Source organism: Amycolatopsis sp. NPDC114503 (assembly GCF_055633655.1).
The window spans coordinates 57,056-112,680 of record NZ_JBVKDT010000015.1 but is presented as its reverse complement, the minus strand read 5'-3'; the positions used below and the strand labels follow the sequence as shown (position 1 = coordinate 112,680).

At 68.6% G+C, this 55,625-nt stretch carries 54 protein-coding genes (2 of these 54 running past the window's edge); 24 read left to right on the top strand and 30 right to left on the bottom strand.

Annotation, left to right across the window (positions count from 1 at the left end; translation table 11 throughout):
* Window positions 1–889, top strand: the 3' end of a protein-coding gene (locus ACZ7OI_RS41850) for an alpha/beta hydrolase (protein ID WP_470269674.1). 1,799 nt of this gene lie to the left of the window's left edge; only the last 889 of its 2,688 coding nucleotides appear in the window; its start codon lies beyond the left edge, outside the window; it ends in the stop codon at window positions 887–889.
* Window positions 890–891: 2 nt separating this feature from the next.
* On the opposite strand, the gene ACZ7OI_RS41845 is transcribed toward ACZ7OI_RS41850, so the two are convergent.
* From ACZ7OI_RS41845 to ACZ7OI_RS41830, 4 genes are all read right to left on the bottom strand, one after another.
* A complete protein-coding gene (locus tag ACZ7OI_RS41845; protein ID WP_470269673.1) occupies window positions 892–1,347 on the bottom strand; it encodes a GNAT family N-acetyltransferase in 456 nt (151 codons plus the stop codon).
* 18 nt (window positions 1,348–1,365) lie between these two features.
* Window positions 1,366–1,527, bottom strand: a complete 162-nt coding sequence (locus tag ACZ7OI_RS41840; protein WP_470269672.1) for a hypothetical protein — start codon at window positions 1,525–1,527, stop codon at window positions 1,366–1,368.
* Between the two features lie 25 nt (window positions 1,528–1,552).
* Window positions 1,553–2,650: a glycosyltransferase family 2 protein gene (locus ACZ7OI_RS41835; protein WP_470269671.1), complete on the bottom strand. Its 1,098-nt coding sequence runs from the start codon at window positions 2,648–2,650 to the stop codon at window positions 1,553–1,555.
* Window positions 2,651–2,830: 180 nt separating this feature from the next.
* A complete protein-coding gene (locus tag ACZ7OI_RS41830; RefSeq protein ID WP_470269670.1) occupies window positions 2,831–4,099 on the bottom strand; it encodes a cation:proton antiporter domain-containing protein in 1,269 nt (422 codons plus the stop codon).
* A gap of 215 nt (window positions 4,100–4,314) precedes the next feature.
* Here ACZ7OI_RS41830 and ACZ7OI_RS41825 point away from each other — a divergent pair, with 215 nt between their 5' ends.
* The 3 genes from ACZ7OI_RS41825 to ACZ7OI_RS41815 are packed head-to-tail and all read left to right on the top strand — an operon-like array spanning window position 4,315 to window position 6,596.
* Entirely contained in the window at window positions 4,315–4,842 is a 528-nt protein-coding gene (locus ACZ7OI_RS41825) for a DUF1453 domain-containing protein (RefSeq protein ID WP_470269669.1), read from the top strand.
* 39 nt (window positions 4,843–4,881) lie between these two features.
* On the top strand, window positions 4,882–5,964 hold the full coding sequence (locus ACZ7OI_RS41820; RefSeq protein WP_470269668.1) for a sensor histidine kinase: 1,083 nt from the start codon (window positions 4,882–4,884) through the stop codon (window positions 5,962–5,964).
* Entirely contained in the window at window positions 5,961–6,596 is a 636-nt protein-coding gene (locus ACZ7OI_RS41815; protein ID WP_470269667.1) for a response regulator, read from the top strand. Before ACZ7OI_RS41820 ends, ACZ7OI_RS41815 begins: the two co-directional genes overlap by 4 nt.
* An 83-nt stretch (window positions 6,597–6,679) precedes the next feature.
* On the opposite strand, the gene ACZ7OI_RS41810 is transcribed toward ACZ7OI_RS41815, so the two are convergent.
* The 4 genes from ACZ7OI_RS41810 to ACZ7OI_RS41795 all read right to left on the bottom strand — a co-directional run bounded on the left by ACZ7OI_RS41810 (window position 6,680) and on the right by ACZ7OI_RS41795 (window position 9,748).
* Complete coding sequence (locus tag ACZ7OI_RS41810; protein ID WP_470269666.1) at window positions 6,680–7,297, bottom strand: hypothetical protein; 618 nt, start codon at window positions 7,295–7,297, stop codon at window positions 6,680–6,682.
* An 18-nt stretch (window positions 7,298–7,315) separates the two neighbouring features.
* The gene (locus ACZ7OI_RS41805) at window positions 7,316–7,891 is read right to left on the bottom strand and encodes a dihydrofolate reductase family protein (protein ID WP_470269665.1); all 576 of its coding nucleotides are present in this window, start codon (window positions 7,889–7,891) and stop codon (window positions 7,316–7,318) included.
* 68 nt (window positions 7,892–7,959) lie between these two features.
* The gene (locus ACZ7OI_RS41800; RefSeq protein WP_470269664.1) at window positions 7,960–8,862 is read right to left on the bottom strand and encodes an RNA polymerase subunit sigma-70; all 903 of its coding nucleotides are present in this window, start codon (window positions 8,860–8,862) and stop codon (window positions 7,960–7,962) included.
* A gap of 7 nt (window positions 8,863–8,869) precedes the next feature.
* Entirely contained in the window at window positions 8,870–9,748 is an 879-nt protein-coding gene (locus ACZ7OI_RS41795; protein WP_470269663.1) for a LysR family transcriptional regulator, read from the bottom strand.
* Between the two features lie 112 nt (window positions 9,749–9,860).
* Between ACZ7OI_RS41795 and ACZ7OI_RS41790 the strand changes: the two genes are divergently transcribed.
* The 6 genes from ACZ7OI_RS41790 to ACZ7OI_RS41765 are packed head-to-tail and all read left to right on the top strand — an operon-like array spanning window position 9,861 to window position 16,380.
* Complete coding sequence (locus ACZ7OI_RS41790) at window positions 9,861–11,321, top strand: aldehyde dehydrogenase family protein (protein ID WP_470269662.1); 1,461 nt, start codon at window positions 9,861–9,863, stop codon at window positions 11,319–11,321.
* Entirely contained in the window at window positions 11,318–12,970 is a 1,653-nt protein-coding gene (locus ACZ7OI_RS41785; RefSeq protein WP_470269661.1) for a hypothetical protein, read from the top strand. The genes ACZ7OI_RS41790 and ACZ7OI_RS41785 overlap by 4 nt, the downstream gene beginning before the upstream one ends.
* Complete coding sequence (locus ACZ7OI_RS41780) at window positions 12,971–13,960, top strand: membrane dipeptidase (RefSeq protein ID WP_470269660.1); 990 nt, start codon at window positions 12,971–12,973, stop codon at window positions 13,958–13,960.
* Entirely contained in the window at window positions 13,957–14,649 is a 693-nt protein-coding gene (locus ACZ7OI_RS41775) for a hypothetical protein (RefSeq protein ID WP_470269659.1), read from the top strand. The genes ACZ7OI_RS41780 and ACZ7OI_RS41775 overlap by 4 nt, the downstream gene beginning before the upstream one ends.
* Window positions 14,646–15,050 (top strand): RidA family protein, encoded by a 405-nt coding sequence (locus tag ACZ7OI_RS41770; protein ID WP_470269658.1) that lies wholly within the window; start codon window positions 14,646–14,648, stop codon window positions 15,048–15,050. The genes ACZ7OI_RS41775 and ACZ7OI_RS41770 overlap by 4 nt, the downstream gene beginning before the upstream one ends.
* Complete coding sequence (locus tag ACZ7OI_RS41765) at window positions 15,040–16,380, top strand: MFS transporter (RefSeq protein ID WP_470269657.1); 1,341 nt, start codon at window positions 15,040–15,042, stop codon at window positions 16,378–16,380. Before ACZ7OI_RS41770 ends, ACZ7OI_RS41765 begins: the two co-directional genes overlap by 11 nt.
* 46 nt (window positions 16,381–16,426) lie before the next feature.
* Here the strand turns inward: ACZ7OI_RS41765 and ACZ7OI_RS41760 are convergent, their stop codons facing one another.
* Both ACZ7OI_RS41760 and ACZ7OI_RS41755 read right to left on the bottom strand, forming a co-directional pair.
* On the bottom strand, window positions 16,427–17,092 hold the full coding sequence (locus tag ACZ7OI_RS41760; RefSeq protein WP_470269656.1) for a fasciclin domain-containing protein: 666 nt from the start codon (window positions 17,090–17,092) through the stop codon (window positions 16,427–16,429).
* 64 nt (window positions 17,093–17,156) lie between these two features.
* Complete coding sequence (locus ACZ7OI_RS41755; RefSeq protein WP_470269655.1) at window positions 17,157–18,674, bottom strand: molybdopterin-dependent oxidoreductase; 1,518 nt, start codon at window positions 18,672–18,674, stop codon at window positions 17,157–17,159.
* A 201-nt stretch (window positions 18,675–18,875) separates the two neighbouring features.
* Between ACZ7OI_RS41755 and ACZ7OI_RS41750 the strand changes: the two genes are divergently transcribed.
* The gene (locus ACZ7OI_RS41750; protein WP_470269654.1) at window positions 18,876–20,201 is read left to right on the top strand and encodes an outer membrane protein assembly factor BamB family protein; all 1,326 of its coding nucleotides are present in this window, start codon (window positions 18,876–18,878) and stop codon (window positions 20,199–20,201) included.
* Here the strand turns inward: ACZ7OI_RS41750 and ACZ7OI_RS41745 are convergent.
* From ACZ7OI_RS41745 to ACZ7OI_RS41735, 3 genes are all read right to left on the bottom strand, one after another.
* A complete protein-coding gene (locus tag ACZ7OI_RS41745; protein WP_470269764.1) occupies window positions 20,191–20,697 on the bottom strand; it encodes a DinB family protein in 507 nt (168 codons plus the stop codon). The genes ACZ7OI_RS41750 and ACZ7OI_RS41745 overlap by 11 nt on opposite strands.
* A 139-nt stretch (window positions 20,698–20,836) precedes the next feature.
* A complete protein-coding gene (locus ACZ7OI_RS41740; RefSeq protein ID WP_470269653.1) occupies window positions 20,837–21,568 on the bottom strand; it encodes an ANTAR domain-containing protein in 732 nt (243 codons plus the stop codon).
* 188 nt (window positions 21,569–21,756) lie between these two features.
* Window positions 21,757–22,722, bottom strand: coding sequence for a helix-turn-helix transcriptional regulator (locus tag ACZ7OI_RS41735; RefSeq protein WP_470269652.1), 966 nt, complete (start codon window positions 22,720–22,722; stop codon window positions 21,757–21,759).
* A gap of 422 nt (window positions 22,723–23,144) precedes the next feature.
* Here ACZ7OI_RS41735 and ACZ7OI_RS41730 point away from each other — a divergent pair, with 422 nt between their 5' ends.
* On the top strand, window positions 23,145–24,857 hold the full coding sequence (locus tag ACZ7OI_RS41730; protein ID WP_470269651.1) for a DUF1003 domain-containing protein: 1,713 nt from the start codon (window positions 23,145–23,147) through the stop codon (window positions 24,855–24,857).
* A gap of 2 nt (window positions 24,858–24,859) precedes the next feature.
* On the opposite strand, the gene ACZ7OI_RS41725 is transcribed toward ACZ7OI_RS41730, so the two are convergent.
* From ACZ7OI_RS41725 to ACZ7OI_RS41710, 4 genes are all read right to left on the bottom strand, one after another.
* Complete coding sequence (locus tag ACZ7OI_RS41725; RefSeq protein ID WP_470269650.1) at window positions 24,860–25,270, bottom strand: hypothetical protein; 411 nt, start codon at window positions 25,268–25,270, stop codon at window positions 24,860–24,862.
* A 59-nt stretch (window positions 25,271–25,329) separates the two neighbouring features.
* On the bottom strand, window positions 25,330–26,157 hold the full coding sequence (locus ACZ7OI_RS41720; protein ID WP_470269649.1) for an SCO6745 family protein: 828 nt from the start codon (window positions 26,155–26,157) through the stop codon (window positions 25,330–25,332).
* 8 nt (window positions 26,158–26,165) lie between these two features.
* A complete protein-coding gene (locus ACZ7OI_RS41715) occupies window positions 26,166–26,600 on the bottom strand; it encodes a HutD/Ves family protein (RefSeq protein WP_470269648.1) in 435 nt (144 codons plus the stop codon).
* A 97-nt stretch (window positions 26,601–26,697) separates the two neighbouring features.
* Window positions 26,698–27,282, bottom strand: coding sequence for a TetR/AcrR family transcriptional regulator (locus tag ACZ7OI_RS41710; protein WP_470269763.1), 585 nt, complete (start codon window positions 27,280–27,282; stop codon window positions 26,698–26,700).
* A 103-nt stretch (window positions 27,283–27,385) separates the two neighbouring features.
* On the opposite strand from ACZ7OI_RS41710, the gene ACZ7OI_RS41705 reads away from it, so the two are divergent.
* Window positions 27,386–28,345, top strand: coding sequence for an SMP-30/gluconolactonase/LRE family protein (locus ACZ7OI_RS41705; protein ID WP_470269647.1), 960 nt, complete (start codon window positions 27,386–27,388; stop codon window positions 28,343–28,345).
* A 53-nt stretch (window positions 28,346–28,398) separates the two neighbouring features.
* Here ACZ7OI_RS41705 and ACZ7OI_RS41700 read toward each other — a convergent pair whose 3' ends face one another.
* Window positions 28,399–29,256 carry an SAM-dependent methyltransferase gene (locus ACZ7OI_RS41700; protein ID WP_470269646.1) on the bottom strand — a complete coding sequence of 286 codons (858 nt, stop codon included), beginning with the start codon at window positions 29,254–29,256 and terminating at the stop codon, window positions 28,399–28,401.
* 73 nt (window positions 29,257–29,329) lie between these two features.
* Window positions 29,330–30,616 carry a GGDEF domain-containing protein gene (locus tag ACZ7OI_RS41695; RefSeq protein WP_470269645.1) on the bottom strand — a complete coding sequence of 429 codons (1,287 nt, stop codon included), beginning with the start codon at window positions 30,614–30,616 and terminating at the stop codon, window positions 29,330–29,332.
* 350 nt (window positions 30,617–30,966) lie between these two features.
* On the opposite strand from ACZ7OI_RS41695, the gene ACZ7OI_RS41690 reads away from it, so the two are divergent.
* Window positions 30,967–32,010 carry a M48 family metallopeptidase gene (locus ACZ7OI_RS41690; protein ID WP_470269644.1) on the top strand — a complete coding sequence of 348 codons (1,044 nt, stop codon included), beginning with the start codon at window positions 30,967–30,969 and terminating at the stop codon, window positions 32,008–32,010.
* Window positions 32,011–32,173: 163 nt separating this feature from the next.
* On the opposite strand, the gene ACZ7OI_RS41685 is transcribed toward ACZ7OI_RS41690, so the two are convergent.
* Window positions 32,174–33,697: a GH25 family lysozyme gene (locus ACZ7OI_RS41685; RefSeq protein WP_470269643.1), complete on the bottom strand. Its 1,524-nt coding sequence runs from the start codon at window positions 33,695–33,697 to the stop codon at window positions 32,174–32,176.
* A 551-nt stretch (window positions 33,698–34,248) separates the two neighbouring features.
* Between ACZ7OI_RS41685 and ACZ7OI_RS41680 the strand changes: the two genes are divergently transcribed.
* Complete coding sequence (locus tag ACZ7OI_RS41680; RefSeq protein WP_470269642.1) at window positions 34,249–34,590, top strand: hypothetical protein; 342 nt, start codon at window positions 34,249–34,251, stop codon at window positions 34,588–34,590.
* A gap of 328 nt (window positions 34,591–34,918) precedes the next feature.
* On the opposite strand, the gene ACZ7OI_RS41675 is transcribed toward ACZ7OI_RS41680, so the two are convergent.
* The gene (locus ACZ7OI_RS41675) at window positions 34,919–36,532 is read right to left on the bottom strand and encodes a DUF2079 domain-containing protein (protein ID WP_470269641.1); all 1,614 of its coding nucleotides are present in this window, start codon (window positions 36,530–36,532) and stop codon (window positions 34,919–34,921) included.
* A 482-nt stretch (window positions 36,533–37,014) separates the two neighbouring features.
* Here ACZ7OI_RS41675 and ACZ7OI_RS41670 point away from each other — a divergent pair, with 482 nt between their 5' ends.
* Window positions 37,015–37,593: a hypothetical protein gene (locus ACZ7OI_RS41670; protein ID WP_470269640.1), complete on the top strand. Its 579-nt coding sequence runs from the start codon at window positions 37,015–37,017 to the stop codon at window positions 37,591–37,593.
* A 29-nt stretch (window positions 37,594–37,622) separates the two neighbouring features.
* Entirely contained in the window at window positions 37,623–37,967 is a 345-nt protein-coding gene (locus tag ACZ7OI_RS41665; RefSeq protein WP_470269639.1) for a hypothetical protein, read from the top strand.
* A gap of 230 nt (window positions 37,968–38,197) precedes the next feature.
* Here the strand turns inward: ACZ7OI_RS41665 and ACZ7OI_RS41660 are convergent, their stop codons facing one another.
* Entirely contained in the window at window positions 38,198–38,815 is a 618-nt protein-coding gene (locus ACZ7OI_RS41660) for a TetR/AcrR family transcriptional regulator (protein ID WP_470269638.1), read from the bottom strand.
* A 341-nt stretch (window positions 38,816–39,156) separates the two neighbouring features.
* On the opposite strand from ACZ7OI_RS41660, the gene ACZ7OI_RS41655 reads away from it, so the two are divergent.
* From ACZ7OI_RS41655 to ACZ7OI_RS41635, 5 genes are all read left to right on the top strand, one after another.
* Window positions 39,157–40,962, top strand: a complete 1,806-nt coding sequence (locus ACZ7OI_RS41655) for a carboxylesterase/lipase family protein (RefSeq protein ID WP_470269637.1) — start codon at window positions 39,157–39,159, stop codon at window positions 40,960–40,962.
* On the top strand, window positions 40,940–41,905 hold the full coding sequence (locus tag ACZ7OI_RS41650; protein ID WP_470269636.1) for an amidohydrolase family protein: 966 nt from the start codon (window positions 40,940–40,942) through the stop codon (window positions 41,903–41,905). The genes ACZ7OI_RS41655 and ACZ7OI_RS41650 overlap by 23 nt, the downstream gene beginning before the upstream one ends.
* A gap of 342 nt (window positions 41,906–42,247) precedes the next feature.
* The gene (locus tag ACZ7OI_RS41645; RefSeq protein WP_470269635.1) at window positions 42,248–42,568 is read left to right on the top strand and encodes a Hint domain-containing protein; all 321 of its coding nucleotides are present in this window, start codon (window positions 42,248–42,250) and stop codon (window positions 42,566–42,568) included.
* A gap of 338 nt (window positions 42,569–42,906) precedes the next feature.
* Window positions 42,907–43,359, top strand: coding sequence for a hypothetical protein (locus ACZ7OI_RS41640; RefSeq protein ID WP_470269634.1), 453 nt, complete (start codon window positions 42,907–42,909; stop codon window positions 43,357–43,359).
* Window positions 43,360–43,795: 436 nt separating this feature from the next.
* Window positions 43,796–44,119 (top strand): ankyrin repeat domain-containing protein, encoded by a 324-nt coding sequence (locus tag ACZ7OI_RS41635; protein WP_470269633.1) that lies wholly within the window; start codon window positions 43,796–43,798, stop codon window positions 44,117–44,119.
* 465 nt (window positions 44,120–44,584) lie between these two features.
* Here the strand turns inward: ACZ7OI_RS41635 and ACZ7OI_RS41630 are convergent, their stop codons facing one another.
* A complete protein-coding gene (locus ACZ7OI_RS41630; RefSeq protein ID WP_470269632.1) occupies window positions 44,585–45,079 on the bottom strand; it encodes an SRPBCC family protein in 495 nt (164 codons plus the stop codon).
* Window positions 45,080–46,755: 1,676 nt separating this feature from the next.
* Between ACZ7OI_RS41630 and ACZ7OI_RS41625 the strand changes: the two genes are divergently transcribed.
* Window positions 46,756–48,054 (top strand): cysteine desulfurase, encoded by a 1,299-nt coding sequence (locus ACZ7OI_RS41625; protein WP_470269631.1) that lies wholly within the window; start codon window positions 46,756–46,758, stop codon window positions 48,052–48,054.
* Here the strand turns inward: ACZ7OI_RS41625 and ACZ7OI_RS41620 are convergent.
* The gene (locus ACZ7OI_RS41620; RefSeq protein WP_470269630.1) at window positions 48,035–49,204 is read right to left on the bottom strand and encodes an AMP-binding protein; all 1,170 of its coding nucleotides are present in this window, start codon (window positions 49,202–49,204) and stop codon (window positions 48,035–48,037) included. The two genes, ACZ7OI_RS41625 and ACZ7OI_RS41620, sit on opposite strands and share 20 nt — an antisense overlap.
* Before the next feature lie 206 nt (window positions 49,205–49,410).
* On the opposite strand from ACZ7OI_RS41620, the gene ACZ7OI_RS41615 reads away from it, so the two are divergent.
* Window positions 49,411–49,629, top strand: a complete 219-nt coding sequence (locus tag ACZ7OI_RS41615; RefSeq protein ID WP_470269629.1) for a hypothetical protein — start codon at window positions 49,411–49,413, stop codon at window positions 49,627–49,629.
* A gap of 779 nt (window positions 49,630–50,408) precedes the next feature.
* On the opposite strand, the gene ACZ7OI_RS41610 is transcribed toward ACZ7OI_RS41615, so the two are convergent.
* The 6 genes in view from ACZ7OI_RS41610 to ACZ7OI_RS41585 are tightly spaced (at most 52 nt apart) and all read right to left on the bottom strand, a layout consistent with a single transcriptional unit that may run on beyond the window.
* On the bottom strand, window positions 50,409–51,524 hold the full coding sequence (locus tag ACZ7OI_RS41610; protein WP_470269628.1) for an ABC transporter substrate-binding protein: 1,116 nt from the start codon (window positions 51,522–51,524) through the stop codon (window positions 50,409–50,411).
* A 52-nt stretch (window positions 51,525–51,576) separates the two neighbouring features.
* Window positions 51,577–52,734, bottom strand: coding sequence for an NAD(P)/FAD-dependent oxidoreductase (locus ACZ7OI_RS41605; RefSeq protein ID WP_470269627.1), 1,158 nt, complete (start codon window positions 52,732–52,734; stop codon window positions 51,577–51,579).
* A gap of 4 nt (window positions 52,735–52,738) precedes the next feature.
* The gene (locus ACZ7OI_RS41600; protein ID WP_470269626.1) at window positions 52,739–52,933 is read right to left on the bottom strand and encodes a ferredoxin; all 195 of its coding nucleotides are present in this window, start codon (window positions 52,931–52,933) and stop codon (window positions 52,739–52,741) included.
* 33 nt (window positions 52,934–52,966) lie between these two features.
* Window positions 52,967–53,188: a biotin/lipoyl-binding carrier protein gene (locus tag ACZ7OI_RS41595; protein WP_470269625.1), complete on the bottom strand. Its 222-nt coding sequence runs from the start codon at window positions 53,186–53,188 to the stop codon at window positions 52,967–52,969.
* A 5-nt stretch (window positions 53,189–53,193) separates the two neighbouring features.
* Window positions 53,194–54,567 carry an acetyl-CoA carboxylase biotin carboxylase subunit gene (locus tag ACZ7OI_RS41590; RefSeq protein ID WP_470269624.1) on the bottom strand — a complete coding sequence of 458 codons (1,374 nt, stop codon included), beginning with the start codon at window positions 54,565–54,567 and terminating at the stop codon, window positions 53,194–53,196.
* Between the two features lie 9 nt (window positions 54,568–54,576).
* Window positions 54,577–55,625, bottom strand: the 3' portion of a protein-coding gene (locus tag ACZ7OI_RS41585) for an acyl-CoA carboxylase subunit beta (protein WP_470269623.1). It continues 481 nt past the right edge of the window; only the last 1,049 of its 1,530 coding nucleotides appear in the window; its start codon lies off the right edge, out of view — the gene reads right to left on this strand; it ends in the stop codon at window positions 54,577–54,579.

Here is a 55,625-nt window from a genome sequence, read left to right as displayed (position 1 = left end):
GACCGAACGGACGAAATCGTTCTGGGGCCAGGAAGTCCGGGTTCCGCTGCCGCCGTATCTGGAGGTGGCCGGTCTGGAGCTGACGCCGCAGAAGGCGGGCGGCGAGGCATGGCTGCTGGACGCGTACGCCTGGCGGCCCGGTCTGCCGGACCCGAACCCGGCCCCGCTGACGCGCGTCGACCTCGGCTCGATGACGGTCAAGGAAGGCGATTCCGGCTCGAAGACGTACCGGATTCCGGTCACGGTGACCGGGGACGGCGGCGGTTCGGTGCGGGTCTTCCGGGCCGATTCGATCTCTCCGACGTCGGAGAAGTGGACGTATCAAGCGGTCACGCTCGCGCCGGGACAGCACACGCTCGACCTGCCCGCGACGGTCGTCGGGAACACCCGGTGGAGCTGGCCGTACCGGATGCTCGCCGGGGTGAAGGCCACGCACGGGACAGTGATCGGGGCGGCGGAGGGTTCGTTGAGCGTCGAGAACGACGACCCGGCCCCGAAAGCGAGCGTCGGCCAGCCGGACGTGTCGACCGCCGAGGGCGGCATGCTGAGGTGGCCGGTCCGGCTGTCCACAGTGGCCGATTCGGAGATCAGCGTGCTCGGGGAGGTGAAGGCGTCGAAGACCGGGCCGGAACTGATGACGTCGGACGTCGACCCGGAGTGGCTGATCGAACACGGCATCGATCCGGGGAAGAAGCAGCCGTTGTCGGAGACCGGAGTGACGGTGGTGCTGCAGATTCCGGCGGGGAAGACGAGCGGCGGCCTGACGATCCCGACCCTGCGCCATGCCGGGGCCGATCCGGCCAAGCACGTTCTGCTGCGGGTGACCGGCGAGCCGAAGGAATCGGGGCCGGACGTCGAGGTGACGGGGACGGTGACGGACGCGGGCTGAGGTCACTCCTCCTGGTCCGGGCTCCGGGCCAGGAGGATTTTCCGCCTCTGCCTGCCGGTCTCCCGGAATCCGTGCCGCAGGTAGAACGCGTGCGCCCGGGTGTTGACCGCGAGGACTTCGAGCACGAGCGGCCGGCCCCGCTCCGCCGCCACGCCGGCCAGCCAGCGGAGCAGCCGTCCGCCGATCCCTTGGCTCTGGTAGTGCGGGGCGAGTTCGATCCGGCCGAGGAAAACCTCCGTCGGCCGGTACTCGACCACGAGCAGGCCCGCGTCCGCTCCGTCCACCGTGATCACTTGCCACCGACCCGGAGCGAAGGCGCGGTCGTGGTAGCGGCGCTGGATTTCGTCGTCCCAGCCCCAGATCGCGGCGACGTACTCGCCTAACGCGGCTCGGTGCAGCTGGAAACAGAAATCGCTGTCCGCGGCCGTCGCGGGGCGCAGGCCGACCTCGACGGGCATGCGCTCAGGGTAGCGCGATCACAGGTCGTGCTTGCGCACCCTCGGCAGGATCCGCAGCAGCGCCGTTCCCGCTGCCAGCAAAGCGAATCCGGCCAGCAGCAGCCACAGCACGTTCACTCCGGTGAACGCGAGTCCGCCGGTCATTCCGGCCGCGGAGGCCGCGCCGATTTTCTGGTACATGAGTTTCTCGTTTCTGTCTCGGTGTTCACCAGCTCTTGCGGGTGCGCAGGAGCGCGTCCGCGTATGCCTTGAGATGGCAGGCCTGCAGGAAATAGTCGAGCACCAACTCGTACATCGACGCGGCGAGCAACATGCTGCGCCAGCCGCGGTACCGGACGGTCACGGCTCGTTCCACCACGAAGATCGCCGAGATGCCGAGCCACCACGGATTGAGGTGCAGGCCGCCGCGGGAGACGGCCACCGCCAGGGCGGCCAGGTAAATCCCGGTCACCAGTACCCCGGCGATGGTCAGCAGTTGCCTGCCCCAGTACCGCCACGTGACGCGCGTGAGTCCATATTGGACACAGTTCTCCACCGCCCCGCGCTTCCACCGCGAGCGTTGCGTCCACAGTGCACCCCAGCTGGTCATGACCTCGGTTTCCAGCGTGCAGGCGCTCGGCGAGATCACCCGGCGCCCGAGGTGCAGCAGGGCGAAAGTGAGTTCGTTGTCCTCGGTGAGCACGGTGGTGTCGTAGATCCCGCCGCGCGCGTCGCCTGCGGGCAGGCGTCCGGCGAGCCGTGCGGCGGAGACCTCGCGAAGGGTGCTGACCCGGAACATCGCCGCGGTTCCGGTCAGTACCAGGCACTTTCCGTTGAGCCGGTGGACGTCGCGAGCGTAGCGGGCGTATTCGTTGCGCTGCAGGTGCCCGACGAACCCGCCGCCCGGCCCGCCGCGGAACACTCCGCCGACTCCGCCGTACCCACGGTCGAGATGGCGCAGGGCGGTGCTCACGAACTGCGGGTCCAAAGCGGAATCCGCGTCCTGGACGAGGATGACGTCGTCCTCGTCCAGGCGTGGCAGGAGCCAGGCGAGCAGTTGGTTCAGCGCGCCGGCTTTCTTGTGCGTGTTGTTCTCGGACGGCCGGACCCGGGCTCCGGCGGCCGAAGCGGCTCCGGCGGTGTCGTCGGTGCAGTTGTCGGTGACGACGAAGACCTCGTCGACCGTCCGGTCCTGCCTGCGCAGCGCGGCGACGGTGTGCGCGATCTGCGGTTCTTCGTCGTGCGCGGGAATGACGGCGACGACGCGCACGCTGCCGGAACGGTGCCGTCCGGCCTGCGGTTCGGCGAGCGTGGGTGCAGTCATGAGCGGGGTCCTCTGCGCGGAACTGCGACGTGATGCGTCGCGCTTGACCCTTACTCTGCTGGCGGTCACGGAACGCTACGGGAAGAGCCCATAGACCACCCGCGCGGGGGAGATTTTCCCGCGAAACCTGTGTGGCTCCTAGGAATTACCGAGCCGAACGATGATTACAGTGCGTGCATACTATTCGGACCGTCGGTGTGCCGCCGGAGCCATCAACCGGGCGATGAGCGGCGTCGACCCGAGCCCGTGCAGCACGACGCTGCCGAGGACGCAGACCACCGTCAGCGTCAGCACGAGGTCGCTCGCCTCGCCGGACAGTCCGTTGATCGCCAGCAGCCCGAACACGACCGACGTCGTGCCGCGCGGGCCGAGAGCGCCGACGAGGAACCGGTCCCGCAGCGGCATCCGGGTCCGGGCCAGCGACAGCATCACCGGGAGGATCCGCAGGACGGTCAGCGCGAGCAGGCAGAACACGACCGGCTGCCACGGCACGCCGAGGGACACCATGACCACCGCCGCCCCGCCGACGACGAACCACATCGCCATCGTCAGGATCCCGGTGACCTCTTCGAGCAGTTGCAGATCCTCCGACGGGCGGGCGAAGTGCTCCCGGGCGGCGCTGTCCGAGGTGCGGAGGTGCCGCGCGGCGAAGGCGCGGTAGACGTAGCGGAAGGCGATCCCGGAGACGAAACAGGCGACGAATCCGTTGCCGTCGATGGCGACGGTGGCCGCATACGTCAGCAGGGGAGTCGTCAGGATCGCGATGCGCCGCCCCTGTCCGGAAGTCCAGCCGGAGCGGACGGCGAGGAACAGCAGGAAACCGATCACCGCGCCGATGACCGCGCCGGCGGCGATCGCCTTGAGCGCGAACGGCAATGCGGTCGCGAGCGCTTTTCCGGCGGTGTTCGCCGTATTGTCGCTGCGCGCGAGAATGAGCGCGAAAAGGAACAGCGGCGAGACCAATCCGTCGTTGTAGCCGCTTTCGACGTTCAGCACGCTGCGCACTTGCGGCGTCAGGGTTTTGTCCCGCACCACGCGTTCGGCGGCGGCGAAATCGCTCGGGATGACGATGCACGCGACGATCAGCAGCAGCGGCCACGACAGATCCGGGAAGAACGCCCAGCCGACCAGCATGGCCAGCCCGAGGCTCAGCGGCAGCGCCAGGAACAGCACCCGCGCGACGAGACTGGGCGCGTGGCCCCACAGCCGCCCGCCGCGGACCTCGGTGGCGTCGACGAAAAGCAGCATCGCGAGAATGAGCTCGGCGACGTGCTGCGCGATTTCGGTGTCGAAGACCTCGAGCAGTTTCCCCGGATTCGCGAACAGCGCGGTCGCGACTCCGCACAGCACCATCAGCACGGGCGCGGCGATGTTCCACCGGTCGAGCCGTTTGGCCGCGAGCGCGCGCATCAGTACCGCGGCCGAAAGGACCAGCAATGCGGGAATCATCGTTCGTCGGCTCCACGGCTTTTTTTGGTTGCGCCCAGCCGTCTTCGGCCGCTGACGCTCCACAGTGTACCGGGGCAGGCGCGCCTTTCCCGGCATTCCGGGTGTACGTCACGTCCACCCGGAATCGGTCGATGGTTGGACGATCCGGCGGCTTCCGCGCCCTAGCGTCGGTCAGGCGGGTGTTCCGGCCCGCCTGACCCGGGAAGAAGGCCGCGATGACCGACGCTCTCGTCATGGGCGGGATCCTGCTCGCCCTCGTTCTTTTCACCCAGGTGGGCCGCCATCGGCACAACCTGGTCATAGGCATCATGCCGTTCGTTTCCTGCACCGTCATCGGAGTCCTGTACTTCACCGGCGGGATCTCGCTCACCGGCCCGAACGTGGTGGCCGGCCTGGCCGGGGCCGTCGTCGGGGCGATCGCCGGAGCGGGGTTGATCGCCGCCACCCGGGTGGAGCGAGATCCGGTCACAGGGCGCGTGCAGACCTGGGCGGGCTGGCCGTACCTGCTGATCTGGCTCGCCGTGCTGGTGGGACGGCTGGTGTTCGTGTGGGCGGTCGAGAATGTGCACGCGTTCGCCGCGAAGGTCGGCGAGTTCCTGGTCAGCACGCACCTGGACGAGGACGGAGTGGGCCTGTTCTTCGTGCTGATGGCGCTGGCCATGGTCGCGGTGCGGGCCGGCGGGGTGCTGTGGCGGTCCCGGCGGCTGGACGCCGTCCGCGACGGGCAGCCGGTGCGGGTCTGACTACGCTGAGCAGCGGAGACGTCCAGGGGAGGGGATGCGATGAGTCGGCTGCCGCTGGTGGTGATGCGGCTGCTCACGCCGGTCGCCTTCGTCGCGATTCTCGTCACCGCGCGGCCCGCGGCGGAATGGGAGTGGGTGCCGCTGGCGGCCTCCGCGGCGAGCGGCCTGGCGTTCGGGCTCCTGGACCTGCGCTGGCCGCGCGCGGCTGGCGTGCTGCTCTCGATGGCCGCGCTGTTCGGCGCGGTCGTCACCGTGGCGGATCAAAGTCTCACCGGGCCGTCGTTGATATGTCTGGCTTTGCTCGTGTTGTCCTCGCTGGAGGCGATTCGCCCGGCGGAGATCGTCACGGCGGCTGCGGTCGTGGGGGTCGCAGTCACCGCAGGCGGGTACTTCGCCGGGCAGCCGGGCGGGCTCGTGGCGGGGAACGCGCTCGCGGTTGCGGTCGTGGTGCTGCTCGGGCTGAACCGGCGGCAGTACCGGGTGCAGGCGCGGCAAGCCCGCGACCTGCTGGATCAAACCCGGCTCACTCAGGAAGCCGTGGCCAGGGGCGCGACGCTGGAGGAACGCGCGCGGCTGGCCAGGGAGGTCCACGACATCCAGGCGCATTCGCTCTCGGCTCTGTCGCTGCATTTGCAGGCGGCGGCGCGGTTGGTGGCGGAGTTGCCGTCCCCAGAAGAAAAACTCGCCGCTTGTGTGCGGAAGGCCGGACAGCTGGCGCAGGAGGGACTCATCGAGACGCGTCGAGCGGTGCACGCGTTGCGCGGCGATCCAGTGGCGTTGCCGGAGTTGTTCGGCTCGCTGCCGGACAACGCGTCGATCCAGGTGACCGGCGAGCCTCGCGAACTGCCCGCCGACGTCACCCTGCTGCTGTACCGGACTGTCCAAGAAGGACTTTCGAATGCCCGCAAGCACGCGGCAGGCGCGCCGGTGTCGGTCGAGCTGTCCTATCTGGACGGCGAGGTGACGATGACGGTCGTCAACCGGACCGGGTCCAGTTCGGGTCTGCCCGGTGCCGGATACGGCCTGACCGGCTTGCGCGAGCGCGCGGAACTGGTCGGCGGCGAGGTGAGCGCGGGCCCGGACGGCGCGGGCTGGCGGTTGTCGGCGAGGATCCCGGCATGACGATCGTGCGCGTGCTCGTGGCCGAGGACCAGCCCGCGGTGCGGGAGGGCTTGGTGCTGCTGGTCGGGCTGCTGCCGGACATCGAGGTCGTCGGACAGGCGGGCGACGGTCTCGCGGCGATCGAGGAAACCGTGCGGCTGCAGCCCGACGTCGTGCTGATGGACCTCGACCTGCCGCGCTGCGACGGGGCGGCGGCGACCCGGCGGATTGTCGCGGACCTGCCGGGCACCCGGGTTGTCGTGCTCACCACCTATGCGGACAGCGCGTCGATCGTGCGCGCGCTGGACGCGGGCGCGGTCGGCTACGTGACCAAGGCGGCGAACGGCGACGAGATCGGCCGCGCCATTCACGCCGCCGCGGCTGGGCAGACCGTGATGGACCTGTCGGTGCAGCGGACGTTGCTGGCAGCGGCCCGGCGTCCGGCCGCGCCGCCGGAGGACGGGCTGACGGCGCGCGAGGTGGACGTGCTGAAGCTGGTCGCGGCGGGGCGCGGGAACCGGGAGATCGCGCGGGAACTGAGGGTCAGCGAGGCGACGGTGAAGACGCACGTGAACCGGATTTTCGCGAAGACCGGATGCGGGACGCGGGCGCAGGCGGTGCGTTACGCGCACGAGCACGGGTACGCGGACTGAGCGATGGCTGGTTCGCGGAGTTCGCGGTCTGTGAGGGGAACCCTGAGGGAATCAGATTCCTTCAGGGTTCCCCTCACAGGCAGTCAACGGGCGAACCATCCGGCGCGGAAGACCGGAGCCTTCCCAGCGACGGCGCGGCGGCACCACTGCGCGACGGCCTCGCCGACCTCCTCCGAGCCCAGCGCGGACGTGTCGAGCACCGTCATCGCCCACTCCGGACCCGGCGGACGGCCGATCCAGCGGTCCCAGCGCATTTCCGGCCAGGAGTCGTTCGTGACGGCTTCCGGAACATGCCCGGGGTCGCGGGCGTGCGCGCGCAGCCACGCCGCGAACGCTTGGTGCAGAGGGACTGCCTGGCTCGGCTCGCCCCGGCGGGCGACCCGAGCCAGATGGGCCTCGTCGTCGACGTCGAGCAGGCAGGCCGCGATGTCGATCCGATCGGCACTAGGCGCGGCCAGCACTTCGCCGAGCGGCACCGGATCACCGGCGAACAGCAGATGCCTGCCCTCGGCTTCGAGCGCGATCGCGCGTTGCACCGCGACTTCCACCTGCTCTTGCCGCCACGCGACGGTCGGCACAGCCGGGATCGGCCCGAGCGTGGCCAGTTCGGCGGTCTCGAACGTCTCGCCGAGCAAGTGCCGCGCGTGCAAGCGAGCGGTGGTTTTGCCGACGCTGGACGCGCCCGAAACAAGCAGCAACATGGCTGGCGACGGTACGGCTTACCGCCCCGAACTCTCCACTGAATTTTCCCGCACATACCGCGAAAGCATCGCCGCGCCCACGCGTTCGGCCGACACGCATTCCAGGTGAGCGGGTCCGGTTCCGTCCGGGAAAAGGCGGGTGCCGGCACCCAGAATGGTGGGGAAGGTCAGCAGCCGGTACTCGTCGACCAGGTCGGCGGCCATCAGCGTATGCGCGACGCTCAGGCTGCCGATGACGATGATGTCGCGCTCTTCCTGCTTCACCGCGTCGACCAGATCGCCGTCGAGGACCGACGAGTTCTGCCACGCGCTGGTGTCGGTCAGAGTGCTGGTGGCGACGAGCTTCGACGCGGCGTTCATCCGCTGCGAGAACGGGTCGTCGCGGTGCGGCCAGAGGTTCGAGAACAATTGCCAGGTCGTGCGGCCGAGCAGCAGGACGCCCTCGTCCAGCGTGCTCCCGAGCCGGAATTTGTCGCCCGCGACGGACTCCGGGCCGTGCCGGAAGGCCCAGCCGCCGCCGGGTGTGCCGGAGGAGCCGTCCGGGTCGGACGAGATGCCGTCGAGGGTGGTGAAGGCGATGACGATGACGCTCATGGCGGAGATCCCTTCAATCGGTGTCGCCAGTACTTACCGGCGGCCCCGGCTGAACTCATCGCTCCCGGCTAAAAAATCTTCGGCGGCAGGTCGAACGCCTCGAAAACGCGCGGATCGGCGAAGACGACGTTGTGCGAAATCCGCCCGCCGGCCACGGTGAAGACCTGCAGGGTGTGCAGCTGCCCGTCGGGCGTGTAGGCCGAGAGCGCGGGCTGCCCGTTGGCGGTGAGCGCGCGGACGCTCCAGCCGGTCCCGCGCATCTCGAACACGCGGTGCATGAACCGGCCGTAGTCGTCGCTGCCCTGGAACCACAGCGGGACCGGCGGCATTTCCAGGATCGCGTCGTCGGTGAGCAGTTTGACGAGCGCCTCGACGTCGGCGGCCTCGAAGGCTCGCGCGTACCGGTCGATCACGGCTTGGGTTTCCGCGTCGTCCGGTTCGGCGATCTCGTCCATCTCGCCCGCGTCGGCGAGCGCGGCGCGGGCTCGTTGCAGCGCGCTGTTGACAGCCGGAACGGTTGTCTCCAGCTGCGTCGCGACCTCGGCCGCGCTGAACTCGAGCACTGACCGGAGCACGACGACCGCCCGCTGTTTCGCCGGGAGAACCTGCGTCGCGGCGACCCACGCCAGCCGCAGCCCGGCGCGGGTGTCGGCGTCGCAGCGGGCGTCGGGGAACGGCTGCAGCCACGGGATGTCCGTCGCCGGTTGCAGCGGTGCGCCCGGATCGTCGCCGGCGGCGCCGAGGCCGGACGGCAGCGGGCGCCGGGTCCGGCCTTCAAGGGCGGTCAGGCAGACGTTGGTCGCGATCCGGTACAGCCACGTCCGGACCGAAGCGCGCGCCGAGTCGTACCGGTCGCGGGCCTTCCACGCGCGCAGCAGGGTTTCCTGCACCAGATCCTCGGCCTCGTGGAACGAGCCGACCATGCGGTAGCAGTAGGCGGTCAGTTCGCCGCGGTGCGCTTCGAAGTCCACCGGGACATCATCCGGCACGTGCGACGCTGAGGAAACGGTCGACCACCGGGTTGTTTTCGTGATCGGTGCGAGAGATCGCGGAGACCGTCGAAAACGCGCCGGCATCAGTGAGCGCGAGATAGCGCAGTCCCGGCAATTGCAAGGCGCGCAAGGCATTCGGCACGATCGCGATGCCGGTGTCGGCGGCGACGAGTCCGAGCATCGTCGGGAACTGGACGGCTTCCTGGACCACGCGCATCCGGAAGCCGGCGCGCAGGCACAGCGTCTCGATGTGGTCGTGCAGCCGCGAGACGCGCGTGCGCGGGAAGGCGAGGAAGGGCTCGTCGGCCAGCTCCGCCATCTCGACGGTTTCGTTGTCCGCCAACGGATGCGTCTCGGATACGGCCACGATCAGCCGTTCGCGGCCCAGCGGGTGCACGGTCAGTCCGGCGGCTTCGCCGACCTCTCGCGCGATGCCGACGTCGAGCTGACCGTCGCCGAGCGCGGCGATCTGCGCGTCGGTGGTCGATTCGGTCAGTTCGAAACGGACATCCGGCCATTGCCGGCGCATTTCCAGCACCGTGGCGGGCACGATTTCCAGCGCGGCCGAGCTGACGAACCCGATCCGCAGCAGCCCGAGTTCGCCGCGCGCGGCGTGCGCGACTGCGGTGAGGGCGTGTTGGCTGCCCGCGAGCACGCGACGGCCCTCGGTCAGCAGCACGCGGCCCGGTTCGGTCAGCTCGACGCTGCGGGTGGTCCGCAGGAGCAGCCGTACGGACAGCTCTTTCTCCAGCTTCGCGATCTGCTGGCTGAGCGCGGGCTGGGCGAGGTGCAACCGTTCGGCGGCGCGGCGGAAGCTGCGCTCCTCGGCGACCGCGACGAAGTAACGAAGCTGGCGGAGTTCCACGCCGGTGATAATGGTTCCTTATCAGTGCGTAGGCAATAGATACTTCACTCTGTGTTCCGCGCGACTTAGCGTCATGGACGACAAGCACCGTCGCGAACGTCGAGGAGCACCCGTGGATCACGCATTGTCGTTGCAGCACTTCGTAGCGGGACGGTGGGTTCCCGGCGACGGACCGGTCGCGCAGAGTGTCGATCCCGCGGATCCGGCGCAGATCGTCGCCGAATACCGGACGGCCGGTCCCGCGTTGCTCGACGAGGCGGTGCGCGCGGCGGTGGCGGCGCAGCCGGAGTGGGACCGCCAGGGCACCATCGCCCGCGGCCTCGTGCTGCGGCGGGCCGCGGAATTGCTCGCGCAGCGCGCCGAATCGGTGGCCGCGCTGATGACCCGCGAGCAGGGCAAGACGCTGGCCGAATCGCGGGGCGAGGTGGCCGCTTCGGTGGAGACGCTGCACTATCACGCGGGCCGGGCCCGCAGCGCCGACGGCGTGCTCTACCCGTCCGGCAACCCGGACGAGGTCGTGCGGACCGTGCGCCGTCCGCTCGGTGTCGTCGGGGTGATCACGCCGTGGAACTTCCCGGTGCAGATCCCGGCGTGGAAGCTGGCTCCCGCGCTGCTGTGGGGTAACGCGGTGGTGTGGAAGCCGGCCAGCGACACGGTCGCGCTGGCGGTGGCGTTCGCCGAGATCCTCGTCGAGGCCGGGGTTCCGGACGGCGTGCTCAACCTGCTGCTCGCGCCCGGTTCGCTGGGCGCGGAGCTGGTGGAGCGGCCGGAACTGTCCGGCGTCACCTTCACCGGGTCGGTGCCCGTCGGCCGCGCGATCCAGGCCGCGGTCGTACCGCGCGGGGCGAAGGTGCAGCTCGAACTCGGCGGGCACAGCGCGGCGATCGTCCTGCCCGACGCCGACCCGGCTCAGGCGGCAGCGGCGCTGGTCACCGCGTCGATGAGCGGGACCGGGCAGAAGTGCACGGCGGCTCGCCGGATCATCGCGGTCGGGGACGCTTACGACCGGCTGGTCGCCGAGCTGTCCGCGCGGGTCAAGGGGCTCGTCGTCGGGGCGGGGACGACGCCGGGAGTCGAGATTGGACCGTTGGTGTCCGCGCGTGCGGCGGACGAGGTCGAGGGCGCGATCCAGCAGGCGGTGGACGAGGGCGCGACTGTGCTGGCTCGCGCCGACTGCCCGGAGGGCGGTGCGTTCGTCGCGCCGACGCTGTTGGCCGGGAAGCCCGAACTGACGATCAGCCAGGAGGAAGTGTTCGGCCCGGTCGCCACCGTGCTGCGCGCAGCCGACCTGGACGAGGCGATCCGGCTGGCGAACGGCACGCGGTTCGGGCTCACCGCGGCGGTGTTCACCGACGACGAGCGCGCGGTGCGGCAGTGCCTGCGCGATCTGGACGCGGGCATCGTGAAGGTCAACGCGCCGAACACCGGGTCCGAGGTGCACGCTCCGTTCGGCGGCCTCAAGGACTCGTCGTTCCCCGCGCCCCGCGAGCAGAACGGCGAATCCGCGGCGGAGTTCTTCACCTGGACCAAAACCGCGTACCTGCGGACGTCCGCGCCCCGGGAACAATCGTGACCCGGCCCGCGGACACGGCGCTCGCCCCGGCGGAACTGGGCGCCGCCCGCTACACCCGGCACAGCTTCGCGCGGTCGTTCCTCCGTCAGGCGGCGCGGGAGCGCTGGACGGTGTCTCGCGCCCGGTGGGAGTTCGACCACAACGGTCACGGCGAAGCGGTCTACCGGATCGACGCCGACGGCACGCTGCTGCACTTCGCGGTGTTTTCCACGGTGTTGCAGGAAAGCGAGCGCACTGACCGGGTCATCGCGAAGCGTTGGGATGTCACGGCCGCCTTGGTGGAAGGTCCAGTTGCCGACGATCGGATGGCAGAGCTGCGTCGTGAAGTACCACGGCAGGAAGCTGGCCGGGCCGACGCCGCGACGCTGGTGTGGACTCGCGCCAACCGCAGCGAGCGGTTTTTCGACTACGTAGTATCTCAACTTGCCGCCGGTGAACAGCCAGACTGCGCCACGATGGGCGACGCGTGCTACATCCTGCGCAGCACCGCCTTCTACAGCAACGGAAAGTTCGGTCTCGCCGATTTCGACCGGCTTGCCGAAACCCCGCCGCTGCGGGTGCCGTACCGCGCACAGATGCTGGCCGCGTGGCTGTTGCGCGAGTTCAGCTACGACCTGGTCGAACACTGCGCCGTGCGGCGAAACCCTGCTGCGGCACAGCTTTCCGGCGACTGGCAGCGATATCTCGGCCTTGGCAACGCGACCGGACTCGGCATGGTCCCGTTCGTGGTGAACCATCCGAGCATCCTCGACGCCTGGTGCTCGGCGCGAGAACTGCCGCTGGCCCGTGCCCTCGACACTGAAGCCGACCCTATTTCCGTGCGGCGAGCGAGTGAGCTGCTCGACCGCGCCCGCCGGTACTTCCGGGAACGCGACACGCTGACGACCGCGCCGTACCTGACCGGACCTGAAATGGCCGAACAGCTCAACGGAATCGCACGGCTCTTGGCCGAGTTCCCCGCAGGCGGCTTCCGCTGGCGGGACCTCGACGACCGAGCGGCGGAGTTCGGCGCCGAAGCACGGGCAGTGCTGCACACCGTCTTGGTCGAACTGGACGACTCGCTCGACGCGGAGATCGAGCAGCTGCTGACCTGCGACCAACGCCGGCGAGTCGAAATCACCCAGACCTGCGGCCAGCTGCGCGACCTGCTCGCCGACCGGTACGACTGGACCCGCGCCTTCGACTTCGCCGACCCGAAAGAACAAGCCAGGTTCTGGTTCTCCGCGGAGGACAACGAAGAACCGCGGCGCGGAAAACGCGGCCAGGATCCGGGCGAATCGATGGAGCACCCGATCGACATCGCCCGCGCCGTGCACGCGCTCCGGCACGACCTGGCAGCCGCCGGCGCCGACCGTTCGGCGGCGGAGTTCCTGCTGGAATTCCCTTGGCACCGCGGCATTGTGGCGCGCGTGCAGTCCGTCGCCGGGCTTCGCTACGGCGAGGTCCGCGCGAACCTGCTCGCCGACGATTTCCTTCCGCTGCACCTGCAGCGATTCCAGCTGGCCCTCTACGGCATGGAGAACTACAGCCCGCAGTCGACCGACTGGTTGCGCGTCACGCTGTTCTCGGGCGCGCCCCGGGCGAGCGACGTCGAGTCCGGAGTGGACGACGACTGGCTGTTCACCCGCAAGCCCGGAAAGGAGTCCTGAGTGGACCCCCTGGAGCACGGCGACCTCACTGTCGTCGACGGACTGCAGATCAACAACTGGGACCGCAAAGTCCTCGAGGAACTGAAAGCGGGCGGCGTCACCGGCGTCAACGCGACGTGCGCTGTTTGGGAAGGCCCGCAGGAAACGCTGCGCGCGGTTGCGGACTGGTACGAACTCGCGCGGGACAACGCCGATCTGGTCGTCCTCGCCGAGAACGCCGACGACATCCGGCAGGCGAAGCGCGACGGCAGGCTCGCGGTGCTGCTCGGCTTCCAGAACACCTCTCCGTTCGGCGACGACTACCGGATGGTCGAGGTGTTCCACCGCCTCGGCGTCCGCATCGCGCAGCTGACGTACAACATCCAGAACCTCGTCGGCGGTGCCTGTTACGACGAGCACGATTCCGGGCTTACCGCGTACGGCCGATTCATCGTCGCGGAAATGAACCGCGTCGGGATGCTGGTCGACCTCTCGCACGTCGGGAACCGCACCAGCCGCGACGCCATCGACGCCTCGGCCGGGCCGGTCGCGATCACGCACGCGAACCCGTTGTCCTTCGCGGATTCGCCGCGCAACAAGCCGGACGACGTCATCGACGCCCTCGCCGCGCGCGGCGGAGTGCTCGGCTGTTGCTTGTACCCCAACGTGATCGGCGGCGAGAAGACGACCCGGCGGCAGTTCTGCGAGATGGTGGCGGGGCTGGCCGAGAGGATCGGGCCGGACCATGTCGCGCTCGGCAGCGATTGCACGCGGAACTGGTCGCAGGATTACGTCGCGTGGCTGCGCAACGGCCGGTGGCGGCCCGCGTCCGCGGCGCCGGTGGAACCACAGTGGCCAGTGTGGCCGAACTGGTTCGGCGGACCGGCCGATTTCCCGGTCCTCACCGAGGGATTGCTGGAAGTCGGCCTTCCGGAGGCTGCGGTGGCGCAGGTGCTGGGCGGAAACTGGCTCCGGCTGTTCGACACGGTGTTCCCTGGAGCCGGGCAATGACCGCGGCGAGGGCCGAGCGCGTTTCGGCTGCTGAAACCGTGCGGACCCGGGTGTCGGTGCGGGAGATCCACGAGGTCGCGCTGCGTGCGTTGCGGGCCTCGGGGCTGAGCAGCGGCGAGTCGGAGTACCTGGCCGAGATCGTGGCGTCGGCCGAGGTCCACGAGGGCGCCGGGCTGGACGCTTTGGTCACGGAGACGGCCCGGGTCCCGGCTGGGCGAGTCGGTCTGCGGCTGGAACATTGCGACGGTTACGCCGTGGCGCACGACCCGGCTTCTCGTGGACCGCTGCAGGCTTTCGTGCCCGCGTGCGAAACGGCCGCGGTGGTCGGCACGTTGGTCGTGCCTGGCATGGCGGGATCCCCGGCGCTGGATTGGGCCGCGTTGGACATCGCTGAACGGTCCGGCCGAGTACTGTCCCTTTCGGACGGAGGAGACCGCACGGTCGTCACTCCGGACGGCGACCTGCTCCGGGTTTTCGCCGCAGCCGAGCCACGTCCGCCGGTCGCGGGATTGGTGATCCGCCCGCTGTCGGAGGTGCCCGCCGGTGAGGTGGTTTCCACTGCGGCGGAACGAAAACAACGGTATCGCGAAGCGGTCGCCCATGGTGTGGCCGTGAAAACTCCACTGTGGACTCACACGTATTCGATCGCGCGCGGGTTCCTGATTCCGGACCACCGGGAGGGCCGATGACCGCGTCGCGCGAGCTGGTAGCGCATCCGCACGGACCTCGTCCCTACGCCGGTGCCGCCGTGTTCGGCGGCGTGATCTGGGCGTGCGGGCAGGTTCCGGCACGACGGGACGGCAGCGTCCCGGAGGAAATCGACGAGCAGGTGCGGGTGGCCCTCGACAATCTCGAGGACACCTTGCGGGCCGCGGGAGGGAGCCTGCGCACGCTGCTCAAACTGACGGTGTTCCTCGCCGATCTCGGCGAGTTCGACGTCTACCACCAGGCTTACCTCGACCGTTTCGCCGGCATCGACCTGCCGCCGCGGACCACGGTCCAGGTCGCCGGATTCCGGGGGACGAAACGCATCGAGATCGACGCCGTGGCGGCGGTCGGCAGCGAGGAGACCAACCGACATGAAGACTGACCGCGCACCGGACAACGCAGTTCGGGCGACCCTGGATTCGGCCCGGCTCAACGGGTTTCACCGCAAGCTCGCGCTGTACTCGTCCGGCGGGCCGTTCCTGGACGGCTACATCCTCAGCATCATCGGCATCGCGCTGGTGCAGATCGGCCCGCAGTGGCGGATGGACTCCCTGTGGTCCGGCCTGATCGGCGCGTCCGCGCTGGTCGGCGTGTTCATCGGGGGAGCGGTGTTCGGCCCGCTCACCGACCGGATCGGCCGGAAGCTGATGTACACGATCGACCTGATCGCGATCATCGTCTGCTCGGTGCTGCAGTTCTTCGTGGCCGACGCGGCCCAGTTGTTCGTGCTGCGGCTGCTGATCGGCGTCGCGGTGGGCGCGGACTACCCCATCGCCACCGCGCTGGTCACCGAGTTCGCGCCGAAGGCGTGGCGGGCGCGGCTGGTCGGCGGGCTGAACGCGATGTGGTTCGTCGGCGCGACGGTCGCCGCGTTCGTCGGGTTCTTCCTGCTCACCGTGCCCGAGGGCTGGAAGTGGATGCTGCTGTCGTCGGCGGTGCCCGCGCTGCTGATCGTGATCGCCCGCACCAGCATCCCGGAATCGCCGCGCTGGCTGCACAGCAAGGGCCGCGACGCCGAAGCGCTGGAAGTGCTGCGCGCGACGATCGGCGAGCACGCGACGCTGGACGATCTTCCGGAAGCCGAGACCAAAACCCCGATGTCCGCGTTGTGGCGTCGCGGCTATCTCAAGCGGGTCGTGTTCATCTCGATTTTCTGGACGTGCACGGTCGTCCCGCTGTTCGCGATCTACGCCTTCGGGCCGCAGATCCTCGAACTGTTCAACCTCGGCGGCGGCAACCTGTCGCACCTCGGCTACGGCCTGATCAATTTCTTCTTCTTCGTCGGAAACATCGCCGCGCTGCTGCTGGTGGACCGGCTCGGCCGTCGGCCGGTCTTGATCTGGGGCTTCGCGATTTCCGCGGCCGGGCTGTTCTACCTCGGCCTGCAACCGGGTGCCGCGCTGTGGCTGATCGCGCTGGCTTTCGCGGTGTACGCGGTGTTCAACGGCGGACCGTCCATTTTGGAATGGATCTACCCGAACGAGCTGTTCCCGACTGAGGTTCGCGCCTCGGCGGTGGGACTGTGCACCGGGATCAGCCGGATCGGCGCGGCCGTCGGCACGTTCGCCACGCCGTGGTCGCTGACCAATCTCGGGCTGTCGGCAACCATGTACATCGCCGCGGGTATCGCCGCGTTGGGTGCGATCGTGAGCGCGTTCATGGCGCCGGAGACCAAGAACGTCGATCTGCACGTCGCTTCTTCGCTCAGCTGAACGGAAGCCGGGCCCGGCGCGGGGGAGGCGCGCCGGGCCCAGTGGCTCAGTTTTTGTTGGTGCCCGGGGTGAGCACCTTGTCGATCACGAAGACGGTCGCGTTCTTGGTCGGGATGTTCCCGCACAGGATCTTCGCGCCGTTGACCGTCAGGTTGTCGCCGGAGCCCTCGATCTTCAGCGGTCCGCCCGCCGCGTTCAACGAGGTCAAGGTGCCGGCTTGTTCGAGACCCTTGGCGTCGTAACGCTTTCCGACGACGTGGTACTGCAGGATCGGGGCGAGCTGGCTCGGGTTGGCCGCCAGCTCCTTGAACTTCGCGTCGCCGAGGGCGTTGAACGCCGGGTCGGCCGGGGCGAAGACGGTGATGGCCTGCTGGCTGTTGAGCGTGTCGACCAGGTTGGTGGCCTTGACCGCCGCGACCAGCTTCGTGAGCAGCGGGTTCGTCGAGGCGGCGGACGCGACCGGCTGCGGGCCCATCGAGTCGAGCGACCCCGGCGCGCTGCCCTGCGGGAGCTGGGAACAGGCGGGACCGAAGACCTGGTCGTTGGTGGTGACGCCGGAACCGCTGCTCGACATCGGTGCCGAGGACGGCATCGACGAGGGCATCGCAGACGGGCTGCTGCCGCTCGAAGCGTTGTTGTCCGTGCTGGTGCCGCACGCGGTGAGGGCGAGGGCAGCAGCGGCGCCGATACCGGCGAGGCGAAGGGTCTTCACGGCAATTCTCCGTTCACAGTGGACTTTTCATCAGGGATTCGAAGCTGGATCGGAACCGGATTGGTCAGGTTGCGATAAAAGTCGTGGAATGCCATCCGGTCGCTCCGTCGGGCACAGTGCCAGCGCGGGCTTCGGTCTGGGTGTAGCCGGATTTGTCGGTCGCCCGCACGAACACCTGGTGCGTGCCGGGTTTCACCGAGATCTGCGTCCACCACATCCGCCAGGTATTCGAGTTCACCTCGGCGGACAAGGTGGTCGGCTGCCAGGCTCCACTGTCCACTTTGATCTCCACCTTGGCGATCCCAGTGTGCTGCGCCCAAGCGACACCGGCGATCCGCACCGAGCCGGACGGAACGTTGTCGAAGCCCTTGGGCGTGTCGATCCGCGATTCGGTCTTGATCGGCGCCTGCTCGCCCCAGCCGCGGCGGAGCCAGTACGCCTGCCGCGCTTTCCAGGTGGTGACCTCGATGTCGACCACCCACTTGACCGCCGAGACATACCCGTACAGCCCAGGAGTGACCAGCCGCGCGGGAAAGCCGTGTTCCAGCGGCAAGGGCTCGCGGTTCATCCCGATCGCCAGCATCGCGCCGCGCGAACGATCCAGCGCGGCGGCGACCGGCGTGCCGGACGTCCAACCGTCCACACTGGAGCAGAACAACTGCTCCGCACCCGGCCGTACTCCGGCTTCCGCGAGCAAATCGGCGAGATCGACCCCGATGAAGTTCGAAGTGGACACATAGTCGCCGCCGACCTCATTGGACACGCACGTCATCGTCACGGTGCGCTCGACCAGCGGCCGGTCGCGGAGATCGCGGTACCGGTACCGGACTTCCCGCTCGACCATCCCGTGGATCCGCAGGCTCCAGTCCTCGGCGCGCACCTGCGGAACGGACAACGCGGTGTCGACCCGGTAGAAGTTCTGGTTCGGCGTGAGGAACGGCGGAGTCCCGAGCTTGGCGAAGTCCGCGTCGGCGGGGATCGGCGGAGCCGAAACCGCGGGCACGAGCGGGCCTACCGCCGCCCGGGAAGCAGTCGCGTCCCGAGTTCCGCTGATCGCCTGCCCGGCACCGCCGAGCACTCCGGCCCCGACGACGGTGCCGACGCTGCCGAGAAGGAACGATCGCCGTGACGAGTCCGTCGCCTGCTGTCTCGAAGCGATTCGGTGCAACAGCAGGAAAACCGCCACTCCCACGACCAAGCTGACCAGGGGCGCCAGCAACGCGACCGCGGTCAGATCCGGCCGCGCGGCCACCGCGACTCCGCCGATCAGTCCAAACGCGACAATGATCGAGACGCCCGGCCAAGGCGACCGCCGCGACAACAACCCCGCTATCGCGGAGATGACCAGCAGCACCGCCGCCATGCCGCCGAGCAGCACCGCTTTGTCGTAGGTGCCGAAGGTCCGCACCGCGAAGTCCTTCACCGGCAGCGGCGTCAGATCGATGGCTCCGTTCCCGACCGCGAGGTACGGCGAGGCGTTGACATTGCCGAACGACGCCGCCAGATGTCCGGCGGCCAGCGCCGAGACCAGGGCGAGCACGCCGCAGAGTGCTGCCGGAAGGAACCGCAGACGGGAGGTCATGCCAGGCATTCGCGGCCGGACAGGCTGCGGATGGGTGCGCGTTCGTCACTCGTCCGGGGGACGGCCGCGACGGCGGGCGAGCGATGCCCGGGTCACCATTTTCGCCGCATTTGTGTCATCTCGTGCGCACGCGGCCGTTCTGTCGGCTAAATTCCCGGACGACTCCGAATGGAGCAGTGATTCGGGAGAACGGGGACACCGATGCGGCGGATGTTGAGCATTGCGGCCTGCCTGGGGATGCTGGCCTTCACGGCCGCGTGCGGCGGCGGGTCGCTTCCGACCAATCTGCCCACCGACCAGGCCGGACCGGCCGGGCAGCAGCCGCCCGCCTCGTCCGCCCAGCCGGAGGCGGTGACCGCCGATCCGCCGCTGGCCTTCGACACCGGCAAGGGCGTCACGCTGCCCCGCACGGCGCTGCAGTCCAACCTGGGCGGCTCGGTGACGTCGAAGTTCATGACGCTGCGCGACCGCACCGGCTACATCATCGCCCCCGAATCGCTGAGCGCGGTCGACGTGCTCACCGGCCGCGAGAAGTGGAACACCAAGATCGAGGGCCCGGCCGCGGACCCGAACGCGCACAACGGTCCGTTCGTCGAGCAAAGCGGCCCGCGTCCGCCGCTCGTCACCGACAAGCTGGCCGTCGGAGCCGTACCGCTGCGGATGCCCGAGCAAGGCACGACGCCGGGCTACGTGGCGCTCGCCGTCATCGCGGTGAACCCCGAGACCGGAGCTAAGGTCTGGCAGACGAATGCCAAGATCACCGACGACCAGTACGGGATCAGCGGCGGCCGTTCCGTCACGCAGGTCGTCGCGGCCACCGGCAAAGCGGTCGTCGCCAGCTTCTCGCAGTCGGAGCACCCCCTCACCGTCGCACTGGACCCGGCGACCGGGAAACAGCTGTGGGAGCGCAAGGACTACGTCGCGGGCAGCCTGAACGGCGACGTCGTGGTCGGCGTCGACTCCAACGTGGCCGAGAACTCCTCGATGGTCCAGACGGTCGCCCTCGACGTCGCCACCGGCCAGCAGAAGTGGGTCGCCGCGGCCAAATCGAGCGCGGTCGAGATCCTGCCCGCCGACCCGGCGATGGTGGTCCTGAAGGCCACCGAGTACAGCAGCGGCCACGCGTTCCTGAAGTTCCTCGACCCGGCGACGGGCGCGGAGAAGTTCTCCGTCGAGGGCACGCGCAACCTGGGCCCGGACTCGTACGGCGACTGCCTCTACGACGAGCAGTCGGTGCTCGCCTGCACCGACTCCGGCGTGCTCACCGCGTACGACGCCAAGGCCGGGACCAAGCTGTGGAGCCTCCCGGACCAGGCCGCGAACCGCGTCCCGCCGGGCGGCCTGACCGTCGCCTGGCACGGAGCGCTGTACGGCTACACCAACGGACGGCAGCCGATCGTCCTGGACGCCAAGACCGGCAAGGACCTGTCGACCGACGTCGGCTACGTGCCGGCCTGGGTCAGCAAGTACGCCGCGGCCGGCGTCGACAAGGACGGCGTGCCCAAGGCGTACCCGGTCAAGAAGTAGCCCGTCCTTCCCGTGGCGCGCCGTCCTCCGCGAGGATCTGCTCGCGGAGGATGTCCGCGTGGCCGCAGTGCTGGGCCAGCTCTCGCAGCACGTGCAGGTAGACGAACCGCAGCGGCAACGGACCGCGCCGGTTGCCGGGAAGGATGTCGGTCAGCTCGAGCGACGCGGTGGCCTGGCGGGCGTTTTCGCACGCTTCGCGATGCGCCTGCTGGACGGATGCGATGGTGTCGTCGTCGCCGAGGACGAACGATTCGTCCGGCGTCTCCGGGATCCCGATCTCGGCGCGCGGACGGCCGGTGACGGCTTCGTCGAACCAGACCTTCTCCACGAAGGCCACGTGTTTGACCAGCCCGAGCAACGTGGTCCGCGACGGCACGAGCGACCGGCGAGCCTGCTCCTCGGTGAGCCCGTCGAGGCAGTGCTGGAGCGCTTCGCGATGCTCGTCGACGAAGAATTCGAACTGGTCTTTGGCGGCGCTGTCGATCACTGATTCCATGGGCACCGGTCCAGCTTGCCGGATCACCGCGTCCGGGCAAAGTCCCCGGCGAACTGCCTCGCTCGAACCATCCTTTGTGGACCGTTTCCGGCGGGCGGCCTCCGGAAGCGGATCGGCCGGGCTCAGTGCCGGAGCGGCCTCAGGCGATCGCCTTCAACCCGGACGGGATTTCTCCCCGCACGACCAGCCCGGCCAGTTCGCTGAGCTTCACCCTCCGCGCGCGGGCGTGCGAGCGCAGCCGCTCGAACGCTTCCCCCAGATCGACGTCCAGCCGCGCGGACAGGATCCCCTTGGCCTGTTCGATCACGACGCGGGAGTTCAACGCCGACTGCAGTTGCCCGATGCTCTCGTCCCTCGTCCGCAACGCCTGGCGCTGCGCCAGCGCGGTCCCGGCGGCGTCGGCGAGGACCTGAGCCAGCCGCAGGTCCTGCGTGGCCGGAACCGACGGCGTCCCGCTGAACAGCGTCACCGCGCCGACCGGGTACTCGCCTGTCCGCAGCGGCACGGCGGCGACGCGAGTGACGCCGGCCCGCAGCGCCCGGGCGGCGAAACGAGGCCAGCGCTGCGGTCCGCCGCTCGCGGGCCGCAGCGTGACCGGCGGCAGTACGGCACCGGTGCGGATGGTGTCCACCGCCGGACCTTCGCCGAGTTCGAACTGGCTGCGCGCCAAGGGGAGGAACGTTGCGTCTGAGGTGGCGAGGCAGTCCGCTTTTCCGGTCTCGTCGAGGACCGCGACCCCGGCCGCCCGCAGGCCGAGCAGCGCGGCCACGCTGGTCGTGAGGTCCCGCAGCAGGTCCGGGACCGGCCGGTCGCAAGCGACCAGGCTGAGCACGGCCTCGGCGACCAGCGTTTCGCGTTCGGTGGCAGGCATAGTTCCCCTCCGGGCAGGCGGGAACGTGGCGCATGCGGCGAAACGAGTCCACCGGCTGCGCGGCGGCAGCGCGCCGGCGTCCGCGGCGGTTTGCCGCATCCGTCAAGTGAAGCCCGGATCGGCCCGCCGTGGCCATGCCGATAACGCAGCACCCCGCGCCGGGCATGCAGAAAACGCAGCAGTCCCTCTCACGGACTGCGTCGGACGAGAGTTTGGTGCGGGGAGCAGCCGTAGGCGGTGCGGTAGGCGGCGGCGAACCGGCCGAGCTGGAAGAAACCCCACCGGGCGGCGACGGCGGTGACCGTGACGGCGCCCGCGGGGTCGGCGGCCACCAGGTCGGCGTGGGTGTGGGAGAGCCGGACGCGGCGCAGATAGCCCATCGGGGTGGTGTCCAGGTGCCGCCGGAAGGCGACCTGCACCGTGCGGACGCTGACGTGCACGGCCGCCGCGATGTCGGCCACGGAGAGGTCCTGGTGGGCGTGCTCGTCGATGTACGCGACGGCGCGGCGCAGGGTGTCCGGGTGCGCGTCGTGGCGGTCTTCGCCGGTGGGCTCGGTGGTCGCGGTGTTCGGGAACGCGGTCAGCACGCTCGCGGCCAGCAGTTGCGACGCGGCCGAGACGAGCAGCGGCTGCTGGCTCAGCTCCTCGTCGACGCAGAGGCCGTCGCGCAGATAGGCGATGGTGCGCCGCAAATGCCGTGCCGCCGCCGGGGAAACGGGCCGGTCGCCGGTGAGCCGCACCGGATCGGGCCTGCGGCCGGGGAGACCGGCGGCCACCCGGGTCAGCAACTGCGGGTCGAACATCACGAGGTTGTAGCGGGAACGGCGGATCACCCCGGCGTAGGGCCGGTCGTGCGGGGTGTAGACGAATACGTCGCCGGGCCCGAAGAATCCTTCCTCCCCGTCCGGGAAGTACTGCCGGACGATCGAACCGGAATGCACGTTGCCGAGGCAGATTTTGCCGAGCGTCCCAGCGTCGTGGCTCATGTCGTAACTGAACTCGAGATCGTCCACGCTGACCGGTCCGAGAACAGTGCGGGAGACGTGCGCCCGGGTCTGCTCGACGTCGCCGCCGATCTGCATCCTGGTGTAGGCCCTGCTGAGGAACTCCTCGGTGACTTCCAGGTCTTCGCTGTCGAAATCGAGCTCTTTCATCACGATTCCCGCCGTTCACGGGCGTCCGGGCACCGGCGCGCTGTCCGTGCGCCGAATGCGAAAACGCCTCACCGTCGCCGGTCTGCCGGAACCTGTCTTTCCGTCGTGCCAGCGCTCGCGCAACGGTACCGCTCACCGGCGCGCACCGGGAGGACGCGATTTTCCGGTCGCGCGCGGAATGGGCGAGAAAACGATTTCTAATCCGAATGCCCATACTGTTTCCCCGTCGTGCTCGCCGCGGAAAGTCCTCAGTGGACAGTCGAGCACGGGCGCCGTGGACCCGTCCCGGGCCGCGCCGGGATACTGGTCGCGGGAAGACCGGTCCGAAGCGGAAGGGGCTCGACGGTGATGCGGCGCGGATCCACGGAGCAAACGAAAGCGTGCTGGAAAACCGGTGCGAGCATCGAATCCGGACGGATCGGGTGAACCGCCGCCGAATGCCGCGGCTGCCGCGCTTGCCGCGGCGTCCGGCTACGACCGCGGACGAGCAGATCGGCTTCAACGGCGCGTTCGCGGCCGCGCTGACCCGGGCGATCGGGTCGATGCCCGCGCTGTACGTCGTGCTCGCCCTCGTCGCCGGATGGATGGCGCTCGCGACCTGGGGCCCGCTGCGCGCGGCCGACCCGTACCCGTTCGCGTTCCTGCTGTTCCTCGACAACGTGGTGCAGCTGGTGCTGTGCCTGGTGATCCTCGTCGGCCAGCGGGTGCTGGGCGGCGCGGCCGACCGGCGTTCGATCCAGACCTACGACAACGCCGAGGCCGTCTTCGAGCAGATCGCGGACCTGCAGCGGCATCTCGACCGGCACGACCGGGTGCTCAGCCGCGGCGTGAGCCTGCTGGAGTCGAGCCCGCATCCGTGGATCCAGCAGCACCGGGTGCAGCGGCCTCCGCAGGCGCTCGACCAGGCGGTGAGCGTCAACGGCCGGATCGCGGCCTGGCTGACGCAGCGGCTCGGCAGCATGTGGGCGTTCTACCTGGCCGCCGGGACGCAGGTGGTGTGGATGAGCCTGGCCGGGCTGGGCGTGCAGACGCTGGACCCGTACCCGTTCGCGTTCATGACCTTCCTGTCCACCCTGGTCCAGCTGGTCTTCATGATCGTGATCATGGTCGGCCAGGGCGTGCTCGGCCAGGCAGGCGACCGGCGGTCCGAGCAGACCTTCCTCAACGGCGAGGCGGTGCTGCACGAATGCCGCCGGATGAAGGCCCGGCTGGAGGCGCAGGACCGGCTGATCGAGGACCTCAGCCGCTACACCCGCGGCGAGCTGATCGAGGATCTCGCGCGGGCCCTGCACGACGTCGACGGCCATGCCCAGCGGACCGTCCACGCCTGGGTCCCGCCCCGCTGGGACCAGGCCCCCGAGGAGCACAAGGCGGTCACCCGCGCCCAAGCCCGGCAACTGGGCGAGCATCTGGCGCTGGTCGGCTGTGTGATGGTGCCCGCGTTCGACCCAGACCTCACCGTCGCGTTCGGCGACGACGAGGTGCTGCTGCTGGCCCAGCGCGAACACGACCGGTGGCGGGCCGAACAGTCCTCCGGCGAACTGCCCGACCCCGACCTGGTCGCCTGGGACGACCTGCCGGAACCGGCGCGGACGCGGAAACTGCACGTCGCGCGCAGCATCCCGGGCCTGGTGGCCAGCGTGGGCATGCAGGTGGTCCGCGACGGGCGCGCTCGCGGCGGCGCGGGCGAGGAGGACTTCACCGCCGAGGAATGGGCGACGCTGCAGCGCGCGATGATGGCGTCGGGCATCCTCGTCGGGCTGTCGGTCGGCGGGGTCGACTCGGACGAGATGTTCGCGCTGGTGAAAACCCTGCGCGAGGCCAGCGTCGCGCACCCTCGGCGGTTCATCCGCGAGGTGGCGGCTTCGTCGGCCTTCGACACGGGTCTGCGGCCGGGCGTCAAGTACTCGGAATACCTGCCGTACGCGGAAAAGACCATCCGCTCAGCCGCCGCGATCGTCGCCGGCACCGCGCCGGCGGAACTGCCGGACTTCCGCGAGTTCCTGGTGGAGATCGCCACGGTCGTCGCCGAAGTGAACCAGGAAGGCGGATTCCTCGGGGTGGGCGCGCAACGCCGGACGCCCAAGGAAGTCGCGGCCATGGACGCCGTCCGCCTGGCCGCCCGGCACGACTGAGCTCACCCGATCGCCGCGGCCGCTCCGACGACGGCTCCGTAGAGCACGAAGACGTTGACCAGAGCGATGAACGACGGCTGGAGCCAGCGGAGCACCGCGGACGGCTGGCCGGCCAGCGGAGTGCCGCCGGCGTCGAGCATTTTCTCGCCCGGCCGCGAGGCCACCAGCGAGATCAGGCCGAACAGGGCGCAGAGCGCGAACGGGAACCACTGGCCGTGCAAGGGATTCCAGAGGTTTCGCGCGCCGCCCCAAGCGGCGGAAACGGCCCCGGTCATGGCGGCGAAGTTGGTCAGCGACTGGACGGTGACGAAGTCGCTGACGTTCTTGGTGCCCGCCGGAGCCGAGTCGCCGAGGTTGCCGCTCGTCGGTTCGGCCGTCGGGGTGGTGGTGGCGAAGGCTTTGGCCAGGGACATGAGACACCTCGTTGTGACTCGGATTCCCCGAAGTCGCGGCGAGGCGCGATCCCGTTACGTCACTTCGACCCGGCTGCCACCAGCTTGGCGGTGATCGGCTCGAGCACAGCGATCAGCTCGTCGAGTTCGGCAGCGGGCAAAGCCTCATACGGCGCGGCAGCCAATTCGTCAGTCAGGTCTTCGATGCCCTGCTTCACCGCGCGCCCCTCGTCGGTGAACCGCCCGTCAGCGTCGACAAGCCCGCGCTCCCGCAACCCCTCCATGACCGCCGCCAGCCGCTTCTTCGGCAGGTGATGCACGCGCCCGAACGACTCCGGCGGATGGATGCCCATCTCCAGCGCCGACAAAATGTGCGCCTCAGTCCCGCCGATCCGGGCGCCGACCAACGCGGCGATGTGCCCGTCCCCGCGATGCTCGCGCAGCATGGTCGCCGAGTGCCACAGCCGGGCGACCGGGTCGCTCGGCATCGGGAGGGTGCGCATCCCGGCGTACATCACGCGGCCCACGGTGGGTGCGCTCGTCGCGGCTTTGGCGGTCAGGTCGGCAGCCCGCACCAAGCCCGGCGAGCTGGCCAGTTCGTCGCCGAGAATCCGGCGCACCGAGGCCGCGCTGCCTCGCTCGCGTGCGGCGACGGACGCTTCGGCCGGGATCGTCTCCCACGCGCTCGGGATATGCCGCGCGGCCTCGCCCTTGGCGAAGTTGTAGAAAGCCGCGTGCACGACCTCCGCCGGCGGCCGTCCCAACGGCGCGGCGCGGCTGGCGAAATAGCCGTCCCAGTAGGTGCGGTGCCCGAGTGCGGCCAGCTCCTCGTTGCACTCGTCAGCGAAGAACGTGACGAGGCAGATCGGCTCCAGAAGCTCGAACATGCGCCGTGCGATGCGGGTCATGGGCAGCATCATGCCAGTGCGGTGAGGAAAACATCGGCGATTTGCCCGCCGAGATCGACCGTCGCGGCCACGCCGTCCGTGCGGTCCGTGTCCGCCTCCGGCGAGCGGAGGACGACCTCGGCTCGGTACCGCCCGCGCCGCGTCATCACGTTCAAGGCCCGGGTCGGCTGATCGAGGGCGACCGTCACGGTGTCCTCGCCGGCGAACCGGATCTGGTCGCCGCGCCTGAGGTCCGTCGCTGCCCCGTTGATCGTCAGCCGGAGCGGTCCGAGGGCGGTGAAAAGCCGGTCGATGCCAGGGAAAGCCGAGAACGGGGCGTCTTCGAGAAGATCCGCGAGGCTGATCCGCCACAACGTTTCCCCCGAGGGATCGGCGGCGAGCTCCCGTGTGGTGCCTGCTCCGTTGCGCCAGGGGACCGGGGTGACTTCGGACGGGATGAGCATCAGAGCATCTCACCCGGTCTCGAGGGCGGACGCAAGCGAGGTCGATGGCGCGTTTTCGCACAGCTTGGCCTGAGCGGGCGATCCAGAACGCCCGGCGTCAAGCAGGGTTCAAAAGCGTGCGGACCGCGTCGGGGAATCCGGCCGCTCCGTCCGGTCCGGACAGTGCCAGATTGAAGAGAAACCCAGGCAGGAGCGCCAAAATCGCCTGCGCGAGAGCATCCGCCGAGGCACCGGTCCAGGTCCCGGCCTCTTGCCGGTCGCGCACGAGACCGGCCACGCCGGCACTCATCTCGACCGACGCCGCGGTGAGCCGCTCGGCCAGTTCCGGATTGCGCTGCGCTTCCGACCAGACCAGCACCGCCATGCCCGCGAGCTGCCGGTCGCGGTGCAGATCGATCACGGCTTCCAGCAGTTCCGCCATCACCTCGCCGACGCCCTTCTCTCCGGCGCCTCGGTCGAGGGCGACGCGCAGGACCTCGGTGACGTCGTCGAGATTCTGCGCGGCGACGGCGACGATCATGTCCTCCTTCTTCGGGAAGTACCGGTAGACCGCGCCCGCCGACTTGCCCGCCTCGGCGAAGACGTCCTGCATCGAGGTGCGGTGGAAGCCGTCGCGGAGGAAACAGCGGCGCGCGGCCGCCAGGATTTCTCCGCGCTGGTCGTCCTTGTACTGCTGGCTCACCCTCGGCAACGTCCGCTCCCTCGCCTTGACACTTCTCGCTCCGGCAGCCTAGCGTGAAAGAAAAGCGGATGTCCGTCCTCTTTTAACTCGTGGAGAGCCCCTCATGCCGATGACCCCCGTCCCCGACGTCACGCTGACCCCGGTCGCGTCCTTCCCGGAGAAGTACTTCCCAGAAAACCTCGCCGTCCGCGCCGACGGTTCGGTGCTGGTCACCGTCCTGCTGCAGCAGGAGCTGTGGATCGTGCCGGAGCCGCAGCGCCCCGTTCTCGTGCACCGCTTCGACCATCCGGTGACGGGGATCGCCGAGGTGCTGCCGGACGTCTTCCTGATCAGCCTGACCGAGGGCTACACCACCCACGAATCGCACCTGGTCCGCCTCGACCTCACCGGCTGGACGCCCGGCGAACCGGTGTCCCCGGAGATCGTCTTCACCTTCGACGACCGCGTGCGCGCGCTCAACGGCAGCTGTCTGCTCGGCGACGGAGTGCTGGCCGTCGCGGACTGCTTCGCCGGGCTGATCTGGCGCGTCGACCTCGATGCTGACGCCCGCAGCGCGCGGGCCCGGATCTGGCTGGCGCACGACACGATGGCCGACGACCCGGACGCCGAGGTCGCCCCGCCGCGCCAGCCAGGCGTCAACGGCGTCCGGTACAGCGCGCGAACCGGATACCTCTACTACACCTCGACGGCGCAGAAAGTCTTCATGCGAGTGCCGGTCGACCCCGCCACGCTCGACCCGGCGGGCGGCGCGGAATTCGTCGCCGCGATCGACAACGCCGACGACTTCGCGCTCGACGATGAGGCGGGATTCGCTTACGTCACCAGGCATCGAGCCAACACGCTGGACCGGGTGCCGCTCGTCCCGCGGCACGGCAGCGAAGTCCGGCACGTCGCGGGCGAGCCGTTCGACGAACTCCTGATCGGGCCGTCCAGCGCCGCCTGGGCGCCTGGCGAGGAGGGGCGAGCCCTTTACGTGACCACGGACGGCGGGACGACCGCGCCTCCGGACGGCGTCTTCCGGAACGCCATGCTGCTACGGGCTGAGCTGCGCACTCGATCTTGACGAGAAAGCGCCGCACGCCGGTTCCCGTTGCGCCCTAACAGCTTCAGCGGGGATCACGGTTTGCGCGCGACCCCCGCCAGCATCGCCGCCTCGCTCGGATCCGCGAAGTCGATGACCGGCGTGTCGGGCCCGCTCTCCTCCGGATGCCAGGCGGCAGTCCACGTGACGCCGGGGTCGAGCAGTTCGAAGTCGCCGAACAGGGCGTGGATTTCCGCGTTCGAGCGCAGCACGTGCTTGCTGACATTGGTGTCGTACAGCTGGATGACCGCGTGCAATTGGCGGGCGATGTCGTCGGGCAGTCCCTCGTGGGTGATCTGCGAGAGGACCAGATACGAACCCGGGGAAAGCATTTCCCGGTACCGCGCGATGGCCTCGGGCCCGAGGTCGCGGCCGTCCGGGCCGGGCTGCTGGATGTGCAGGACCGCGGTGACCAGCAGGGCCAGCGGTTCGCCGAGGTCGACGACGCCGGTGTCCGCGACGGATTTCCACAGTTCGTCCGGCTCGCGAAGATCGCCCTGGATCACCGCGTGGCGTTCGGGATCGCCGTGGCGCTCCAGCAGGATCCGGGAGTGCGCGACCGCGACGGGTTCGCGGTCGATGTAGACGACGCGGGAGTCCGGCGCGGCCTCGTCGGCGATCTGGTGCACGTTGCCCATGGTGGGGACGCCGGAGCCGATGTCGACGAACTGGCGCACGCCGAGGCGGACCAAATGCCGCACCGCGCGGTGCAGGAAGGCTCGGTTGGCTCTGGCGCAGTACATGCCTGCCGGAAACGCCGCGAGGACCATTTTGCCGAACTCGCGGTCGATGGCCCAGTTGGCCGTGCCGCCGAGGTACCAGTCGTAGACCCGCGCCACGCTGGGGCGGTCGAGGTCCACGCCCGGGATGGGCTCCTCAGGTCCTTGCGCCACGCTGCCTCCCCCGCAGTCGTGACCAATCGTATCCAATCCGGGCGATCGCGCCCGACGGGCGTGCTTGCCGGCTTTACTGTCGACTCTCGCTGGCATCGAGGGCGGTCGCGCGGACGGTACGGTCGCGCCCGCCGTTTTTCGCCCGGTAAAGCGCGTCGTCGACGGTGAGCAACGGCGGACTGAGTTCGGCGGCAGTGGCGGGAAAGGCCCCGGCCCCGATAGAGGCGGTCAGCCCGGCGACGGTGACGCGAGTGCCGGTGCGGTCGGTGGTGTCGACGGAAAGCACGGAAATCGCCGCGCGAATCCGATCGGCGGTGGCGGCGACTTCGGTGTGGTCGATGCCGGGGAGAAGGATCGCGAATTCCTCGCCGCCGAAACGGCCGACGAGATCGTAGGAACGGACGGTGTGCTTGATGGAGTCGGCGACCGCCCGGAGAACGGCGTCGCCGGAGAGATGGCCGTACCGGTCGTTGACGCGCTTGAAGTGGTCGAGGTCGAGCAAGAGCACGCCGACGGCGCCGTCGAGACGGCGGGCGCGTTCCAATTCCCGTTCGGCCATGTCGTTCCACCAGGTCGCGTCGACGAGTCCGGTTTTGGCGTCGGTGCGGGAGGCATCGCGGAACTGGGGCAGCAGCAACCCGACGTGCAGAGCGAGCACGGTGGCCAGCAGGATCGGCACCGCCCACGGACGGTGGACGGCCAAGACGGCGACGGCATAGCCGAGCCCGACGGCCCCGGCGAGGATCAACTGGTCGGAGGGGTGCCCGAGCGCGCGCAACACGGGTTTGCCGGGGTTGGCGGCTACGATCGCCCCGACGACGAGCGCGTAGTTCACCAGCCGGTAGACGAGTCCGGCGGCGATGACGGCCACGGTGCCGGAGATCCCGTCCGCGGCCGACACGAACGGACCGTGCGCGGCCGGGTAGAACGCGGCGAGCACCAGCGTGGCCGCGGCGACGGCGAGGATGACGGTCGCGGCGGAAAAGACCTTCCGGTGCAGGACCGCACGGCCCCTGAACACCCGCACGAACTCGTGCCCGAACGAAATCGCGATCAACGCGGCCTGCAGCGGCAGGGGAAGCAGCAGGATCGAGGCGGCGAACCACACGCACAGCAAGTGCGAGTACGGGGTGCCCTCGTCGGGTTCGCGGACCCGCGCGCTGGCCCGCGCCCCTTCGAGGTGAGCGATCGAGGCCGCGGTGAGCGCGCCGAACCAGGTCCACTCCCACGGGGTGACCGAAGCTCTGGCGCTGGTGACAGCGACGACGGCTGCCGCGAGCAAGACGACAACCAGGACATAAGCGGCGACGACGCGGGGCAGCGACCACAGCCGCCACCGGCGCGGGTCCGCGCTTCCCACGGTCACCACCCCTTCCGGGGCGGCTGCGGCAATACCACCCGGGCGACGGCGGCCGTGACCGTCACTGTGCGACGCGGATGCCGGTCCTCGGCCGCCAAAATCGCGTACCCGCATTCCCCGCGCGCGAAGACTTCGGCAAAAGAATGCTCCGTTCGGCCCATCCGCCCCACCCCATGCGACAGCCTGCCGTGTTCACCGTGGCACGCACCGTACTCGGATAATGGTCTGAACAACAGGGTTCCTGCTCGAGAGCCGAGTTTCCGTGGGCGGGCAACAGGAATCGCCGTACCTCGCAGCCGCGGAATGATCGGCATTGAGTAGGCTGCGGTCAGCGACTTCATGGGGGAGCAATGACTGACGAAATCGAGCCCGCGCGCCGGGCTGCCGTCCGTTTTCCGGGAATCAGCCCGAGAGCCTACGAACATCCGGTGGATCGCGGCGCGCTCGCCACGTTGCGCGCGGTGCCCGGATTCGCTCAGGTGATCCGCGCCGTTTCCGGTTTCTACAACGAACGCGGCGAACGGCTGATGGCGCTGGCGTCGTCGATCCGCGTAGGACCGCGGCAGTATCCGGAACTCGACCGGCTGCGCCACGAATGCGCCGAGACGCTCGATCTTCCCGCCGTGCCGAACCTGTTCGTCTACCAGGATCCGAGGCTGCAGGCGTCCGCGCTGGGCATGGACGAGCCGTTCATCCGGATCAGCACCGCGCTCGTCGACCAGATGAGCCACGAATCGCTGAGGTTCGCCATCGGGCACGAGATGGGGCACGTGCTGTCCGGGCACGCGGTCTACCGCACGATCATGGTGCGCCTGATCAGCCTCCAGCTGTCGATGTCCTGGACCCCGGTGAGCGCGCTCGGCATCCGGGCGATCATCGCGGCGCTGAGCGAGTGGTACCGCAAGGCCGAACTGTCCTGCGACCGCGCGGGCCTGCTCTGCGGCCAGGACCCGTCCGCGGCGCTGCGGGCGCAGATCCAGCTGGCGGGCGGGGTCGACCCGTCCCGCATCGACATCCCGTCCTTCCTCCAGCAGGGAGCGGAATACGAGTCGGTCGAAGACATCCGGGACAGCTTGCTGAAGCTGAAGAACGTCGAGACCGAGACCCATCCGTTCGCCGTGGTCCGGGCGACGCAGCTGCAGAAATGGGCGGCGTCGGAGCAGTACCGGGCGATTCTGTCGGGCGATTACCCCCGCCGGGACGACGACGCGCCCACGACGGACTGGAAGGACGACCTGAAGTCCGCGGCGAAGTCGTACAAGGATTCCTGGAACGCTTCGGCGGATCCGCTGACGAAGGTCTTCACCGAAGTCGGGGAGACGGTTGCCGGTGCGGCCAGCAAGGTCTGGACCAAGTTCGGCGGGGATTCGGGAAACGGCAACGGAAACGGCTGAGGCGACCGCGGGGCGACGGATCCCCGCGGCCCGCGGGTGTCAGGCGAGTCGCCGTACGCCGCAGCGCGGATCCGGCTTGTTCAGCCAAGAACGGCGGGCCCGCAGATCGCCTGCGGGCCCGCCGATTCGTTGAGGCCGTATCGCCGCGGTTCGCTGATTCCGGTCAGCTGTAGGCGACCTGGATGGTCGAGTCGGCGCTGTACCAGGTGACGGTTCCGTGCTGGAAAGTGTTGCGGCGGCCGCCGGTGACGGCGAATTCGTCGCTGGTCGGGTAGCCGAGGCGGCCGTTCTCCCAGCCGAGGTCGGCCCATTTTTGCCGGATGGCTCCGTGGATCGATTGCGCGCCGGTGGCAGGGGTCCAGTAGATGGAGGAGCCTTGGGCGCCGTTGAAGTGGTTGTAGCGGCCGATTCCGTCGGGCGTGGTGGATTGGTCGGTGGTGGGGTAGCCGAGGCCGCGTTCCCAGCCGAGGTCGGCCCACTTCTGCCGGATGGGACCGCGGATGGACTGTGCGCCGGTGGCGGAGGTCCAGTAGATCGAGGCTGTGTTGGTGAAGTGGTTGTAGCGGCCGACTCCGTCAGGTGTGCCGGTTTCGTCGGTGGTGGGGTAGCCCAGGCCGCGTTCCCAGCCTAGTGCGGCCCATTTGTCGCGGATTGCGCCGTGGAGCGAGCGGGCGCCGGTGGTGGAGGTCCAGTAGATGGAGCCGGAGTTGGTGAAGTGGTTGTAGCTGCCGCTGCTGTCGGGGGTGAGGGTTTCGTCGGTGGTGGGCAGGCCGAGGAAGCCGGTGGGGCCGCCGAGTTCCTGGTAGTGCTGGGCGATCGCGCCGTGGACGGCGTAGGCGCCGCCGGTCGTCGGGTTGTAGCCGATGACGCCGTACTGGTAGTTCTGCGCCCAGCCGCCGCCTGCGGGGTATCGGCTTCCGGTGGGGGTGCCGAGGTAGGAGGCGGTGCCGCCGAGTGCGTTGTAGTGCTCGGTGATTTTGTCCGGTTCGGTGCCGGTGGCGAGGGCCTGGAGGTCGGTGAGGGTGCCGTTGAAGACGTCCTGGTCGCCGGGGAAGGTGCCGGAGGTCGCGGTCTGGGCGAAGGTGTAGTCGGTCCAGCTGGCGGGCATGGTGATGGCGGCGGCGATCCACAGTGGATCGTTGGCGAAGCCGGGGTTGTTGCCGGTGCAGTGGTTCCACCAGCCGTTGGTGGTGTAGATGACCGGCCAGCGGTTGGTGCGGTCGTGGATCGTGGTGGTGAAGTCGGTGATCCAGGCGGTGATCTGGGCCGGGGTCATGTTGTAGCACCAGCCGGTCCAGTCCGCGGCGCTGTAGGGGTTGTACTCGATGTCGAGCACGGGCGGGAGGGTTTTGCCGTCGGAGACCCAGCCGCCGCCGTGGCTGAGGAAGAACTGCGCCTGGGCTGCGCCGGTCGAGGTGTCGGGCAGTCCGAAGTGGTAGGCGCCGCGCAGGATCCCGGCGTTCGCGGAGCCGGTGTAGTTGGTCGCGAACTGCGGGTCGGTGTAGGTGGTGCTTTCGGTGGCTTTCATGTAGGCGAACTTCGCGCCGTTGCCGGCTGCGGTGTTCCAGTCCACTGTGCCCTGGTAGTGGGAGACGTCCATGCCCGGCGTCGTCACGCCCGCCGCCATGGCCGTGCGCGGGGCGGCTTTCGGGGCTGCGGCGGGGTCTTTGCCGATGGTCGAGCCCATGTAGTCCGAGCCCGGATGGGCCGGTGTGCTTGCCTTCGGCGTGCTCGGGGCCGCCGGACTTCCTGACGCGCTGGCCGGTGTCCCGGCCAACCCGCACGTGAGCAATACGGAGACCGCACCAGCGCTCACCGCGCTACGAAACCATCTCACCACAAACCTCCACCCGGTATCTGTCCACACCGCTATCGCCGGAGGCCCGGAAGCGTTACCGGTGAGACGAAGAAAGATCCGGAGAGCGGGAAACGGCTCCGCGTCGTGAGCCGACGTGGCCCGAGCCGATTCCGCGGCCGGCCGTCGGCTCGACCGGGAAGCCAGCGTCCCGTGGGGAACTGTTGTCGAGCTAACGGGGCGGTTAGGCAATTTCTCATCGGCTTTGCAGGGTGTCGGGCGGCACCGTACTGTCCCCGAAGCGATGGGGCACACTACCCGCGAGTGCGTCCGGCGACGGGAATCCGGACCGACCCGCACCGGGATGGCGTCGTCTCGCCGAGTCGGTCAGTGGAGCTCGAGCTGCGGCGGTAAGACCGTGGCCAGGAAAGTTGGGTTGGCGAGTGGGAAATCCGAAGGACAAGGACCTCGATGCTCTCGTCGGCATCGTGGGCTGCGGAGAGGCTTCGTGGCCGGTGGTGTCGTTGGCCGGGCGCGGGATTTCGGCCTATGCACGCGCGCAAACGTGGGTTGTCGACAGCGGCGAGAAGAACCTCCCTCCTCATGAGCTGGGAGACATGCTGATCGATTTCTTGGAGCAGTCGGAAAAAATTGCGCCGTTGGCACAAAGGTTTCATGAGGGCGAGCTCGATCCTCCCGGGTTGGCCGGTGAACTGACGCCTGTGGTGCTCGCGCTCGAGAAGTGGGTGGCCGAGGCCGAGGCGCGGCCCCGGCGATGGCGCTGACTGCCCGGCCGAAGTCCGAAGAGGACGGACCTGGCGAGGGGCGGGCGCGACTGCCGCCGCGAGCGCTTCGCGAATTCGATTCTCGCCGCCCGGAGTCGTGAGCGCTGGGTGCCGGTCGTGGCAGGAATCGGGGTCGGGTGCCCCGCGGTGGACGAGGGATCGGCGGGTTTCGAGGTGGTCGGGCCACGGTGGCGCGTCGTCGGTGCCGGACGTGATCGGGGTCGGGACGGTCGAGTTCTGGCCGACTTCGCGGCACCGGTCGTTGGTGCGAGACCACCGGCCGTCGCTGGTGAGAAGCCTTGGCCGGGCGCGCTCGCGCCGACATCGCTCAGTTCGCGGCGGCGGATTCGTGCAGGCGGTAGAAGCGGCCGCCGAGTACCGCGTAGACGGTGACCGGTCCGGTGCTGGGGTGTGCGGTGGCTTGCCAGGCGTTTCCGTCGGGGATTCCCGGCGCGGGGGAGGGAAGTCCGGTGATTCCCCCGCCGATCACGACGTTGGCGGAGTCGGTGACCAGCACGCAGTCGGGGTGCAGGTCGGTCCATCCGGTGATGAGCGCACCGCCGGTGGGGTTCGGGGTGGTGACCGCGCCGTTGGCGGCGGGGAGGTCGGTGGCGGCAGCGGGGTTGAGGGTGGTGCCGAGTTCGGGTCCGTGGCAGCCGAGGGTGAAGCGGGGGTTGAAGGGGTAGGTGCCGAGGGATTTCGCGGCGGGGATGACTTGGTTTTGGATGTGGAGTTGGTCGAGGGCGCTGGCGGCTTCGGTGCGCAGGGCGATGGGGGCGAGGGCGAGCGGGGCGTAGCCGCGGCGGGTGAGGTCGGCTTTGGTGCCGCCGATGGCGTGGGTGGTCAGGGAGATCGCGCAGATGCCGATGACGACCGTGCTGAGCGGCCATTGTGGACGGGCGAGCGTCGCGAGGGCGAGAAGCGTGGTGAGGGCGAGGGCGCTGACGATGGTGTAGCGGCTGATCAGGCCGATGTTCCCGCCGGGAGCCAGGTTGCTGGTGCGGCCCAGTGCGACGAGCATCGCGAGCGCGGCGGCGTATCCGGCGATTCCGATCCATCCGGCGGCGCGGATGTCGGTCTTCGCGGCGATGGCGCAGGCGGTGAGGAGTGCCGCGGTGAGGGCTCCGGCGAGGACGGCGATGACGGCTTGGTCGCCGGACCACAGGCTGCCGAGCGCGGCTGCGGCGGCGGAGAGGCGGCCGTCGGGGTCGAGCGCGGTGGTGGCGAGTGACTGGGTGCCGCTGGGTTTGGTGAGCAGCCAACCGGCCATCACGAGGGTTCCGGCCGCGGTCATGGCGATCGTTTTGACCCGGTTTTCGCGGCGGAGCAGGAAGATCGCGGCGACGACGAAGAACGCGGGCAGTCCGGCGCCGAAGCTGAGGCTGGCGAGCAGCGCCGCGAGTGCGGCGGTCCAGAGGCGGCCGCGGTGGGCTTGGGAGGCGGCGAGGACGGTGAAGAAGACGGCGGGGATCCAGCTGATGCCGTTGGTGCCTTGCAGCCAGATCTCGGCCAGGTGCGAGGTGAACAGCAGCCAGGACATCGCGGCAGCGAGTGCTGCTTTGCGGTGCGGGGACAGGGATCGGGGCAGCATCGAGTACAGGCACGCGCCGATCCCCGCGACCAGCGCAACCGTGAGGACGGTGAGGACGCGGTTGTCGCCGCCGAACCAGGCGGCGTCGGCGTAGAACAGCAGCGAAGGGATGACGAAGGGCTGGTCGAGGTGACAGGTGAACACCTGGTCGAGCAGGAGGCGTCCGCGGTCGTCGGTGATTTTCGCGAGGACGTGCCAGTAGTCGAGAAGCACGTGAGCGCGCGGCGCCCGCACGGCGGTCCACAACGCCAGCGCGGCGGGAACAGCGGCGAACACGGCCAGCGCGACGACCCCGGCGCGAAGTCTTCGGACGACAGGAAGCGCAGCGGGCGGCGAAGCGAGCGCGGTCAAGATCTCTCCTAGCGAAGTGAGTGTCACCTCGGTCGGCGGCTTGCCGGACATGCCCGCTGCGGATTGCGGATCTTTCGATGTGACTTGCTGCTTTTACCGCGTCAGGGATGGTCTGGACAAGAGTGTCCTTGATCTCTATTTCGGGTGTAACGGAACAATACGGATAAAACGATGAAGTGGTTCGCGGACCGAGGGGCTGTTTCTCCGGCCTGCCCTCGGCCGTGAGAGGCGAACCCCTCCGGCTGGTGTCGCGCGGCGCAGGCGGTGCCGTGCTTACGGGGTTGGCGCGAGCTGGAATTCGCGCCGCAGGGAGGGACGCTCGTCGTGCGCCGGTTGTCGCGTGCTGCCGAAAAGGGTCAGCAGCACCCGTCAAGCGAACGGAGGCTCCGGCGAGGGTCGATCCGCATGACGTCCCGTTCCTGCCGTCACCGCCGCCGAGTGCACCCCAGCCCTCGACAGCGGACTTTTCCGGGCTGTAGCGGTTGGACGGCGGCGCGATCAGCGGAGCGACGGGATTCGCCGCGTCGAGGGTCGCCCAGGTGCGGCTCCCGGTCGCACACAGCCACCGGGCGGTGAAGAAGGCGGCATTCGGCAGCTACTTCGCGGCGCAAGCAGAGCAGTTTCATCAGGAAGTATCGTCGTTGACGCAGGGGAGGAGCCCGGTTCTGGAGCAGGGCTCCCCTGGCAATGGTCAGAGCCCAGTGAGGAAGCACGTGGACGGCGAAATCAGGCGCAGCAAATACATCACCGCCCTCGGCGCCGTCAGCCTGGTGTACATCGGTTCCGCTGCGCCTGTCTTGTACGACGTCCTAGGACTGCACCCGCTGGTTCTCTCGGTGCCATTGACCGCGTTGCTGCTCGAAGTGGTTCGCCGCAGCGGTCTGCGGCCGCGGATCGCCTGGGACAGCCGCGAAGAGCAGCAGCATCCTGTGGGAGTTCGACCATCCCCGGCTGCTGGCCAAACCGAGAGCCGCGAGAAACGCTTCGAAAAGACATTCGTGGTTTTCGCGCTCGTGCCCCTGGCAATCCCGCTCACCCTCTGGGATATGGCGGTTTTCTAGATGCGACAACTGTTGAAGGTTCACTTGCCATGATCGACAGAAGTATTTTCGCTGAGGTATTGATCGAAGGGCTGGACGATTGGGTCCCCGTCGATCAGCTCATCTGGGCGGCACGGGAAGGGGCGAACGGACGCCCGTGGAAGGAATTCTTCGCCGAACTGCTGCACTTCCTGCTCGAAAGCGACCTGATCCGCATCGGGGAACTCGCCGGGGAGGGATTCTCGCCGTGGAGGGGGGAAGCTGACGAAGTCGTCCAGTTGGTGCTCGACGACCTTGAGCGCCTTTCCTGGGAACCCAGGCTGGGCAGCCGTGCCTGGATCGCCACCACGAACGCAGGGGATGAGGTCGCGCGGTCGCTGATCGACCGCAGCTGAGGTTTTCGGCCCGGCATGCCTCGGACGGTTGTCTCAAGAGAAAACCCGAAGGAGAGCCCGGAGAACGGCTTGCGCTGAGACGGTAACGCTTGTTTGCGGGTATGTCGTCGGGCCCAACGGGTTCACTGATTGACGAGCTGCCTGAACATGTTGTTCAACCTCGCGCAGATCCTGACCGAATCAGCGCAGCACCGGCCGGACCGCGAGCGCGGCTCCGTACCTGCCGTGGCTCAGCGCGGCCGATACCGGGCCAGGAACGTGTTCACGGCCTCGTCCACGGTATGGGCCCGCCGTTTCTTGGTCGGGACGCCCGGCTGCCCGAGCACGCGAAACCACAGCAACGGCTCGTTGATCATCCCCACGAATTGCCGGGCGGCCAGATCCGGGTCGGGCACGGCCAGTTCCCCGCGCCGGTTCCACTCTCCGAGGTATTCGATCAACGCGCTCAGCGCGGGCAGCTTGCCGAGCGAGAGGTAGTCCTCGGCCAGCTGCGGGAAGCGCCGGCTCTCGCTGATGACGAGGCGCACCATGGCCACCGCCGCGGGCGGGGCCCAGAATTCGCTGATAGCCAAGCCCATCCTGGTCAAACCAGCCACTGGATCGGTGAATGCCTCCTCGTCCATGCCGATCTCGGCGATCGGCATGGACGCCCAAGCCTGTTCGACGGCCGCCCGGAACAGTGCCTCCTTGGACTCGAACAGATTGAACACGGTCCGCCGGACGACTCCGGCGGCCGCACCGATCTGTTCCATCGAGGACTGTTCGAAGCCGCACTCGAGGAATACGGTCACCGCCGCGTCCAGCACCTTCTGCCTGGCCGGCGACGCGGCCGCACCTGCCTCTGCCATGTTGTCCCCGCGTTCTCCGGCTCGCCCGAACTGTGCACTGCACTGTGTAGTGCACCGTAGCAGGCTCGAGGGGGGCGGGTCGGCAGCTGCTCTCGGAGCACCCCCTGCCCCGACGAGCACGAGATCCGGCAGGCGGAACCTGCGCCGCTGCACGGGATATGGCAACGCGGTCGCGACGATCGGCGAGGTGACCCGCGCAGTGCCACTAGGCGGCCCTCGCGGCGTCGGTCCCGATTCGTGATGTGAGCTAGTCCACGTCGTTGCCGAAGTCCTTGATTGCACTGCACAGTGCAGTGCAAGGTAAGGTCGTACAGGTTGGCGGCGAAGGGAAGGAGTCACGCATGGATGCCAGGCGTAGCAGCGGTTTCCTCGAACTCAACCGGGGGCGCACGACTTCTTCCTCTCCGGCCGCGGATTTCGCCGATCGGCGCGCTGTGGTCGAAACCCGCTTCGGAACGCTGCAGGGTGTCTACGAAGAGGGGAACTACGTCTACCGGGGCGTGCCGTTCGCCGCGCCGCCCGTCGGCGAGCTGAGGTTCCGGCCTCCGGCGCCCGTGCCGAGCTGGCCGGGGGTGCGGGCTGCCTCCCGCTCCGGACCCGCGTCGGCCCAGATCAATTCGTCGAACGCGGACCGCGTCCGGCAGCTGATCGCCGAACTCGATCCCGGTGTGCCCGGCATCGTGTCCTGGCCGCCGTACACCCCGGCCACCTACGACCAGCCGAACGCGAGCGAGGACTGCCTCTACCTCGACATCTGGGTTCCCGCCGGCGTCGAGGGAACGATGCCCGTCTACCTGTACTTCCACGGCGGGGCCAATGCGGTCAGCTCCGGGTCGTTCCACCTCGAACGCGGGGCGAACCTCGCGCGCGACGCGCAGGTTGTCGTCGTCCGTCCCAACTATCGGATGGGCGCGCTCGGCTGGGTCCATTTCGGACTGCTCGGTGACTCCCTCGGCGAGGCGGTGAACCTCGGGCTCCAGGACCAGGTGGCGGCCCTGCGGTGGGTGCACGACAACATCGAGGCGTTCGGCGGCGACCCGGATCGGATTACCGCCGCGGGGGAATCGGCGGGCGCGACCGCGGTCTCGCACCTGCTGGCCAACCCCGGCACCAGGCCGCTCATCCGCCGGGCGGTGCTGCAGTCGCTGTCGCCGTTCAACAACTGGTGCACCCAGCGGCGGCCGGAAGCCGAGCAGGTGGCTCGCCTGTATCTCGATCTGCTCGGCATCGACGACCCAGGCGCCCTGGCGACGGTGGAGGTCGAGCGCCTGCTCGCCGTCCAGAACATCATGACCCGGTACGTGCCCGCGGACGCCAACGTCGCCTGGCGCCCGCTCGGTGCGGTGGTCGACGGTGCATGGGTTCGCGAGCAGCCGGCCTCCTACCTGTCCACGCCCCAGTCCGACCTCGACCGGATCGGCGCGGAGAAGTCGCTGGAGGTCATCGTCGGCTTCGCCCGCGACGAATGGCAGTTCTTCCGCGGCCACTCACCGACCGCTCGGCACGGCACCGAGCAAGCGGTTCACGCGGTGGCGGAACAGGTCTTCGGCGACCGGGCCGGCGGCGTTCTCGAGGAGTTCCGGGCTCTCCGGCCACCCGGCACGGCGCCAGGGGTGGCGTTGTCGGACCTCATGTCGTTCGAGTTCTTCGCGATGTCGTCGCTGGCGATCGCCGCGAACCTGGCCCGCGCGGGGATCCCGGTCTGGGTGTTCCAGTTCTCCTGGGACCTGCCCGGTTTGCAGGGGGAGCTGCGGGCGGTGCACACGGGCGACACACCGTTCCTGTTCCGCAACTACAGCGAAGCCGACCTGGCCCGCTGGCCGGCCTTCGAAGGCATCGACCGGGCGCGGCTGGGCCGCATCTCGCGCGAGATGGGAGAGCATTACCGCCGGTTCATCCACCACGGTGAACCGGGCGCGGACTGGGCCAGGTTCGACGAATCCACCGGGGACGTGCTCTGGTTCGGCGAGGACCTCCGGATGTGCTCCGGTCTGCTCCGGCGCCAGCAGGCCGCGGTCGCCGCGGCCGGGATCGATTCGGTCGAAGCCCTCGACCGGATCCTTGTGGCCAACCTTCGCCGTCAGCTGGGCGAGGATCCGGCAGAACAGTACCGAAAGGACGACCATGCTCGTCGACGGATGGATTGACACTCACGCCCATTTCTATCCCCCGGAAACCCCGCAACAGCGTTCGGCGCGCTGGGAACTGATGAAACAAGCCGATTGGCAGACGCCGGCACCGCCGGAGTGGGACCCGGACAGCACCCTCGCGTACATGGATCGAACCGGTATCGCGACGCAACTTCTGAGCAATATCCCCAAATCCAAGGCGGCGCTCCGGCTCTCGAACGATTACGGCGCGTCGCTGGTCGAGCGGTATCCGACCCGGTTCGGTCTCCTGGCCGCGCTTCCCACCGATGACTGCGACGCAGCTTTGTCCGAAGTGGAGCGAGCCGACTTCCACGCGGACGGCTACGCGGTGACGTGCCACTACAACGGCGTGTACCTGAGCGATCCGTCGCTCGAGCCGCTATGGACCGAACTCGATCGGCGGCGGGCCACCGTTTTCGTCCATCCGGACGCCTATGCCATGGGCGAAATGGGGCGGCCTCCCGTGATCATCGACGTCGCCTTCGAGACCGCGCGCACGGTGACGGACATGCTTTACCGGGCAGTGTTCCGCCGTTACCCCGACATCACTTTCGTGATCGCCCACTGCGGCGGAGCCCTGCCGGCGCTCTCCGGCCGTCTTCGCCTGCTGGGTCTCGAACAATGGGTTCCGAATCCGCAACACCTGACCGCCGACGAAATGGACCACCATCTGAAGCGGCTCTACGTCGACACAGCGGCGACCGCGCCGACGGCCCTCGGCCCGGCGGTCGCCATGGTCGGCGCGGACCACCTGGTCTACGGGTCCGACTGCGGTGTGCCATGCACGACCGACGCCACGATGGACGCCAACCTCGCGGCCATTCTCGGGTACGAGCATCTGTCGGCGGCCGAGCGCGAGGCAATCGGGCACAACGCCCTCGCCTTGTACCCGAGGTTGGCGGAGCGTTTGGATGGACATCGGTTGTCCGAAGGTTCGTGAGCGCTCAGAAGACCAGCGGTTTCTGCGTGGGCTGCGGGATTCCGGCGGACTGTCCTCTGACCCGCGGGTCCTTGTGCTCCGACGAAAGAGCTTCGTCGAGTGCGCCTGCGTAGAGGCCCTGGCCACGCATGAGGGACCACCGGCCTGGAACACGCGCTGGCCGACCTCGGCACTGTCGTCGACGCCCCGGCCTGCCAGGCAAGCACCTTCAGATCCCGACCTCCTGCGCGATCTGCTTCAACGGAGCTTCGATGCTGCCGGGGTCGGCCGCCTAGGGTAGGTCGTCGCCGCAGGCTGATGAACGTCGGTTGCAACAGTTTCGCGCCCGGCACTCTGGCGGTGATGTCCGACAGCACTCGTCGGTCGATCGAGGAGGTACGGCTGGGCGATCAGGTGCTCGCAACCGACACGGAGAGCGGCCATACGGTGCCACGCGCCGTCGTTGCCACGATCATCGGGAAGGGCGAGAAGCACCTGGTCGGGATCACAGTGGCTGGTACGGCTCCGATCGTTGCCACCGATGGTCGCCCGTTCTGGGTTCCCGAACTGCAGGAATGGCTTCCGGCCAAGGAGTTGCGACCAGGATCCTGGTCGCAGACGGATTCCGGTACCCGGGTACAGGTGACTGCGGTCCGGGCCCGGACCGCAACTGCCCGTGGGTAGCGAGGTGTCCATACTCGACCACAACGCAAGTGGGGACGACATCTGTAAACTGACACTCGGACCGGACCTTCGTGGTCGGAAGGCGGAAGGAGCTTCGGCGCAGCGCGGTGTCAAAGTTCTGCCGCACGAGCAAAAGATGGTCACGAAGCAGGCGATCGGAATGGCTTCTTTACGTGTGGCATGCGTATTTCAGGGTATCGGGACGGTCACTGGAACGGTGATCAAAACCCGGCGTTCAAGATCGCTCCGAACGGTCCCTGGACTCTCTATCCTCATTGCCGAGACTGCTCCCTCCGGCAGGGCGGCTAGGTCAAAGGGCTAGGCGGGGAGTGGTACTGATGGTGACCAGTTTTTCGGATTTCGACAGTTACGGCGACCTTTACTACGGAGGTGGAATAGCTCGGTTTTCTTTCGGCCTGCTGGCGGTTTCTTCCCCGGACAGCGTCGACGACCACTCGGATTGGGATCCTGCGCGCGAAAACGTGCACGCTGGCAAGGATTCATTGCATGTGGCTGTTCGCCAGTCGGCTAGCGGTGCGGTTGCCGTCGCGTGTGTCGAAGAGCCTGTTCTTCCGGAGGGGCTTGAGCTGCTGCATCGTGGCGTGATCCAGCTGAATCGATCGTCGATATTGCTCTGTGACCCGAATGGTCAGCTTCGTCTGCAATTGCCCGTGGAACGCGACGTGAACACGGTATCTGTCTATGGCGACGACGCCATGGAGCCATCCGAGGTTGTCGTGGTGCTCGGCGTTCCTGATGGCGGTGCTCGGCTGTCCGGTGCCAGCAGCTGATTTCAGTGCGGACGGAAATGCGAAGATCGGTCACGGCCGGTACCGCCCGTGTTGAGTACGCTGACGTCGATGCAGATAGGGGCGATTGCTGGAAGATTGTCGAACGGGAATCGGAGGGCGAGAGTACTGGACCGATCAACGATCCAAAAATAGTCGTCTTGAGAGGTTTTCGGACGCCGCCGCGTGAAACAACTCTGATGGGAGCGGCTCGTTTTGTTCCTGATTGCTGCGGGAGCCTTGGCGAGTATTCCGCTGGGGGATGGCGGCCAGTGAACTGATGACGGAAAGCGCCGACAAACCTTCCGGTAAAGGCGGACCTTCTACCCGGGCAAGGAGCTGTCGCGCTGCTCATAGTGCGGAGTGCTGATCCATCAGCTCAACGAGGATTCTCTGAGAAAACAAAGCAGATGTCACGAGTGGTAGATAGGATGTTGTTGTGGTTGAGTATATGACGCCTGCGCACATCGCGGTCGAGATGAGCGACCTCCCGGCTCTGCGGGACCTCTTGGATGCAGGTGTCGATGTCGATGAAGAATGCAACGGAATGACGCTCTTGCATCATGCTATTGATGTCGAAGGCGATGGTCATGTGCAGACGGGCGATCCCTTGCATGTCGACCTCACGGCTTACCTCCTTGCTCGTGGAGCCGACCCGCTTCGTCGAAGCACTGATAGTGAGCAGGTGACGGCATGGGAGATGGCCCGACGCTATGGTCATTGGCTGGCGATCGCCCTTTTGAGCCGATCAGACGGACGATGAACGATCGGCTTGCTGCTGGCGGCGTGCCGGATCGAGAGATCATCGACATCTACGATTCGCTTCTCATCGCACGTCGCCAGAACTGCAAGCGAGCGCGTGAAGGGCGTCGTTGATCGCGGATGCCGCCGGTCTTCTCAAACGGGACCGGGACGAGTTCTTGGATGCTGTCGAGTTGCGTGCCGCGGTGGGTGGCTCATGCGGACTCCGCGGCGTAGGCGTATCCGCTAGGCCCGGGACGCTGGATATCGGTGTGGAGAGTGATCCGCTCGACGTGAATATGCCGGCGCAGCGGGCCAAAGCGGCCAGATTGACCAGACTTGTGCTGCGGGATGGGGATGGTGCGCAGGACTGCGCGATCTGCCTGGCGGACTTCCTGAGAGCCGCGGGACGGCTCGACGCGGTCGGCAGCCGTCGGTGCGGCATCTCACACTCTCGCGATCGAGGCCGGTATGGACGGTATCCGCTTCAATTCCCTGCGGCATCCCGTTGTGTCGCGGCGCGGAACCGGTCGAGATACAGCGGCCAGCCTGAACCGGAGCCGAGACCCACGAAGCTCTCCCAGCCTTCGCCGTGCCGGTCGAGGCGCCGGTGTTCGAGCGCGACCCGGGTGCGCTCGGAATCCTCGGCTGTGAACCGGATCTCCACCTCGCTGGTGCGACCGAGATCGGGCTCCAACTGCCAGCGCGGGCTGATGTCCCAGCTGATGACCAGCCGGTCCGGCGGCTCGTAGGCAAGTACCCGGGCCCAGGTGCACCGGCTGCCGTCGGTGCCGATGTCGTACACGGTGCCGCCGGCCTCGGGCTCCAGCACTGTCAGCTCGATCGGCACCGCGAGGAGGTTGTGCTCACGAGGCTTGACTTCGTCGAACCGGTCGGTGAACACACGGAAGGCACGCTCGAGGGGAACGTCGACGACGATGCCGACGTGCAGGGCGGTCGGGTCTTGGGGCGTGGTGCTCATCGAGTGGTGTCCTTCCGGATGGAGTCGAGTTCCCGGTGGATGGTTTGCTTTGAGGGCCCAGGGGAGGGGGCTGACCGGCGTTCCCTTGCCATCGCGGCCATGCGCCAGGTGGGACGTTGCCGTGCCAGTCCGCCGGGTGAGCGCGCACTCGCCGACAGCATGGTCGGCCGGCGGCGAACGTGCCTCGTCGGCGGCAATCGCCCCGGGGGCCGAGGTTGTAGTTGCACGTGACCTCCACATCCATCGCGAGTGCGTTGACAAGAGGATGACGAACGGACCAGCCGCAACTCGACAGAACATTCGGGGGATACTGCGCGCGGACCGACCGGGCGGCTGGTGCCGACGATCGTGGTCGGGGCATCGGGTTGCGCAAACTTCGCCGAAGGCCCCGCGATCAACAACTCCGCCGCAAACGGCGAACCCAGCCTCGCAGCGCCGCCGGCGATCGGCGTCGGGCTGCACAACGCCACCGAGTGGATCGGCATCGTCGCGCCACTGCTGCGTGGCGGGCTGCACCAGTTCCCTGCTCGGCGCGCTCGCGGGCGCCGTCACCTACGGCATCGGTCACCTCATCCGCGCGTCGGCAGGATGTCGCTGGTGCTGAACTGGATTGCCGGCTCCGCGCCGATGTTCGGACGCCGCGGACGTCCGCGGCCGAGTTTGGGCCGGCGACCGAGAAGCGGATCAGATACGCCACGACGACGAACTTCGTGAGGTGGCAGCAGGGCGCTGGGCAAGCTGGCAAGGTCAGCTGCTGTTCTGGGACCGGCTCCCATGCTGGTGGCTACGGCCGAGGACGCGGCGCCAGCGAGTGAATCTCGACGGAACCACGGCCTGCCGATCAACCGCCGCACCACGAGAGGGGAGATGTGATGCGCCGTAGTGTACTAATCGGCGCGGCCTTGCTCGGGTAGGTGAGGCGCAAACTATGCGGCGCTATGTCGGAGTGTTCGAAGAGGATTTCATCTTTTTGCGTCCAAGGGGTTCGTTGCCCGAAGGCGGGTCATGCCCTCGAAGGGATAACGCCGTCCACCTGCGGATGTCGAATGGTTGCAATTTGGCGAACGATTCGATAACGTAAATTCGAACGCGGATCCGCTTGGGCGTCCTGTGAGTCAGAACGTCGGAATGAGCATGCATTCCTGCGATACCCGTGCGGAGCGGGCATCGCAGGGCCGGTGGAAGCGTGCCGCTGTCCGGGGGTGTCCACGGTCTCGAACACGCATTGCGCTGCTGGTGCTGCAAGCATGCCGACGCGTTCCGGCAGCCCGCGTCGCGATCCAGGTCAATCTCCGGGTCAGTCGTCGCTGCCCGAAGTCGGGGAGGCAGGTGCGCTCGCCGTCGCTGTGCGTATTGCCGAAATGTCCGTTCATGCGGAGCGGTTCGCGACGGTGAATACAGCCCAGTGGCGGGGCGGGGGGAAGATCGTGACACCTCGTGTGCGGTGCCGCTCCGGCGGTCGGCTCGTGGGCTTTGTCCCTCCGTGGAAGAATGCGGAAAAAACCGGTTCCGCGAAGTGGTGCTGTCCTGTTCGATTCAGCCGACTTGAACCCGCCGTAAATTCACCATGCGCGCGTCAAAAAACGACTCGCCTGCACGTTACGCCGATTGGCCGCACCTGTGCGGATTTGCCCCCCGCTGGTGACTTGGACGCGGCCTGGTCCTATTCTTCTGGAATGGCCGAAGACACAGATCAGGCGGAGATGGGCGCGATGAGCGACGGATCGACCCGCACGCCCCTGGACGTCGCCGCGGTGCGCGCCGATTTCCCGATTCTGGACCGGCGGATGGCCGGGGACCAGCCGCTGATCTATCTCGACTCGGCGAACAGTTCCCAGAAACCCCGTCAGGTGATCGAGGCGATGGCGCGCCATTACGAATTGCACAACGCCAACGTCGCCAGGTCGGTGCACCAGCTGGGAACGGAGTCCACCGAGGCGTTCGAGGCGGCCCGGGACCGGATCGCGGCGTTCATCGGCGCGCCGGACCGCGACGAGGTCGTGTTCACCTCGAACTCGTCGGCGGCGTTGAACCTCGCCGCCAATGTCCTGGTCTGGGCCGAGCCTCCGCTGGGCCTGCGACCCGGCGGCGAGGTGGTGATCACCGAGATGGAGCACCACTCCAACATCGTGCCCTGGCAATTGGCGTGCGAGCGGTCCGGCGCGACGCTGCGCTGGTTCGGGGTGACCGACGAGGGCAGGCTCGACCTGTCGAACATCGACGAGCTGATCACCGAGCGGACCACCGTGGTGTCGCTGGTCTGGGTGTCCAACGTGCTGGGCACGGTCAATCCGGTCGCGGAGATCGCCCGCAAGGCGCACGAGGTCGGCGCCTTGGTGGTAGTGGACGCTTCGCAAGCGGTGCCCCAATTCCCGGTGGACATGGCCGCTCTTGGCGCGGACCTCGTCGCGTTCACCGGGCACAAGATGTGCGGCCCCACCGGAATCGGCGTGTTGTGGGGGCGCAAGGACCTGCTGGCGCAACTGCCCCCGTTCCTCGGCGGCGGCGAGATGATCGAAACCGTGCGGATGCAGGGCTCGACCTACGCCGCGCCGCCGCATCGCTTCGAGGCAGGCACCCCGCCGATCGCCCAGGCCATCGGACTCGGCGTCGCGGCGGACTACCTGTCCGCGCTGGGCATGGACCGCATCGCCGCGCACGAGCGGGCGATCACCGCCTACGCGCTCGACCGGCTCGCCGACGTTTCCGGACTCCGCGTCCTCGGCCCGACCGATCCGGTGGACCGCAGCGGCGCGCTCAGCTTCACCCTCGAGGGCGTGCACCCGCACGACGTCAGCCAGGTGCTCGATTCGCTGGGCATCGCGGTCCGCGCCGGACATCACTGCGCGAAGCCCGTGCACGACCGGTTCGGCGTCGCCTCCTCGACCCGGGCGTCGTTCTACCTCTACACCACCCGAGAGGAGATCGACGCGCTCGCCGACGGGCTGGAGAAGGTCAAGAAGTTCTTCCGCTGACCCGGCGGGGCGCGGCCAGCCCGGTCAGCGCGGCACGGTCCAGCTTGCCGGAACCGGTCAGCGGCAACGTGTCCACCACCTGGTAGCGGTCGGGCACCATGTACCGCGGCAGGCGCCCGGCCGCGTACTCGCGCAGCGCTCCGGCCGGCTTGTCCGGGGCGTCGCCGGCCAGTACGACGCAGGCCACCAGGAACTGCGCTCCGGCCGGAGTGGTGATCACCGTGACCGCCGCCTCCCGCACCAGATCGTGTCCGCGCAGCACGGCTTCCACCTCGCCCAGCTCGATCCGGAATCCGCGCAGCTTCACTTGCAGGTCGTCCCGGCCGAGGTATTCCAGCGATTCGTCCGGCAGGACGCGAACCAGGTCGCCGGTCCGGTAATACCGCACGCCGTCCACGTGCACGAACCGCTCGGCGGTCAGCTCCGGGCGGTCCAGGTAGCCTTCCGCGACTCCGTCTCCCGCGATCCACAGCTCGCCGGTCCGGCCGTTGGGCACCGTGCCGCGCTCGTCGCGCACGACCGCGCTGAGGTGGGGGAGCATGCGGCCGATCGGGGACCGCACCGGGCCGGCCAAATCGGCCTCGGTGAGCAGTTTGTGCGTGGCGTACACCGTGGTTTCGGTCGGCCCGTACATGTTCACTACCTGCGGCGGCGTGCCGGGCCAGCCGTCCAGGAACCGCGCGATCACGTCCAGTTCGACGCTCTCCCCGGCGAACACCAGATAGCGCAGGGCCAGCGGTGGCCGCTCCGCCGCGGCGTGTGCGAGCGCCACCGACCGGAACACCGACGGCACCTGGCCGAGCACGGTGACGCGCCGCGCCACCAATTCCGTGACCAGTTCCGCTGGATTCCGGGCCACCTGCTGCGGCACGACGACGGCGGTGGCTCCGGTCGCCAGGCAAGCCCACAGTTCCCACACCGACACGTCGAAGCTGAACGAAGCGAAAAGCGCCCATCGGTCCGAAGCGGACACTTCGAACAAGGGCAGCGGACGGGTGTGTGAAAGGGCGTCGTTGGTAGCGGACGCCGCTGGCCTGCTGAGGCGGGACCGAGATGAGTTCTTGGATGCAGTGGCCCTGCGCGCCGTGGTGAGTGGGCCATACCGGCTCCGGCGAGTGGCGGTGCGTACTCCGCCGGGGAAGCTGGACATTGACCTCGAGACGGATCCGCTCGACGTGGACGTTGCGGCGCAACGAGCCCAGGTTGTCCGGTTGGCGAGACTTGTGTTGCGGGACGGGATGGTGCGACGTACTGCCTAGGAAGCAGACCTTGATCTCCGAACGGTGTCGTTGGAGGGGCGTCCGTGGGGTGGAATGCGCCCCGGGGGTGGTTCGGGCGACATCTACATCGGGAAAAATGGCCTTTGAGCTGCGGGCTTCTGCGGTGGTGGGGATTGTGAGCTGCCGCCGATCGCGTCGGGGTGAGTCAGCAGGACGGCGACGATGCTGGAGCGCCGCGCGCCTCATCGCCACCGCGCTCGATCACGGGAAGTTCGTCGAGGTCAAGAGCAACGGGGAGCTGTGGACGTGGCGGATGGGCAACGTCTCGGACGGCGAATACGCGAAAGGCGCGTGAACGATGGGCGGTTGGCGCAATGTCCGGCTGTTTGCACCGGCGGTGGCGCTGCTCGGGCGGCGGCGCGGCGAGGCGGCGGGGCTGCGCTCTCGACCTCGACCCCGGAGTGGGTGCAGGTGTCGCACCAGGGCCAAGACCGCGGTGGCCGCACGGTGGTGTGTCCGCCGAAGGCCGAGGCAAGCGTGCGCACGGTTGCGTTGGACCATGGCCTTGCGGCGGCGTCGCGGGTGCTTCGATCGCAGCGACGGCAAGGTGATGACGAGCCGGTCGGGTTCCTGTTCACCAGCCGGGACGGCGGGCCCTTGAGTCCGGGATATGCAAACGAACGCCGCTAAGTAGTGTCGTGCTGGCGACGCAGGTGATTCGTCCACGCCGTTGGCGAATTGCCGACAGGCCTCGAGGCGAGGTAGGCCGGGGCGTGCCGGACCACGAGCCTTCAGCACGCGGTCTGGTGGGAGAACAGATGCGCCGCTGCTGGTGTGGAGGGATGTCCTGGCGCAGGGCAGGCAGCGAGGCGTGCGGGGGTTCCCGATTCGTGCGCCGAAGGTTTCTCGGACGGGAAGCCAAGGACGCACCACCAGGGCCTTGAATCCCGAACCCGCTGGTTAAGAGTCGACTGCTCGACCTGTCGGCTGCTGTCGTCGAGTGGTGGAGGTTTCGGGCTCCTCTTGCCAGCTATCGGCCTTCGTCAAGGCCGCCTCGGGTGTGCACCTGATGTCGCGGCCGGACGTGGTGAAGGTCGCGCACCTCGCCTCTGCGCTGCAGAGCGGCGCGACACGCTATGCGCGCGCGAAGTCCGCTACCAGCGTTTCGTAGGTGACTTGACCGGCGGACACCGTGCCGGTCTGGACAGCGACCTTGATCATCAGGTCGATCGCTTCTTTCGTCACCTTCCACTGCGGCTGCAGCTTCGGCACGAGGACGTCGGCGAAGTGCTGGATGTACTGCTTCGAGACAGCCAATCCCTGTCCGTCGAAGCTGTCGGTGTTGAGGAGTTCGGCCGCCTGGTCCCGGTTGGCCAGGATCCAGTCCTTGGCCGCCCATTGCGCCGCCAGCCAGGCCTGGCACGCGTCCGCGTTGGACTTCGCGTAGTCCTCGCGGGCGATGAGCACGTCGACCTGCTGCTTGCTCAGCAGGTCCGGCACCCCGGCGGCGGCGAAGTCGATCAGGACCCGGCCGCCGGTCTGCGCGGCCATCAGGCGTGCGGTCGCGAAGGTGATGCCGACGTACGCGTCGATCTTCCCGGCGTTCATCTGCGCGATCGCGGGCGTTGTCTGGCCGACCGCGAGCGGGGTGACGTCGCCGGCGGAGAGGCCGGCCTGGCGCAGCGCGAGCCGGAGCTGCTTGTCCGCGCCCGCGCCGATCGCGGTGACGCCGATCGTTTTTCCTTTGAGCGCCGCCATTTTGTCCGCGAAGCTCGCGGAGGCGGACGGCCAGGCTCCCTTGCCGACGACGATCGAATAGGTCGTCTCGGGGATGCGCATGCCGATGATGACCGGACGTTCTCCCGGACGCGAGTTGGCGAAGGTCGCCATGGTGAGCAGCGTGTCCTGCATCTGCCCGTCGATCTGCCCGGCCGTCTGCAGTTGCATGCCTTGCACGCCGCTGGACGGGTGCAGGAATTTCGGCACCTGGAGGTTGTATTTGCCGAACTGCTTCTGGTCGAGGTTGACCGCGTCGATGAAGTAGTTGTCGCCGGGGGCGGTGGCGACGCGGAACGGGGTGGGCCGCTTGGCCGCGCCCTTGGCGTCGCCGGTGGTGGCGGACGAGGGACCGTCGCCGCAGGCGGTGAGCAGGCCGCCGGCGCCTGCGGCCAGCAGGGAAGCCCCGGCCATGCGAAGGACGGTGCGACGGTTGGTGCGGTTCTCGGCGACGGCCGATTCGAAGAAACGCATGGCGGGTTTTCCTTTCTCTGGCAACACCCTGGGGGAGGGGCGGCGCGGGGGTTCAGGAGGAGGCCAGCTCGCGGCGCATGGCGAGGTGTTCGCGGGGCATTCCGACGGTCACGCCGCCGACGAACCGGTCGCCGAGGAAGGAGCGGACGGCGAACGCCCCCTCCGACGGTCCGGCGGCGATCTCGGTGCGGTCGTGCTCGGCGCGGGGTGTGCCGGCCATCTGCACTTTCACCCCGGCCTGGTCGGTCCAGAACCACGGCACCGGGCGGTACGGGGCGTCGCGGCCGGTGAGGCGCCTGGCGATGTGCAGTGCCGAGTCCATGGCGTGCTGCACGGAGGTGAGCCGGACCGGGCGGCCGTCCAGCGGGAACCGGACGCAGTCGCCGAGGGCGCTGATGTGCGGGTCGGAGGTGCGGAGCCGGGTGTCGGCGACGATGCCGTCCTGCACCGCGAGTCCGGCGCGGGCGGCGAGTTCGGTGCACGGGGCGGAGCCGATGCCGACCACCACGACGTCCGCGGCGATCTCGGATCCGTCGTCGGTGGTCACCGAGGCCAGCCGGTCGCCGTCGATCGTGAAGGCGACTACGGACCGGCCCAGGCGGAATCGGACGCCGCGGGCTCGGTGCCGTTCCAGCAGGAAATCGCCGACCTGGGGCGGCACCGCGTGCGTGAGGATCGACGGCAGCTGCTCCACGACGGTGACCGCGCAGCCCAGTTCGGCGGCGGCCGTGGCGATCTCCAGGCCGATGAAACCGCCGCCTGCCACCAGCATCGAGCGGCCTTCGCGCAGCAGCTCGCCCAGTGCCAGTGCCGAATCCCGGTCGTGCAGGTGGAAGACGTTGCGCAGCTGCGCAACGTCGGCGATCCGGCGCGGGCGGGATCCGGTGGCGAGCACGAGGTGGTCGTACCGCAGCGTGTCGCCGGAACGCAGCGCGAGTGTCCGGTTCGGACGGCCCACAGTGGTCACCGGGTCGCCGAGGACGAGCTGGACGCCGAGAGCGGAATAGTGCGCGGCGTCGTGGAACTCGATGTGCGCCGGGTCCGGGTCTCGCAGGAACGTCTTCGACAGCGGCGGCCGCTGGTAGGGCAGCGAGGGTTCGGCGCTGACGAGGGTCAGGTCGCCGTCGTAGCCGAGCCGGCGCAGGGAGGCGGCCGCGTGCACGCCGCCCTGCCCGGCTCCGACGAGCACGACGCGGCGGATCGGGGGCACGACGTCAGCGCCCGACGATCTCGATCGCCGCGGTGGGACAGGAGAACACTGCCTCCTCGACGTCCCCGGCCGCGTCTTCTCCGGCCTCCTCGGCCAGCAGGACCACGATCCCGTCGTCGTCCTGGTCGAAGAACTCGGGTGCGGCCAGCACGCACTGCCCGGAGCCACAGCATTTGCCCGCGTCCACGGTGAGCTTCATCGCCCGCCCTTTCCTGTGCTGGTGGGGGTTTCCTTACGGTTCTTCGATGTCCACGAGCGGGTCGCCCGCCTGCACCGTCGCGCCCTCCGCGACGTGCACCGCGGTCACCGCCCCGGCGTATTCGGCCAGCACCGGGATTTCCATCTTCATCGATTCGAGCACCACCACCGTGGTGTCGGGCTCGACCGCGTCCCCGGCGGCGACCAGGACCTTCCAGACGCTGGCGCCCATGTCGGCGTTGATCGTTTCGCTCACTGCGTTTACCTCCGTGTCGACGCCGCGGGACGGCTGGTGACGGCCGCGACGATGCCGGTGTCGTATCCGCCCGCGATGAATTCCGGCCGGTCGGCCAGGTCGCGCAGGAACGGCAGGTTGGTGCGCAGCGGCCCGACGGCGAATCCGTCGAGCGCTTCCCGCGCGCGTTCGAGCGCTGCCTCGCGGTCCTCGCCGAACACGCAGATCTTCGCGATCAGCGAGTCGAAATGCGGTGTGATCGCCAGGCCGGCCCGGTAGCCGGAATCGACGCGGATGCCGTCGCCGCGAGGTTCCTCCCATTCGTCGATCGGGCCGGGGCTCGGGAAGAACCGGACCGGATCCTCGGCGCAGAGCCGGAATTCGATCGCGTGCCCGTGCTGCCGCGGCGCGAACCCGGGGGTGACGGACCCGGTCGCGGCGATGCTCAGCTGCTGCTCGACGAGGTCGACGCCGTGGATCAGTTCGGTCACCGGGTGCTCGACCTGGATCCGGGTGTTCATTTCCAGGAAAACGAACTCCTGGGTCCGGGCGTCGACCAGGAACTCCACCGTGCCCGCGTTGCGATAGCCGACCGCGCGGGCCGCGTTGACCGCCGCGTCGTGCAGGCGTTGCCGTACAGCGGGATCGAGGCCGAGCGCGGGTGCTTCCTCGACGAGTTTCTGGTTGCGGCGCTGCACCGAACAGTCTCGCTCGCCCAGCGTCAGGATCGTGCCGCCGGCGAGGCCGAGCACCTGGACCTCGATGTGCCGGGCCGATTCGACGAACCGTTCGAGGAACACCCGGTCGGACCCGAAGCTGCGGGCCGCGATCGCTTGCGTGCGCTCGAATTCCTTGCGCACGGCGTCGGCGTCGCGCGCGATCGTCATGCCGATCCCGCCTCCGCCGCCCGAAGCCTTGATCATGACCGGATAGCCGATCCGCTCGGCCTCGCGAACCGCTTCGTCCACATCGGACAAGACGGAGCCCGCTCCGCCGCTGACCGGGACCCCGGCGGCGGCGACGCGGTTGCGGGCTTCGACCTTGTCGCCCATCGCGGTGATGGCCTCGGGGGAAGGGCCGACCCAGGTCAGGCCTGCCGCTTCGACGGCGCGGGCGAAGTCGGCGTTCTCGGCGAGGAATCCGTAACCGGGGTGGACCGCGTCGGCGTCGGTTTCCGTTGCGGCACGGACGATCTGGTCGATGTCGAGGTAGGCCGCGACGGGCGGGTCGCCGGTGATCTCGCGGGCGAGATCGGCTTCGGCGACGCAGGGGAGCCCGGCGTCGACCTGGTGGTGGACGGCGACGGTTTCGACGCCGAGCCGCCGGGCGGTGGCGATGATCCGGCGGGCGATTTCGCCGCGGTTGGCGACGAGGAGCCGCCGGGGGAAGGGCTGGTTCATCCGATCCGCCTAGAAGCTCGTGGGCCAGGTGCTGAGGTGGTGTTCGCCGACGCCGCCGGTGCGGGCCAGCGCGTTGTCCTCGAGCGCGCCGAGGATGAACTCGCGGGTGTCGGCCGGATCGATGACGTCCTGCACGCCGTACACGCGGGCGACGTCGTAGCCGGTCGATTCCTTGGCCATTTCGGCCAGCCGCCGCTCGTAGAGTTCCGGGTCGGCCGCCTGGTCGATCCCGTGCACCACGCCGACCGCCGACCGCGGATCCATGAAGCTGACCTCGGCGGTCCACCACGCGGCCATGGCGTCGGTTGTCCAGGCGCCGCCCATGTTCACGTAACCCTGCCCGTAGTTCTTGCGCAGCATCACCGTCACCTTCGGCACGGTGGCCAGCGACAGGGCGTTCATCCAGTTGATGACCTTGCCGACGATGCCGCTGCGTTCTCCGTCCAGCCCGATGAGGAAGCCGGGCTGGTCGACCATGAACACCAGCGGGATGTTGTAGGAATCGCAGAGCACGATGAAGCTCGTCGCCTTGGCGCACGCGGCGGCGTCGATCGCGCCGCCCTTGAACATCGGGTTGTTGGCGATGATCCCGACCGGCTGGCCGTTGATCCGGCACAGCGAGGTGACCAGCGATTTCCCGTAGCGTTCCTTGATCGGGAACACGCTGCCGAGGTCCGCGACCACCTCGACGACCTTGCGCACGTCGTAGACCTTCGTGCGCTCCGGCGGGACGATGTCGTGCAGCTGGGCTCCGCGTCCGGCCGAACCCGCGGGCACCGGTGCGGTCGGCGGGGCTTCGCCGTTGTGCGCGGGCAGGTAACTCAGGAACCGACGCAGCAGGTCGATCGCTTCCTCGTCGGTGTCGGCGACCGCGTCGGCGAACCCGGTGACCTCCGAGTGCAGTTTCCAGCCGCCGAGATCCTGGCCGTCCACCTGCTGGCCGGTCGCGCGGCTCACGAGCTGCGGGCTCGACACCGCCATCACCGCGCCCTTGCGCAGCACCGCGAAATCCGAACTCACCGTGTGCCAGGCGGCGGAGCCGAAGGAATACCCGAAGG

Bases quoted from the DNA above. Each gene is read 5' to 3' on its own strand.
- ACZ7OI_RS41845 (WP_470269673.1), bottom strand. From the start codon at position 1,347: ATGCCCGTCGAGGTCGGCCTGCGCCCCGCGACGGCCGCGGACAGCGAT.
- ACZ7OI_RS41840 (WP_470269672.1), bottom strand. From the start codon at position 1,527: ATGTACCAGAAAATCGGCGCGGCCTCCGCGGCCGGAATGACCGGCGGA.
- ACZ7OI_RS41835 (WP_470269671.1), bottom strand. From the start codon at position 2,650: ATGACTGCACCCACGCTCGCCGAACCGCAGGCCGGACGGCACCGTTCC.
- ACZ7OI_RS41830 (WP_470269670.1), bottom strand. From the start codon at position 4,099: ATGATTCCCGCATTGCTGGTCCTTTCGGCCGCGGTACTGATGCGCGCG.
- ACZ7OI_RS41825 (WP_470269669.1), top strand. From the start codon at position 4,315: ATGACCGACGCTCTCGTCATGGGCGGGATCCTGCTCGCCCTCGTTCTT.
- ACZ7OI_RS41820 (WP_470269668.1), top strand. From the start codon at position 4,882: ATGAGTCGGCTGCCGCTGGTGGTGATGCGGCTGCTCACGCCGGTCGCC.
- ACZ7OI_RS41815 (WP_470269667.1), top strand. From the start codon at position 5,961: ATGACGATCGTGCGCGTGCTCGTGGCCGAGGACCAGCCCGCGGTGCGG.
- ACZ7OI_RS41810 (WP_470269666.1), bottom strand. From the start codon at position 7,297: ATGTTGCTGCTTGTTTCGGGCGCGTCCAGCGTCGGCAAAACCACCGCT.
- ACZ7OI_RS41805 (WP_470269665.1), bottom strand. From the start codon at position 7,891: ATGAGCGTCATCGTCATCGCCTTCACCACCCTCGACGGCATCTCGTCC.
- ACZ7OI_RS41775 (WP_470269659.1), top strand. From the start codon at position 13,957: ATGACCGCGGCGAGGGCCGAGCGCGTTTCGGCTGCTGAAACCGTGCGG.
- ACZ7OI_RS41770 (WP_470269658.1), top strand. From the start codon at position 14,646: ATGACCGCGTCGCGCGAGCTGGTAGCGCATCCGCACGGACCTCGTCCC.
- ACZ7OI_RS41765 (WP_470269657.1), top strand. From the start codon at position 15,040: ATGAAGACTGACCGCGCACCGGACAACGCAGTTCGGGCGACCCTGGAT.
- ACZ7OI_RS41755 (WP_470269655.1), bottom strand. From the start codon at position 18,674: ATGACCTCCCGTCTGCGGTTCCTTCCGGCAGCACTCTGCGGCGTGCTC.
- ACZ7OI_RS41750 (WP_470269654.1), top strand. From the start codon at position 18,876: ATGCGGCGGATGTTGAGCATTGCGGCCTGCCTGGGGATGCTGGCCTTC.
- ACZ7OI_RS41745 (WP_470269764.1), bottom strand. From the start codon at position 20,697: ATGGAATCAGTGATCGACAGCGCCGCCAAAGACCAGTTCGAATTCTTC.
- ACZ7OI_RS41740 (WP_470269653.1), bottom strand. From the start codon at position 21,568: ATGCCTGCCACCGAACGCGAAACGCTGGTCGCCGAGGCCGTGCTCAGC.
- ACZ7OI_RS41735 (WP_470269652.1), bottom strand. From the start codon at position 22,722: ATGAAAGAGCTCGATTTCGACAGCGAAGACCTGGAAGTCACCGAGGAG.
- ACZ7OI_RS41725 (WP_470269650.1), bottom strand. From the start codon at position 25,270: ATGTCCCTGGCCAAAGCCTTCGCCACCACCACCCCGACGGCCGAACCG.
- ACZ7OI_RS41720 (WP_470269649.1), bottom strand. From the start codon at position 26,157: ATGACCCGCATCGCACGGCGCATGTTCGAGCTTCTGGAGCCGATCTGC.
- ACZ7OI_RS41715 (WP_470269648.1), bottom strand. From the start codon at position 26,600: ATGCTCATCCCGTCCGAAGTCACCCCGGTCCCCTGGCGCAACGGAGCA.
- ACZ7OI_RS41705 (WP_470269647.1), top strand. From the start codon at position 27,386: ATGCCGATGACCCCCGTCCCCGACGTCACGCTGACCCCGGTCGCGTCC.
- ACZ7OI_RS41690 (WP_470269644.1), top strand. From the start codon at position 30,967: ATGACTGACGAAATCGAGCCCGCGCGCCGGGCTGCCGTCCGTTTTCCG.
- ACZ7OI_RS41685 (WP_470269643.1), bottom strand. From the start codon at position 33,697: ATGGGCTCGACCATCGGCAAAGACCCCGCCGCAGCCCCGAAAGCCGCC.
- ACZ7OI_RS41665 (WP_470269639.1), top strand. From the start codon at position 37,623: ATGATCGACAGAAGTATTTTCGCTGAGGTATTGATCGAAGGGCTGGAC.
- ACZ7OI_RS41660 (WP_470269638.1), bottom strand. From the start codon at position 38,815: ATGGCAGAGGCAGGTGCGGCCGCGTCGCCGGCCAGGCAGAAGGTGCTG.
- ACZ7OI_RS41655 (WP_470269637.1), top strand. From the start codon at position 39,157: ATGGATGCCAGGCGTAGCAGCGGTTTCCTCGAACTCAACCGGGGGCGC.
- ACZ7OI_RS41650 (WP_470269636.1), top strand. From the start codon at position 40,940: ATGCTCGTCGACGGATGGATTGACACTCACGCCCATTTCTATCCCCCG.
- ACZ7OI_RS41645 (WP_470269635.1), top strand. From the start codon at position 42,248: ATGTCCGACAGCACTCGTCGGTCGATCGAGGAGGTACGGCTGGGCGAT.
- ACZ7OI_RS41640 (WP_470269634.1), top strand. From the start codon at position 42,907: ATGGTGACCAGTTTTTCGGATTTCGACAGTTACGGCGACCTTTACTAC.
- ACZ7OI_RS41630 (WP_470269632.1), bottom strand. From the start codon at position 45,079: ATGAGCACCACGCCCCAAGACCCGACCGCCCTGCACGTCGGCATCGTC.
- ACZ7OI_RS41625 (WP_470269631.1), top strand. From the start codon at position 46,756: ATGGCCGAAGACACAGATCAGGCGGAGATGGGCGCGATGAGCGACGGA.
- ACZ7OI_RS41620 (WP_470269630.1), bottom strand. From the start codon at position 49,204: ATGTCCAGCTTCCCCGGCGGAGTACGCACCGCCACTCGCCGGAGCCGG.
- ACZ7OI_RS41615 (WP_470269629.1), top strand. From the start codon at position 49,411: ATGGCCTTTGAGCTGCGGGCTTCTGCGGTGGTGGGGATTGTGAGCTGC.
- ACZ7OI_RS41610 (WP_470269628.1), bottom strand. From the start codon at position 51,524: ATGCGTTTCTTCGAATCGGCCGTCGCCGAGAACCGCACCAACCGTCGC.
- ACZ7OI_RS41600 (WP_470269626.1), bottom strand. From the start codon at position 52,933: ATGAAGCTCACCGTGGACGCGGGCAAATGCTGTGGCTCCGGGCAGTGC.
- ACZ7OI_RS41590 (WP_470269624.1), bottom strand. From the start codon at position 54,567: ATGAACCAGCCCTTCCCCCGGCGGCTCCTCGTCGCCAACCGCGGCGAA.